This window comes from Acidithiobacillus sp. HP-2, assembly GCF_015100155.1.
Taxonomy (GTDB): domain Bacteria; phylum Pseudomonadota; class Gammaproteobacteria; order Acidithiobacillales; family Acidithiobacillaceae; genus Acidithiobacillus.
The window spans coordinates 114,212-169,287 of sequence record NZ_JACKZA010000008.1; the positions used below are offsets into that span (position 1 = coordinate 114,212).

Annotated in this window: 56 protein-coding genes and 1 pseudogene (1 of these 57 cut by a window edge); 45 read left to right on the top strand and 12 right to left on the bottom strand. The window is 54.8% G+C overall.

The features are described from left to right. Both H7F11_RS08075 and H7F11_RS08080 read left to right on the top strand, forming a co-directional pair. Nucleotides 1-465, top strand: partial view of a group I truncated hemoglobin gene (locus tag H7F11_RS08075; RefSeq protein WP_226856848.1) — the 3' portion only. 30 nt of this gene lie to the left of the window's left edge; the window shows 465 of its 495 coding nt (coding positions 31-495); its start codon lies beyond the left edge, outside the window; it ends in the stop codon at nt 463-465. 83 nt (nt 466-548) lie between these two features. Continuing rightward, complete coding sequence (locus tag H7F11_RS08080) at nt 549-1,451, top strand: alpha/beta hydrolase (RefSeq protein WP_193651316.1); 903 nt, start codon at nt 549-551, stop codon at nt 1,449-1,451. A gap of 63 nt (nt 1,452-1,514) precedes the next feature. Here the strand turns inward: H7F11_RS08080 and H7F11_RS08085 are convergent, their stop codons facing one another. Then, the gene (locus H7F11_RS08085; RefSeq protein ID WP_193651317.1) at nt 1,515-3,218 is read right to left on the bottom strand and encodes a hypothetical protein; all 1,704 of its coding nucleotides are present in this window, start codon (nt 3,216-3,218) and stop codon (nt 1,515-1,517) included. Between the two features lie 161 nt (nt 3,219-3,379). On the opposite strand from H7F11_RS08085, the gene H7F11_RS08090 reads away from it, so the two are divergent. From H7F11_RS08090 to H7F11_RS08105, 4 genes are all read left to right on the top strand, one after another. Beyond that, a complete protein-coding gene (locus tag H7F11_RS08090; protein ID WP_193651318.1) occupies nt 3,380-3,823 on the top strand; it encodes a DUF1841 family protein in 444 nt (147 codons plus the stop codon). Nucleotides 3,824-3,855: 32 nt separating this feature from the next. Then, nucleotides 3,856-5,652, top strand: a complete 1,797-nt coding sequence (locus tag H7F11_RS08095; RefSeq protein ID WP_193651319.1) for a M3 family oligoendopeptidase — start codon at nt 3,856-3,858, stop codon at nt 5,650-5,652. Between the two features lie 2 nt (nt 5,653-5,654). Next, on the top strand, nt 5,655-7,028 hold the full coding sequence (fumC, locus tag H7F11_RS08100) for a class II fumarate hydratase (protein WP_193651320.1): 1,374 nt from the start codon (nt 5,655-5,657) through the stop codon (nt 7,026-7,028). 108 nt (nt 7,029-7,136) lie between these two features. Next, a complete protein-coding gene (locus H7F11_RS08105; protein ID WP_193651321.1) occupies nt 7,137-8,258 on the top strand; it encodes a 3-deoxy-7-phosphoheptulonate synthase in 1,122 nt (373 codons plus the stop codon). Between the two features lie 10 nt (nt 8,259-8,268). Here the strand turns inward: H7F11_RS08105 and metG are convergent, their stop codons facing one another. After that, a complete protein-coding gene (metG, locus tag H7F11_RS08110; protein ID WP_193651322.1) occupies nt 8,269-10,317 on the bottom strand; it encodes a methionine--tRNA ligase in 2,049 nt (682 codons plus the stop codon). 119 nt (nt 10,318-10,436) lie between these two features. On the opposite strand from metG, the gene rpmB reads away from it, so the two are divergent. The 11 genes from rpmB (at nt 10,437) to H7F11_RS08165 (ending at nt 19,054) form a co-directional block, all read left to right on the top strand. After that, a complete protein-coding gene (gene rpmB, locus H7F11_RS08115; protein WP_024892956.1) occupies nt 10,437-10,673 on the top strand; it encodes a 50S ribosomal protein L28 in 237 nt (78 codons plus the stop codon). Between the two features lie 11 nt (nt 10,674-10,684). After that, nucleotides 10,685-10,840, top strand: coding sequence for a 50S ribosomal protein L33 (rpmG, locus tag H7F11_RS08120; protein ID WP_010637078.1), 156 nt, complete (start codon nt 10,685-10,687; stop codon nt 10,838-10,840). 220 nt (nt 10,841-11,060) lie between these two features. Then, nucleotides 11,061-12,086 carry a heat-inducible transcriptional repressor HrcA gene (hrcA, locus tag H7F11_RS08125; RefSeq protein ID WP_024892957.1) on the top strand — a complete coding sequence of 342 codons (1,026 nt, stop codon included), beginning with the start codon at nt 11,061-11,063 and terminating at the stop codon, nt 12,084-12,086. 72 nt (nt 12,087-12,158) lie between these two features. Continuing rightward, nucleotides 12,159-12,683 carry a nucleotide exchange factor GrpE gene (locus H7F11_RS08130; protein ID WP_227485349.1) on the top strand — a complete coding sequence of 175 codons (525 nt, stop codon included), beginning with the start codon at nt 12,159-12,161 and terminating at the stop codon, nt 12,681-12,683. Nucleotides 12,684-12,729: 46 nt separating this feature from the next. After that, on the top strand, nt 12,730-14,634 hold the full coding sequence (gene dnaK / locus H7F11_RS08135) for a molecular chaperone DnaK (protein WP_193651323.1): 1,905 nt from the start codon (nt 12,730-12,732) through the stop codon (nt 14,632-14,634). 66 nt (nt 14,635-14,700) lie between these two features. Beyond that, entirely contained in the window at nt 14,701-15,843 is a 1,143-nt protein-coding gene (dnaJ, locus tag H7F11_RS08140) for a molecular chaperone DnaJ (protein ID WP_193651324.1), read from the top strand. Continuing rightward, complete coding sequence (gene dapB / locus H7F11_RS08145) at nt 15,843-16,679, top strand: 4-hydroxy-tetrahydrodipicolinate reductase (RefSeq protein WP_193651325.1); 837 nt, start codon at nt 15,843-15,845, stop codon at nt 16,677-16,679. The genes dnaJ and dapB overlap by 1 nt, the downstream gene beginning before the upstream one ends. Nucleotides 16,680-16,714: 35 nt before the next feature. Further along, nucleotides 16,715-17,029: an antibiotic biosynthesis monooxygenase family protein gene (locus H7F11_RS08150; RefSeq protein ID WP_193651326.1), complete on the top strand. Its 315-nt coding sequence runs from the start codon at nt 16,715-16,717 to the stop codon at nt 17,027-17,029. Nucleotides 17,030-17,111: 82 nt separating this feature from the next. Further along, the gene (gene apbC / locus H7F11_RS08155) at nt 17,112-18,188 is read left to right on the top strand and encodes an iron-sulfur cluster carrier protein ApbC (protein WP_193651327.1); all 1,077 of its coding nucleotides are present in this window, start codon (nt 17,112-17,114) and stop codon (nt 18,186-18,188) included. A gap of 1 nt (nt 18,189) precedes the next feature. Next, complete coding sequence (gene dcd / locus H7F11_RS08160) at nt 18,190-18,756, top strand: dCTP deaminase (protein ID WP_193651328.1); 567 nt, start codon at nt 18,190-18,192, stop codon at nt 18,754-18,756. Nucleotides 18,757-18,832: 76 nt separating this feature from the next. Then, nucleotides 18,833-19,054 (top strand): hypothetical protein, encoded by a 222-nt coding sequence (locus H7F11_RS08165; protein WP_031571290.1) that lies wholly within the window; start codon nt 18,833-18,835, stop codon nt 19,052-19,054. A 25-nt stretch (nt 19,055-19,079) separates the two neighbouring features. Here the strand turns inward: H7F11_RS08165 and H7F11_RS08170 are convergent, their stop codons facing one another. From H7F11_RS08170 to H7F11_RS17245, 4 genes are read right to left on the bottom strand one after another with little or no spacing between them, the layout of a single operon-like run. After that, nucleotides 19,080-19,727 (bottom strand): molybdopterin-dependent oxidoreductase, encoded by a 648-nt coding sequence (locus H7F11_RS08170; RefSeq protein WP_193651329.1) that lies wholly within the window; start codon nt 19,725-19,727, stop codon nt 19,080-19,082. 5 nt (nt 19,728-19,732) lie between these two features. Further along, a complete protein-coding gene (locus H7F11_RS08175; RefSeq protein WP_193651330.1) occupies nt 19,733-20,341 on the bottom strand; it encodes a hypothetical protein in 609 nt (202 codons plus the stop codon). 20 nt (nt 20,342-20,361) lie between these two features. Further along, nucleotides 20,362-22,035: a cryptochrome/photolyase family protein gene (locus H7F11_RS08180; RefSeq protein ID WP_193651331.1), complete on the bottom strand. Its 1,674-nt coding sequence runs from the start codon at nt 22,033-22,035 to the stop codon at nt 20,362-20,364. Then, nucleotides 21,959-22,126 (bottom strand): DUF2256 domain-containing protein, encoded by a 168-nt coding sequence (locus H7F11_RS17245; protein ID WP_193651332.1) that lies wholly within the window; start codon nt 22,124-22,126, stop codon nt 21,959-21,961. The genes H7F11_RS08180 and H7F11_RS17245 overlap by 77 nt, the downstream gene beginning before the upstream one ends. 280 nt (nt 22,127-22,406) lie before the next feature. Between H7F11_RS17245 and H7F11_RS08190 the strand changes: the two genes are divergently transcribed. From H7F11_RS08190 to H7F11_RS08215, 6 genes are read left to right on the top strand one after another with little or no spacing between them, the layout of a single operon-like run. Then, the gene (locus H7F11_RS08190) at nt 22,407-23,726 is read left to right on the top strand and encodes an NAD(P)/FAD-dependent oxidoreductase (protein ID WP_193651333.1); all 1,320 of its coding nucleotides are present in this window, start codon (nt 22,407-22,409) and stop codon (nt 23,724-23,726) included. Then, nucleotides 23,702-24,469: a DUF1365 domain-containing protein gene (locus tag H7F11_RS08195; RefSeq protein WP_193651334.1), complete on the top strand. Its 768-nt coding sequence runs from the start codon at nt 23,702-23,704 to the stop codon at nt 24,467-24,469. The genes H7F11_RS08190 and H7F11_RS08195 overlap by 25 nt, the downstream gene beginning before the upstream one ends. Continuing rightward, complete coding sequence (locus tag H7F11_RS08200) at nt 24,466-25,683, top strand: SAM-dependent methyltransferase (RefSeq protein ID WP_193651335.1); 1,218 nt, start codon at nt 24,466-24,468, stop codon at nt 25,681-25,683. The genes H7F11_RS08195 and H7F11_RS08200 overlap by 4 nt, the downstream gene beginning before the upstream one ends. Next, entirely contained in the window at nt 25,676-26,212 is a 537-nt protein-coding gene (locus H7F11_RS08205) for a chalcone isomerase family protein (protein WP_193651336.1), read from the top strand. The genes H7F11_RS08200 and H7F11_RS08205 overlap by 8 nt, the downstream gene beginning before the upstream one ends. After that, nucleotides 26,205-27,491 carry an MFS transporter gene (locus tag H7F11_RS08210; RefSeq protein WP_193651337.1) on the top strand — a complete coding sequence of 429 codons (1,287 nt, stop codon included), beginning with the start codon at nt 26,205-26,207 and terminating at the stop codon, nt 27,489-27,491. The genes H7F11_RS08205 and H7F11_RS08210 overlap by 8 nt, the downstream gene beginning before the upstream one ends. Next, nucleotides 27,488-28,078: a DUF3833 family protein gene (locus tag H7F11_RS08215; RefSeq protein WP_193651338.1), complete on the top strand. Its 591-nt coding sequence runs from the start codon at nt 27,488-27,490 to the stop codon at nt 28,076-28,078. Before H7F11_RS08210 ends, H7F11_RS08215 begins: the two co-directional genes overlap by 4 nt. A 2-nt stretch (nt 28,079-28,080) precedes the next feature. On the opposite strand, the gene H7F11_RS08220 is transcribed toward H7F11_RS08215, so the two are convergent. The 4 genes from H7F11_RS08220 to H7F11_RS08235 all read right to left on the bottom strand — a co-directional run bounded on the left by H7F11_RS08220 (nt 28,081) and on the right by H7F11_RS08235 (nt 31,563). Then, complete coding sequence (locus tag H7F11_RS08220) at nt 28,081-29,457, bottom strand: APC family permease (protein WP_193651339.1); 1,377 nt, start codon at nt 29,455-29,457, stop codon at nt 28,081-28,083. Nucleotides 29,458-29,531: 74 nt separating this feature from the next. Then, nucleotides 29,532-30,848: an AMP-binding protein gene (locus tag H7F11_RS08225; protein ID WP_193651340.1), complete on the bottom strand. Its 1,317-nt coding sequence runs from the start codon at nt 30,846-30,848 to the stop codon at nt 29,532-29,534. Continuing rightward, on the bottom strand, nt 30,845-31,159 hold the full coding sequence (locus H7F11_RS08230; RefSeq protein WP_193651341.1) for a hypothetical protein: 315 nt from the start codon (nt 31,157-31,159) through the stop codon (nt 30,845-30,847). Before H7F11_RS08230 ends, H7F11_RS08225 begins: the two co-directional genes overlap by 4 nt. Further along, nucleotides 31,159-31,563, bottom strand: coding sequence for a PAS domain-containing protein (locus tag H7F11_RS08235; protein WP_193651342.1), 405 nt, complete (start codon nt 31,561-31,563; stop codon nt 31,159-31,161). The genes H7F11_RS08230 and H7F11_RS08235 overlap by 1 nt, the downstream gene beginning before the upstream one ends. 229 nt (nt 31,564-31,792) lie before the next feature. Between H7F11_RS08235 and H7F11_RS08240 the strand changes: the two genes are divergently transcribed. The 10 genes and pseudogenes from H7F11_RS08240 (at nt 31,793) to rpoS (ending at nt 41,386) form a co-directional block, all read left to right on the top strand. Then, nucleotides 31,793-32,704 (top strand): MerR family transcriptional regulator, encoded by a 912-nt coding sequence (locus H7F11_RS08240; RefSeq protein WP_193651343.1) that lies wholly within the window; start codon nt 31,793-31,795, stop codon nt 32,702-32,704. A 100-nt stretch (nt 32,705-32,804) separates the two neighbouring features. Then, complete coding sequence (locus H7F11_RS08245; RefSeq protein ID WP_193651344.1) at nt 32,805-33,860, top strand: CoB--CoM heterodisulfide reductase iron-sulfur subunit A family protein; 1,056 nt, start codon at nt 32,805-32,807, stop codon at nt 33,858-33,860. 121 nt (nt 33,861-33,981) lie between these two features. Next, nucleotides 33,982-34,542 (top strand): annotated as a pseudogene (locus H7F11_RS08250) (DUF3833 family protein); the annotation flags it as partial. After that, nucleotides 34,539-35,309 (top strand): SDR family NAD(P)-dependent oxidoreductase, encoded by a 771-nt coding sequence (locus H7F11_RS08255; protein WP_193651346.1) that lies wholly within the window; start codon nt 34,539-34,541, stop codon nt 35,307-35,309. The pseudogene H7F11_RS08250 and the gene H7F11_RS08255, both read left to right, overlap by 4 nt. 177 nt (nt 35,310-35,486) lie before the next feature. Then, nucleotides 35,487-36,650, top strand: coding sequence for a cation diffusion facilitator family transporter (locus H7F11_RS08260; RefSeq protein ID WP_031571322.1), 1,164 nt, complete (start codon nt 35,487-35,489; stop codon nt 36,648-36,650). A 169-nt stretch (nt 36,651-36,819) separates the two neighbouring features. Next, entirely contained in the window at nt 36,820-38,235 is a 1,416-nt protein-coding gene (glnA, locus tag H7F11_RS08265; RefSeq protein ID WP_024894771.1) for a glutamate--ammonia ligase, read from the top strand. Between the two features lie 138 nt (nt 38,236-38,373). Beyond that, nucleotides 38,374-38,928 (top strand): DUF4124 domain-containing protein, encoded by a 555-nt coding sequence (locus tag H7F11_RS08270; protein WP_193651347.1) that lies wholly within the window; start codon nt 38,374-38,376, stop codon nt 38,926-38,928. Nucleotides 38,929-39,027: 99 nt separating this feature from the next. After that, nucleotides 39,028-39,786: a 5'/3'-nucleotidase SurE gene (gene surE, locus H7F11_RS08275; protein ID WP_193651348.1), complete on the top strand. Its 759-nt coding sequence runs from the start codon at nt 39,028-39,030 to the stop codon at nt 39,784-39,786. After that, complete coding sequence (locus tag H7F11_RS08280) at nt 39,762-40,457, top strand: protein-L-isoaspartate(D-aspartate) O-methyltransferase (RefSeq protein ID WP_024894773.1); 696 nt, start codon at nt 39,762-39,764, stop codon at nt 40,455-40,457. Before surE ends, H7F11_RS08280 begins: the two co-directional genes overlap by 25 nt. A 2-nt stretch (nt 40,458-40,459) precedes the next feature. After that, nucleotides 40,460-41,386, top strand: a complete 927-nt coding sequence (gene rpoS, locus H7F11_RS08285) for an RNA polymerase sigma factor RpoS (protein ID WP_193651349.1) — start codon at nt 40,460-40,462, stop codon at nt 41,384-41,386. Between the two features lie 233 nt (nt 41,387-41,619). On the opposite strand, the gene H7F11_RS08290 is transcribed toward rpoS, so the two are convergent. Further along, complete coding sequence (locus tag H7F11_RS08290) at nt 41,620-41,994, bottom strand: Mth938-like domain-containing protein (protein WP_193651350.1); 375 nt, start codon at nt 41,992-41,994, stop codon at nt 41,620-41,622. A gap of 95 nt (nt 41,995-42,089) precedes the next feature. Here H7F11_RS08290 and alaC point away from each other — a divergent pair, with 95 nt between their 5' ends. The 12 genes from alaC to H7F11_RS08345 all read left to right on the top strand — a co-directional run bounded on the left by alaC (nt 42,090) and on the right by H7F11_RS08345 (nt 54,301). Then, entirely contained in the window at nt 42,090-43,271 is a 1,182-nt protein-coding gene (alaC, locus tag H7F11_RS08295) for an alanine transaminase (protein ID WP_193651351.1), read from the top strand. Between the two features lie 11 nt (nt 43,272-43,282). Beyond that, nucleotides 43,283-44,593 (top strand): homoserine dehydrogenase, encoded by a 1,311-nt coding sequence (locus H7F11_RS08300; RefSeq protein ID WP_193651352.1) that lies wholly within the window; start codon nt 43,283-43,285, stop codon nt 44,591-44,593. Between the two features lie 43 nt (nt 44,594-44,636). Then, nucleotides 44,637-45,767, top strand: a complete 1,131-nt coding sequence (thrC, locus tag H7F11_RS08305; protein WP_010637124.1) for a threonine synthase — start codon at nt 44,637-44,639, stop codon at nt 45,765-45,767. Then, nucleotides 45,767-46,732, top strand: coding sequence for a hypothetical protein (locus tag H7F11_RS08310; RefSeq protein WP_193651353.1), 966 nt, complete (start codon nt 45,767-45,769; stop codon nt 46,730-46,732). Before thrC ends, H7F11_RS08310 begins: the two co-directional genes overlap by 1 nt. A 327-nt stretch (nt 46,733-47,059) precedes the next feature. Continuing rightward, nucleotides 47,060-48,616: a single-stranded-DNA-specific exonuclease RecJ gene (locus tag H7F11_RS08315; protein ID WP_227485350.1), complete on the top strand. Its 1,557-nt coding sequence runs from the start codon at nt 47,060-47,062 to the stop codon at nt 48,614-48,616. Beyond that, nucleotides 48,613-48,741: a hypothetical protein gene (locus H7F11_RS16960; RefSeq protein ID WP_264674711.1), complete on the top strand. Its 129-nt coding sequence runs from the start codon at nt 48,613-48,615 to the stop codon at nt 48,739-48,741. Before H7F11_RS08315 ends, H7F11_RS16960 begins: the two co-directional genes overlap by 4 nt. 343 nt (nt 48,742-49,084) lie before the next feature. Then, nucleotides 49,085-50,183, top strand: a protein-coding gene (prfB, locus tag H7F11_RS08320; RefSeq protein ID WP_193651355.1) for a peptide chain release factor 2 whose coding sequence is annotated in 2 segments (ribosomal slippage) — nt 49,085-49,159 and nt 49,161-50,183 — 1,098 coding nt in all. Because the reading frame shifts where the segments join, the coding sequence is not laid out codon by codon here. Between the two features lie 36 nt (nt 50,184-50,219). Next, nucleotides 50,220-51,701 (top strand): lysine--tRNA ligase, encoded by a 1,482-nt coding sequence (gene lysS / locus H7F11_RS08325; RefSeq protein WP_319803374.1) that lies wholly within the window; start codon nt 50,220-50,222, stop codon nt 51,699-51,701. Between the two features lie 2 nt (nt 51,702-51,703). After that, nucleotides 51,704-52,948 (top strand): lipoprotein-releasing ABC transporter permease subunit, encoded by a 1,245-nt coding sequence (locus tag H7F11_RS08330; RefSeq protein WP_024894800.1) that lies wholly within the window; start codon nt 51,704-51,706, stop codon nt 52,946-52,948. Then, nucleotides 52,941-53,630: an ABC transporter ATP-binding protein gene (locus H7F11_RS08335; RefSeq protein WP_193651356.1), complete on the top strand. Its 690-nt coding sequence runs from the start codon at nt 52,941-52,943 to the stop codon at nt 53,628-53,630. The genes H7F11_RS08330 and H7F11_RS08335 overlap by 8 nt, the downstream gene beginning before the upstream one ends. 136 nt (nt 53,631-53,766) lie before the next feature. Then, nucleotides 53,767-54,033: a type II toxin-antitoxin system RelB/DinJ family antitoxin gene (locus tag H7F11_RS08340; protein WP_010637140.1), complete on the top strand. Its 267-nt coding sequence runs from the start codon at nt 53,767-53,769 to the stop codon at nt 54,031-54,033. Then, nucleotides 54,020-54,301 carry a type II toxin-antitoxin system YafQ family toxin gene (locus H7F11_RS08345; protein ID WP_193651357.1) on the top strand — a complete coding sequence of 94 codons (282 nt, stop codon included), beginning with the start codon at nt 54,020-54,022 and terminating at the stop codon, nt 54,299-54,301. Before H7F11_RS08340 ends, H7F11_RS08345 begins: the two co-directional genes overlap by 14 nt. Nucleotides 54,302-54,725: 424 nt before the next feature. On the opposite strand, the gene H7F11_RS08350 is transcribed toward H7F11_RS08345, so the two are convergent. Next, on the bottom strand, nt 54,726-55,076 hold a 351-nt coding region (locus H7F11_RS08350; protein WP_193658099.1), incomplete at its 5' end, for an integrase core domain-containing protein.

Consider the following 55,076-nt stretch of genomic DNA (forward strand, 5'->3'; position numbering starts at 1 on the left):
TTGATGGCAGGATTGGCTGTGAGCCTCGTGGCGCCTTTGGCTGAGGCCGCTCCGAGTGCTGCATCGGTGCAGCGGGCAGATATCAAAATGCCGATTCAAAATCATATTGATGCTTTTGGTGGCAAGTCCGGGGTTAAAGCGCTCATTAATACGTTTGTTGGTTATGTGGCGGCAGATCCCCATATCAACTATTATTTTGCCCATACCAACATCAAGGCCCTTAAATATAATCTGACGCAACAGGTTTGCGAAGTGGTTGGCGGGCCCTGTACCTACACTGGCCCGACCATGACTGCAGTACACAAGGGCTTGCACGTTACCACAGCAGCATTTAATTATCTGGCACAGGATATGATCAAGGCGATGGATCAGCGCGATATTGCCAAACCGGCGCAGAACTATCTTTTGGCGCAACTGGCAGCCATGGAACCACAAATCGTTACGGCCAATGGCCCGTTGGGTTAATACACGAGCGATTGGTTATTCAACCAGGTCCTGAAGACTGGGTTTACTTTTAAATTTTCGGTGTTATCTGTGGATGACCAATCATGTCCTTAGCTGTGAGAATGAGCAAGTTATTCATTGCCGGGATGACAGGCGTTATTTCCGCCTGTTCTCCGTTGCAAATTATCAATCGTCTTACCCCGACAAACACCTATAAGGTCACTCAGGGTATTCTTTATCAACATCAGGCACGCGGGCATCTGGATGTATATGAACCCGTTCCCAAGGATGATTATCCTGAACCAGCGGGAGGCTATCCCGTGGTGCTGTTTATTTACGGCGGTGCCTGGGATAGTGGCACCCGGCAAGAATACAAGTTTGTAGGAGAAGCTCTGGCCGCCCGTGGTTTGGTGGTGGTCATACCCAATTATCGCATTTATCCACAGGTACGTTATCCTGCTTTTTTAAGAGATAATGCACGTGCTGTAGCCTGGACTTATCAGCACATCGCCGCTTTCGGTGGCAATATCCGGGATTTTTATATCATGGGCCATAGTGCAGGGGCCTATAATGCCGCCATGTTGGTGATGGATCCGCGCTGGCTGCAGGCAGTGGGACTCAAGCCGGATATTTTTAGTGGCTGGATAGGATTGGCGGGACCCTACAATTTTTATCCAATTACTTATAAACCGGTCCGTCCCATATTTTTCTACCCGGATTATCCCCCCAATAGTATGCCGATTGATTTTGCCGATAATGCGGATATTCCCCGAACTTTTTTAGGGGCTGCAGTGCATGACAATCTGGTGAATCCGAAAGTGAATACTGAAGTATTGGCGACCATGCTGAAAAAGGCGGGGGTCAGTGTCGAGTTGAAAATGTATCGCGGTGTAAACCACGAAACCTTGATTGGCGCTTTTGCCAAGCCATTACGCTGGATGGCCCCGGTGCTGGACGATGTGGTGGCTTTCATCAAAGAGGGTCACGATGAGCGCGTCCATCCCTGATCATTAAAAAGCCCCGGTCTGACAACAGACCGGGGCTTTCATGAAGCCAGAATGATGAAATACTTAGCTGGATTTCAGCGACTTCATGAAAATCGTCGCAAAACGGATGAAGAATTTGAGCAGGTATTGGGTATCTTTGGCGAAGACAATTTTCATCAGGCCAAAAATACCGCCACCCTTGTTGGCTTCATTCTGCATTTCGGTTTTGGTCAGTTCCAGCGCCTTTACAGCCTTGTCAACGCCACTGGCAAATACCGCATCGGAAGGGATCATGGGCACTACCTTGCTCATGACCATGTTGATTTTACCAACCAGACCGGCCTTCTGCAGGTTGCCGACCAGGGCAAATACTTCAGGTAACATGTCGATCAGATGGGCATCATGGAGGCCCTGAACAATACCTTTGATCCGATGGTTGATGCTTTCTGCATCACCCTTGAGCGCTTTGGAACCAATCTGGGCAATTTCCATCCAGATCAGGGCGCCCTGGCTGATGCTGCTGCCAATGTGCTGGATGGTGCCGTCATGCCACAGTTCGGCAACAAAATCTGCACCGGTACCGAAGGCAATATTCAGATCGCCGCGCGGGGTCAGGATTTCTTCCAGACGGATGCCCTTGGCCTCCAGGGCCTTGGCGGCAGCCTGCAGGGAACCCCCTACTGTTTCGGCCACTTTGAGCAGTGAGCCTACGCGATCGGCAAGGCTGTCTGCATCACCCTGGGCTAGATCTTTGGCGCGCATGGCAATTTTCAGCCATTTTTCGGCCTCTTCGGCAATATCATCCAGCTTGTCCGGAAGGTCGAGGTCGGAGATGATGCCTTTTACGGCACCAAGGCCATCTTTACCCGCCTGAACAAAAAATCCGGCACTGGCCGCATAACCAGCCAGATGTTCTACCTGATCCAGCAAGCCCTCAACCCGACTGACCATATCCACTGAGCCGTCACCCTGGGTTAGATGCTTGACGCGCATGGCCACCTGCATCCAGCGGTTGCCGCCCGAACCGATGCTGGCCAACGCATTACCCATATTGGCGCTTTCCAGAACTTCAGGCATGGTGTCGCGCAGGGTGCCAATGGCAATATTCATCTGCCCGCCCAAAATTTCCGCCATGTCGAGCATGCCGCTCAGGCGGGTCTGCAGATCGGGAGCGTCACCCTGAATCAGGCGCTGGGCGCGCTTGGCCATCTGGATCCACTGGTCGGCCATTTCCTGAATTTCATCAAGGCGATCCGGCAGGTCCAGTTGCCCAACCATGTTGCCGACAACGCCTACACCCTGCTTGGCGCTTTCTAACCAGTACTGGATGGTGGCCGTGCTGCTATGGATTTTCTGGACCATTTCTTCGGGATTTTCACCGATGATGGGGCACTTCAACTCCGCGCTGAGCGCCGCGATGGAGCTGAAAAAACCGGAGCGCTGCAGATTGCCGAGAAGTTGCAGGACTTCCTTGAGGGTTTTGTCCAGTTCGGCCTGCTGGGCGTCATTGATGAGCGCACGCAGGCGATCCAGCGGTTCTTCATCGGAGTTGCCCTTGACGAAAGATTGCAGGGATTCGGAAATGCCCTGCAGTTTTTCCATGTAGGGCTGCATGGTTTCCATCAACTTGTCTGTGTCGATGGCCTGAGGGAGTTCATTCAGGACGTCGCGCAGCATCTGCAGCATGTTTTGCACCTGCAGGGCGGCTTCGCCGACTTTTCCGAGCCCTTCCCACTGGCGTTCGTTGAGACTTACTACTGCTGCTGGTACCGTATTCGCGTTGGCCATGTTGCGCTAATCTCCCGCTGAAATAATGCTGCGATAAGTGCTTTTAATAGAACAAAGCAAGCTTTGTTAAGACTTGCCTTATTTACCACAAAAAGCGTCCCTTTCCTACCCATGTCAGTGTGCCCTATCATCGTCAACGAGGCTTTTGCAGGCTAATTATTATGCTTTATGGCAGTAAACGAGAAACATATCGGCAGATCTTTCTGGACAGTTGGCAAGCTTTTCGCGAGGGGCGGCCCCTCGAAGGCGTGCAGACCAGGATTGTGGCCGCCATTCTGGATCACCCCGAGTATCAGGCCTTGCTGGAAGATGCCGAACGAGGATTGTACCAGGACTTTTCCCCTGAACAGGGGCAAAGCAATCCCTTTCTGCATATGTCTCTGCATGTGGGGCTGGCAGAAATGTTGGCAATGAATCAGCCACAGGGTATCGTCCATCTTTACACGATCGCCTGCGAAAAGCGGGGTGAACATGATGCCGAACATCTTTTTGTCGACTGTATGGGCGAGATGATGTGGCAGGCACAGAGGGCGGGGGTGCCTCCGGATATGGGTACCCTGCTGGCTTGTGTGCGGCGCGGACTGGCGTTGCCAGATCCGGCTTGATACGGCCCTGAGGGGCATTTGGGAGAAAATTCATGGTAAAAGCAGTGCAATCGACAACAACCGGCGCTGAAAGTATTCACTGGCGTTTGCAGGATCTTTATGCGGGTTCGGACGATCCGCACCTGGAAGCCGATATGCTTTGGGCCAGCAGCGCAGCAGAAGATTTTGCCCGGCAGTATCGACCGGGTTTGGGCGATCTGGATGCAGCTGCCCTGGCCACAGCCATGCAAAGTCTGGAGGCCATTCGTCAACGGTTGGGTCGGGTAGGGACTTTTCGTTATCTGAGTTATGTCACTCATGCCGACCAGCCTGCGTATGGGGCGGCGTTGCAGGCTTATGAAGAAGCCGCGACTCAAGTCAGCAATCAGTTGATATTTTTTGATATTGCCTGGAATGCGGTCGATGAGAATCGCGCTGGACAGTTACTTCAGGATCCTGCTCTCGCCCACTGGGCGCATCTGCTGCGCAACTGGCGGCAATATCGCAGTCACCTGCGGAGTGAGAGCGAAGAACAGATTCTTTCGGAAAAGCGGGTAACTGGTCGGGCACTCTGGGAGCGCCTTTTTGACGAAACGCTGACAGAGATGCGTTTCAATCTGCGCGGTAAGGCTATGACCGAGCAGGAAGTGCTGACCCTGCTGTCCAATCCTGACCGGACATTGCGTCATGATGCGGCAGAGTCCCTGAGTACGGGACTGGAAAGCCGCCTGCACACTTTGACCACCTGTTTTAATGCCATTCTGGCCGATAAGGCCCTGGATGACCGGCTGCGTTCTTATCCCCATTGGCTCAGTGAGCGCAATCTGAGTAATGAAATTTCCGACAGTATGGTCGAGGCCCTGGAGGCAGCCGTGGTGTCCCGCTACGCTCTGGTGGCCCGCTATTATCGGCTCAAGGCCAAACTGCTGCGGGTAGCGCCGCTGATGGACTATGACCGCTATGCGCCGATCTCCAGTGCGGCGCGGCGTTACGACTGGGCGGAATGTCAGCGCATTGTGCTGGCGGCGGTCCACGATTTTTCGCCGGAGCTGGGTGCCATCGGTCAACGTTTTTTTGACGAACACTGGATTGATGCGGCTCTGGCACCCGGCAAACGGGGTGGGGCTTTTGCTCATCCGGTGACTCCCGACGTACATCCTTACCTGATGGTCAATTATACCGGTACGGTGCGCGACGTGATGACCGTGGCCCACGAACTGGGGCACGGCATCCATCAGTATCTGGCGCGTGAGCAGGGCTACCTGAATGCCGATACGCCGCTGACTACAGCGGAAACAGCCTCGGTGTTCGGAGAAATGCTGACTTTTGAACGGCTGATGCGCGAGGAGCAGGACCCGCAGCAACGTCTGACCTTGCTCTGCGGCAAAATTGAGGACACCTTTGCCACGGTATTCCGGCAGATGGCCATGCATCGCTTTGAGGTGGTAATGCACAATGCCCGTCGTTGCGAGGGCGAACTCAGCAAGGAAAGGCTCGCAGAGCTGTGGATGCAAACCCAGACTGAGCAGTTTGCCGACAGTATCCAGTTCAGTCCCGGATACCGCTGGTGGTGGAGTTATATCCCGCATTTTATTGGCTCTCCCGGCTACGTGTACGCTTATGCTTTTGGTGAATTGCTGACTTTGGCTTTAATTCAGCGTTATCGGGAAAATCCCCAGGGCTTTGTGCCGGGATATGTCGCCATGTTGAAGCTTGGGGGCAGCAAAACGCCTGCCGAGGTGGTGGCAGAAACGGGTGTTAATCTCGAAGATCCGGATTTGTGGTCAAAAGCCCTGGATTATCTTGCCAGTATGGTGGATGAGGCGGAATCCCTGGCCGGAGTCCGTTGAGCATGCGTCAGGAAAAAGACAGCATGGGTCTGGTGGAGGTGGAAGATACCGCACTGTGGGGGGCGCAAACCCAACGCTCCCTGAATTACTTTGCCATCGGCAGCGAACGGATGCCCATGGCGGTCATTTATGCCCTGGCCAGAATCAAGCGTGCTGCTGCTCAGGTCAACCACGAATTGGGCCTTTTGGGCAAGGATATTGCCGATTATATTCAGCTTGCCGCCAGCGAAATCATCGATGGACGCTGGGATGAACAGTTTCCGCTGCGGGTCTGGCAGACGGGTAGCGGCACCCAGAGCAATATGAATGTGAATGAAGTGATTGCCAATCGTGCCAACGAGCTGGCTGGTCAGGTCCGGGGCACGAAAAACCCCGTGCATCCCAACGATCATGTGAATCTTGGTCAGTCTTCCAATGATACTTTTCCGGCGGCCATGCATATTGCCGCAGCATTGGCGGCGCAGCAAAATCTGCTGCCCACGCTGATCCATCTGGAAAGCCTGCTGGCGGCTAAAAGCCAGCAATTTGCGGCACTGATCAAGGTCGGACGCACGCATCTGATGGATGCTGTTCCGCTGACCCTGGGTCAGGAGTTTTCCGGGTACCAGGCGCAGTTGCAGATGGGTATTCAGGCCATTGAGCAGGCTTTGCCCGGACTGTACGGACTGGCTTTGGGGGCTACGGCGGTGGGCACGGGCCTTAACTGTCATCCAGATTTTGCCAGACAGGCTTGTGCGCACCTGCATGCTGAACTGGGCTTGCCTTTTCATCCGGCAGCCAATTTTTTCGCGGCGCTGGCGGGCCATGAAGCCCTCCAGCAACTGAGCAGCAGTCTGCGCCTGGTCGCCATGTCCTTGCTGAAAATAGCCAACGATATTCGCTGGATGGCATCCGGCCCCCGGGCGGGTCTGGGCGAACTGCAACTTCCCGAAAATGAACCGGGGTCTTCCATTATGCCCGGCAAGGTGAACCCCACCCAGGCTGAGGCGCTGACCATGGTTTGCGTGCAGGTTTATGGAAATGACGCAGCCATTGCCTTCGCCGCATCCCAGGGTAATTTTGAACTGAATGTTTACAAGCCACTGATTGCATTCAATGTTCTGCAGTCCATCGAGCTGCTGGGGGATGCGGCCCGGTCTTTTGCCGAGCATTGTCTGCAGGGGCTGGAGCCGGTTACTGAACGCTTGCAGGAAAACATGGAAAAATCTCTGATGCTGGTGACTTGCCTGACCCCCGTGATGGGTTATGAGCGCGCGGCGGCCGTGGCCCAGCACGCCCACCGCAATCATTGTACACTCCGCGAGGCGGTGATTCAGCTGGGTTTCCTCGCGGGAGAAGACTTCGACGCGCAGGTGCAGCCGCAGGACATGTTGTAAAGCCAGGCATGCTGATGCGCTGCTGTTATGGAGGATCATCGCCGGATCATGTTATCCTTTGGTCCGGCTAATCCATCAGCATTCAGACAGCGCAAGAGGACTTAGAGCATGATCCTGATTTTAGAAGCAGATCTGGCGGAGCAGTCGCCCGTTTTTCAACAGTTGCTGACCCGTCTCAAGGCCATGTCTGATATCCAGTACCGGATTCATCAGGAACAGGGTATCGAGCAGTTGCTCAGCGAAATTTATCTGATTGGCAATACCAAATCGTTGCGGGTGGAAGACATGGAAGCCTTGCCCGGCGTGAAGCAGGCTATTCGGGTTTCCAGGGAGTACCGGATGCTCGGGCGGCATTCCGGCGATCATCGCACTCAGGGCTTTGACTACAACGGCGTTCATTTTGGGCAGGATAACCTCAATGTATTCGCGGGTCTCTGTGCGGTAGATACGCCCGAGCACGTTGAGCAGATGATGAAAGCACTCCAGGAAAACGGTCAGGTCTGCACGCGTATGGGCGCCTACAAGCCACGGACCAGCCCTTATGCCTTTCAGGGGCATGGCCAGGCCTGTTTACCCTATATATTTGAGCTTGCAGGCAAATATGGAATGCGGGTGATTGCCATGGAAATCCTCCACGAGTCGCACATGGATGAGATCCGTGAGGCTTTGGAAAAAACCGGACATCCAACCGGGGTGATGCTCCAGATTGGCACCCGTAATACCCAGAATTTTGAACTCCTCAAGGCCGTAGGAAGGCAGACCGAGTTTCCGGTGCTCCTCAAGCGTGGTTTTGGCATCACCCTGGAAGAGTCCCTCAACGCAGCAGAATATCTGGCCTCAGAGGGGAATACCAAGGTGGTGTTTGGCTTGCGTGGCATGAAAACCAACCTTGGTGATCCCCATCGCAATTTTGTGGATTTTGCCCAGGTGCCCACCGTGAAGCGTCTTACCCGGATGCCGGTCTGCATTGATCCCTCTCACTCCGTGGGCAGTCGTGATGCCGGCCCGGACGGAATCCCTGACGTTTTTCACGCTACCGCAGAGGGGGTTGTGGCGGGGGCCAACATGATCCTGGTGGATTTTCATCCGGATCCGGCAACTGCGCTGGTGGATGGCCCTCAGGCCTTGCTGCTGAAAGAGTTACCCTGGTTTCTGGAAGATGTCCGGCTGGCTCGCGAAACCTACGAAGAGCGGGTGCTTCTGGCCGCTGCTCAGGGTGTTGCTGAGTAGGGCCGCAGCCCTACTTCACACGCATGCCGGGTTCGGCGCCGGCATCCGGAGACAGGAGGAAAGGCCCCCCCGCCGGACCACTGGCGGCCATGACCATGCCTTCAGACAGGCCAAAACGCATTTTGCGCGGCGCAAGATTGGCCACCATGACCGTCAGGCGTCCCACCAGACTGGCTGGATCGTAGGCACTTTTGATACCCGCAAACACTGAACGGGTTTTTTCTTCGCCAATATCCAGGGTCAGATGCAGTAACTTGTCCGCACCTTCCACCGCTTCTGCCGCAACAATCCGGGCAATGCGCAAATCGACCTTGCTGAAATCCTCAATACTGATGGTGCTGCTTTCCGTGCCGGGCGCAGCGGCTGCTTTTTTTTCTGTGTCGGCATGTTCGGGCTTTGTTGCTGCACCATGGGTACCGGGTGCTTCTGTGGGGGCTTGAATCAAGGCGTCCACCTGGGATTTTTCCATACGTTGCAATAAATGGGTGTAGGGCTGAATGTTGTGCTTCAGCAGGGGTTGGCTGAGTCCCGACCAACTGAGCTCCGTTTGTAAAAATGCCAGCGATTTGCGCGCCAGTTCGGGAATGACCGGGCTGAGTAAAGTCACCAGAATGCGGAAGCCATTCAGAGTCACAGTGGCAACGCGATGTAATGCTTCGCGCTGTTCAGGATTTTTGGCCATCGCCCAGGGGGCATTCTGGTCTACGTAGGCATTAATCTGGTCGGCAAGCGCCATGATGTCGCGCATGGCTTTGCCATATTCGCGACTTTCATAAGCCTCGCCAATAGCTTCCTGACTGTCCAGCAGATTATCGTAAAATGCCTGATCGGATCCCAGTGATGGGGCCAGTTGCCCGGCAAAAAAGCGATGAATGAATCCCGCCGCCCGCGAGGCCAGATTGACGACCTTGCCAACCAGATCCCCGTTGCCTTTCAGCAGGAAATCTTCAAGGTTGAGGTCAATGTCTTCGACATGACTGTTGAGTCGGGTGGCAATGTAATAGCGTAAAAATTCGGGATTGAGATGTTGCAGATATTGTCCGGCAGTGATGGAAGTCCCCCGGGACTTGCTCATTTTGGCACCGTTTACGGTCAGGTGTCCGTGAGCAAAAATACCGGTAGGCAGACGATGTCCGGAGCCCTTGAGCATCGCCGGCCAGAACAGGCCATGAAAATAAATAATATCCTTGCCAATGAAATGATAAATTTCGGCGCTGGCGTCGGGTCCCCAGTAATCACTGAAATCACGACCATGACTGGCACACCAGTGGCGGGTGGCTGCCATGTAACCGGGCAGGGCATCCAGCCAGACATAAAAAAACTTGCCCGGCGCATCGGGAATGGGGATGCCGAAGTAAGGTGCATCGCGGCTGATGTCCCAGTCGGCCAGCCCAATACTGAACCACTCATCGAGCTTGTGGGCGACTTCTTCCTGGAGGGTGCCGCTGTGAATCCATTGTTTGAGGAACCCGGTAAAATCCCCCAACTGGAAAAAGTAATGCTCGGATTGGCGACGTTCGGGTACTGCACCCGATACGGCAGACACCGGATTGATCAGGTCGGTGGGGCTGTATGTAGCGCCACAGACCTCGCAGCTGTCTCCATATTGATCGGGTGCCTGGCAACGGGGGCAGGTCCCGCGTATAAAACGATCCGGTAGAAAGATGCCAGCAACGGCATCATAAGCCTGTTCGATTTCGCGGATGTTGATGAAATCGGCACTGCGCAAAGCCCGATAAATCTCCTGCGATATTTCGAAGTTTTCCGGTGAGTGGGTGCTATGGTACAAATCAAAACCGATGCCAAAGCCAGTAAAGTCGCGCAGATGCTCTTCATGCATGCGTGCTATCAAGGCTTCCGGCGTGATGCCTTCACTCTGGGCGCGCAGCATGATGGGCGTGCCATGGGCATCATCGGCGCAGACGTAAACGCAATCATGACCCCGCAGGCGCTGATAGCGGGCCCAGATGTCGGTTTGGGTGTATTCAACCAGATGGCCAAGGTGAATCGGACCATTGGCGTAGGGCAGGGCGCTGGTAATCAGGATGCGTTTAGTCATAGTAGCCATAAATTACAGGGGAAGCGCTTGTCAGGCAATGCTGTTGAACGATTTTTGATGCTGGCAGTCACTGCTGATCCATGGTATAAAGGGCGCCATTTTTCAGGGAGATTTATCTGATGTCCAGAGTTTGCAAGGTGACCGGCAAAAAGCCTATGGCCGGAAACAATGTTTCGCACGCCCACAACAAGACCCGTCGGCGTTTTCTGCCCAATCTCCAGTATCATCGTTTCTGGGTAGAAAGTGAAAATCGCTGGGTGCGTATGCGGGTGAGCACCAAGGGTATTCGTACCATCGACAAAAAAGGTATTGATGCGGTTCTGGCTGAACTGCGTGCTGCCGGCGAAAAAATCTGAGGATTTAACTGATGCGCGACAAAATCAAATTGGTTTCCACGGCCGGTACCGGTCATTTCTACACCACGACCAAAAACAAGAAGACCACACCGGACAAGCTGGAAATGAAAAAGTACGATCCCAAAGTCCGTAAGCACGTGGCTTACCGGGAAGACAAAATCAAGTAATTTTCTGTGCCTCCCTGCGGTCTGCCCTGAATCTTCAGGAGAGGCCGGTTGGTTCTTTGCTCAACCATCATTATTTTGCTAAGTTATTAGCACTCCTGATGGTTGAGTGCCAAGGACCCCATTTCAATCATATGTGCATCGTCCACAATTTCTTGTTCTCCGGATATTCATGCGGCCTGGCAACAGCACAGGATAATCTCGTCTGTTGGGGACAAATCTGATGGCTATGGATGAACGTGCGCGGCACCTGCTCAAATCCCTCATCGAGCAGCATATAGCCAATGGTGTACCGGTCGGCAGTCGCCAGTTGGCCAAGGGCGCCGGTCTCAATATCAGTCCTGCTACGGTCCGTAATGTCATGGCGGATCTTGAAGATGAAGGTTATCTGATTTCCCCCCATACTTCTGCCGGACGCATTCCTACCCACGTCGGTTACCGCTTTTTTGTGGATGCGCTGCTGCGGGTGGTGCCGCTGTCTCCCGAGTCCCATCAACTGCTGATTCATCGGTTGGGGCACTACATTCCGGATACCGAGCAGGTGCTCCATGCGGCCACGGAGGTGCTTTCGGAGTTGACCCACATGGCGGGGTTTGTCCGCGTGCCCCGGCGCGCCAATCGAACGTTGCGCCATGTGGATTTTCTGGCGCTGCGCGAAAAGGAAGTGCTGGCCATTTTTGTAACCGATAAGGGCGATGTCGAAAACCGCCTGATTCGCACCGAGCATGCCCTCAGTGCCGCTGAACTCAATCAGGCGGCCAATTTCTTCAATGAAAGTTATGGTGGTCGCCCCTTGCAGGAAGTCATCCAGCATTTGCAGCGCGATCTGCAGCAATCCCGTCACGAAATGGACCGCATATTGCGCAGTGCCATGGAGCTGGGTGAGGAAATGCTGGAAGAAGATCAGCAGCGCATGCTTATTGAAGGGGAGTTTCAATTGCTGGACCTGCCGGAACTGGCCGGTAGTGAACGTCTGCGCGAGTTACTCAATGCGGTGCGGCAGAAGCGTGATCTCGTCCATCTTCTCGATGGCAGTATGCGCGGCAGTGAAGTGCGCCTCTTCATTGGTGAGGAATCGGGCTTTGCGCCCTTGAGCGATTGCAGTGTCGTTTCAGCGCCGTACGTGGTGGATGGCGAGGTGCTCGGCGTGCTCGGTGTGATTGGACCCATGCGCATGCCTTATCAACAGATTATTCCCCTGGTGGATGGCACCGCCCATTTACTGGGGCGGGCTTTGTCACAATCTTGAGTGGCTTGGCTTGAAATGCCGCCGGGTCCTCCCCATATGGAGGACATCCAAACGATCAGGAGTGAATTGCGCATGAGTGAAGAAGAAAAGCCCGTGTCGTCTTCAGAAGAAGCGGAGACAACAGCAGCATCCGAGGCCGGTGAAGTCAATTGGGAGGAGAAGGCGGAAGCCTATCGCAATGATTATCTGCGCGCCTTGGCTGATGCCGAAAACCAGCGCAAGCGCTCGGAAAAGCAGATTGAAGATGCCCGTAATTATGCCGTAGACCGCTTTGCCCGGGAATTGCTGCCGGTTATCGACAGTCTCGAACTGGCCCTGGCGACGCCCCTGGAAGGCGATGAAGCGCTCACGCAGTTTCGCCAGGGTATTGAAAATACGCTGACTCTGTTTGCCCAGGCCTTGGGAAAAGCAGGTATCGCCCCCATAGAAATGGGCGAAGGGCGTTTTGATCCGCATCTGCATCAGGCGATTGCCATGGTGGAGTCAGAAGGGGATGCAAACCGGATTCTTGCGGTACACCAGAAAGGTTATCTCATGCATGACCGTCTGCTGCGTCCCGCCATGGTTTCGGTGTCCAAAGCACCCAAAACCGCGTAATCATTGTTGATATAAACACAAATTTTTTAATTCAGGAGAACATATAATGGCTAAGGTAATTGGCATCGATTTGGGCACCACCAATTCTTGTGTCGCCGTCATGGAAGGCGACAAGGTCAAGGTCATTGAAAACAGTGAGGGCAAGCGGACGACGCCTTCCATTGTCGCGCTTACGGAAGAGGGCGAGGTGTTGGTTGGCGAAGCGGCGAAACGTCAGGCAGTCACCAATCCCGAAAACACCATTTATGAAGTGAAGCGTCTGATTGGTCGTAAATACGACGATGCCGAAGTCCAGAAAGATCTGAAGCACGTTCCCTATAAGGTGGTCAAGGCCGAGAACGGCGATGCCTGGGTAGAAGTGCGCGATAAAAAATATTCCGCGCAACAGATTTCGGCTTTCATTTTGCAGAAAATGAAAAAGACGGCGGAAGATTATCTCGGTGAAACGGTCAGTGAGGCAGTCATTACCGTCCCTGCCTACTTCAACGATGCCCAACGTCAGGCTACCAAGGATGCGGGACGTATTGCCGGTCTGGAAGTGAAACGCATCATCAACGAGCCTACCGCAGCGGCCCTGGCTTTTGGTGAAGACAAAAAGCCCGGCGACAGCAAAATCGCGGTTTATGATCTTGGTGGTGGGACCTTTGACGTATCCATCATCGAAATTGCCGAAATGGACGGTGAGCACCAGTTTGAAGTGCTGTCCACCAACGGGGATACTTTCCTGGGTGGTGGTGACTTCGACAATCGCATCATCAATTATCTGGCGGATTCTTTCAAAGCCGAAGCCGGTATTGACTTGCGCAGTGACCGTCTGGCCATGCAGCGTCTGAAGGAAGCGGCGGAAAAAGCCAAAATTGAGCTTTCTTCGGCGCAGCAGACGGACGTCAACCTGCCCTTCATCACCGCCGACCAGAGTGGTCCCAAGCATCTGAACATGAAGCTGACCCGGGCCAAGCTGGAATCTCTGGTGGAAGACATTATTGACCGCAGTATGGCCCCCTGCCGGGTTGCCATGAAGGACGCCAACCTGTCCACCAGTCAGGTGACTGATGTGATTCTGGTGGGTGGTCAGAGCCGGATGCCCAAGGTTCAGGAAAAGGTCAAAGACTTTTTCGGTCAGGACCCGCGCAAGGATGTGAATCCCGACGAGGCGGTGGCCATTGGCGCAGCCATTCAGGGCGCGGTGCTGTCTGGCGACAAAAAAGACGTGCTGCTCATGGACGTCACACCCCTGTCTCTGGGTATTGAAACCCTGGGCGGCGTAATGACCAAGCTGATCGAAAAAAACACAACCATCCCGACCCGCAAGTCCCAGGTGTTTTCTACGGCAGAAGACAACCAGTCGGCGGTGACGGTACACGTTCTGCAGGGTGAGCGTGAGCTGGCCCGGGATAACAAATCCCTGGCACGCTTTGATCTGGCCGATATTGCTCCGGCGCCACGGGGTATGCCGCAGATTGAAGTGACTTTTGATATTGATGCCAACGGTATCCTCCATGTGTCGGCCAAAGACAACCAGACCGGCAAGGAGCAGTCCATCAAGATCACCGCCGGTTCCGGCCTCTCCGAGGAAGAAATCAAGCGGATGGTCGCCGAAGCCGAAGCGCATGCGGCTGATGACAAGAAGGCGCGGGCATTGATTGAAGCCCGTAACGAAGCGGATGCCAGCATTCACGGCGCACGCAAGGCGCTGACTGAACAGGCATCGGCACCGGAAGCGGACAAGGCCAAGGTTACTGAAGCCATTACGGCGGTGGAAACGGCCAGCAAGGGTGAGGACCCTGAAGCCATCAAAGGTGCCGTGGCGACCTTGATGGCGGCCATGTCCACACTGCTGCAAAGTGCGGCAGGCAGTCAGGCGGAGCCCGGCGCAACTGCTCAGGGTGAAGGGCAAGCCAAGGCGGATGATGTGGTCGACGCGGAGTTTGAAGAAGTCGATAAAAAGTAATTCAGACTTTGGTGATAAGGGGGCAGGATCTGGTATCCTGTCCCCTTGCCTGTTTCAGGATAAAAAATGGCTACACGCGATTATTACGAAATTTTGGAAATTACCCGCAGCGCCGACGATGGGGAAATCAAAAAATCCTACCGTCGTCTGGCGATGCGCTATCATCCTGACCGCAATCCCGATGATCCCAGTGCGGAAGATCGCTTCAAGGAAATCAGCGAGGCCTACGAGGTCTTGTCCGATGCTTCCAAGCGTCAGGCTTATGACCGCTTCGGACACGCCGGGGTGCAGGGTGGTGCTGGTCCCGGCGGCGGTTTTGGTGGCGGCTTCGGAGGTTTTGGCGGTGGCGCTGGCTTTGGAGATATTTTCGGGGATCTTTTTGAACAGGCTTTTGGCGGCGGTGGGCGTGGTCAGGATTCCGGGCGTGGCTCGGATTTGCGTTATGAGCTGGATCTGACGCTGGAAGAAGCCGCACTGGGCAAACAGGTCACTATTCAGATTCCCAGTTCCGCGCCTTGTGATGTTTGTCACGGTACCGGGGCAAAACCGGGCAGTAAGGTTGAAGATTGCAGCACCTGTGGGGGACGCGGTCAGGTGCGGATGGTTCAGGGCTTTTTCTCGGTGACGCGCCCCTGTCCGCAATGTAATGGCAGTGGTAAAACCATCAAGGATCCCTGCAGCAATTGTCAGGGGCACGGCAGGGTCCGCAAAACCCGTGATCTCGAAGTCAAGGTGCCAGCCGGTGTAGATACGGGCGACCGCATCCGTCTGAATGGTGAAGGCGAAGCTGGGGAACGCGGCGCAGCGGCGGGTGATCTGTATATTCAGGTGCGGGTCCAGCCCCACAACTTGTTCGAGCGCGATGGAGATGATCTGCATTGTGCCGTTCCGGTGAATTTCACGACCATGGCCATGGGGGGCGAACTGGAAGTGCCCACTTTGACGGGTCGGGCCAAAATCCAGATTGCGCCGGGAACCCAGTCCGGCATGGTGTTTCGCTTGCGCGGTAAGGGTATCAAGGGGGTGCGCAGCAAGTTGCATGGTGACTTGCATTGTCGACTGCAGGTGGAAGTGCCCGTGCATTTGTCGGCACGACAAAAAGAACTGCTGGAAGAATTTGCCAGCACTGCCGCAGATCAGAGCCAGCATCCCCAGCAGGAAAGCTGGTGGAACAAGGCCAAAGACTTTCTGGACCGGATGGGACTCTGATGAACCAGCCAACCCGCGTCGCCATAACCGCAGTTTCGGGACGTATGGGCCGGGCGCTGATTCAGGCTTTGGAGGGGCGCGAAGACCTGCAGCTGAGCGCAGCCATCGGTCGTGCAGGTGCGGAATATCTGACGCAAGACGCTGGTCGCCTTGCCGGTGTCAGGCCGCTGGGTGTGTCTGTCACGGCAGATTTGAGCGCGGTGCTGGCGCAGGACAAGGCCGTGGATGTGGTCGTTGAATTCGGTCCGGTAGCCGCCGCGCTGGACCATGTGCTGGCTTGTCAGAGGACGAAAACCCCCATCGTCATTGGTACGACGGGGTTTTCTTCCGAACAGCAAAATGTGCTGAAAACCGCCAGTCAGGTTATTCCCCTGCTGTTGGCCCCCAATATGAGTGTTGGCATCAATGTGTTGCTGGCTTATCTTCCGGCTATCACCAAGGCGCTGGGGGAAAGTTACGATGTGGAAATTGTCGAGGCCCACCATCGTCACAAAGTAGACGCGCCATCAGGAACCGCACTGGCTTTGGGGCGCGCCGTCGCCAAGGGACGCGGTGTCGCTCTCAAGGACGTGGAGTGCTTTGATCGTAATACTATCCGGGGGCCACGCCAGGAAGGCAGTATTGGCTTTGCTACTTTGCGTGCTGCTGACGTGGTGGGTGAACATACGGTATGGCTGGCGGGCGCGGGCGAGCGTCTGGAATTGACCCATCGTGCCGCCAGCCGTCTGAACTTTGCCGAGGGCGCACTGCGGGCGGCGCACTGGTTGGCGGTACAAAGCCCCGGATTTTACGATATGCAGGACGTTCTGGGTTTGAAGCAGGGGCCGGTCCTGTAATTTTCCCTGCACTTAAGTAACGAGGAGCAGCTATCATGCAATATGTTGTCGCGAATCGGGTACCTGTAAAGGCCGAATATCGGGCCGAGTTTGAGGCACGTTTTCAAAAACGCGCGGGAGAAGTGGATAAGCAGCCGGGATTTGTGCGCATGGAGGTTTTGCGTCCGGTCAATGATGACGGCGTTTATGTCGTGCTGACGCACTGGGCTGATCAGACAGCGTTCGAGGCCTGGATGAAAAGTGACGATTTCAAGGCGGCCCATACCAATCCGCTGCCCAAGGAAGCCTTTGGTGAAGGGGGCGGTCTGGAGCGTCACGAAGTCGTGATCAGTGCAGAGACCGCACCCTGATCCACTGTCGCGAAAAAACAGATTTTTGCGGATACACCACTTAATATGACGGCAGCTTTGGATGCCGGAGATGAGGACGAGCATGGCAGAATTGACGCGGGAACAAGTAGAGCAGTCATTGCAGGCAATGGAAGACCCTTATCTGGGTAAAACTCTCGCAAAAGCCGGCGTACTCAAAAGTGTGGACGGTAACCAGGTCAAACTGGAATTACCCTATCCCAGCGCTGGTGTAGCTATCAGTCTGAGTCAGGACGTGGCGCGGCAGATTCAAAATGACCACGGCCTGCAGGCGGATGTTTCGGTCAGTCATCGTATTGTCACCCATCAGGTCCAGCGCGGCGTCAAGCTCATGGAAGGCGTGCGCAATATTATTGCGGTAGCGTCGGGCAAGGGTGGCGTGGGCAAGTCAACCACCTCAGTAAATCTGGCGCTGGCGCTGGCCAGGGAAGGTGCCCGGGTAGGAATTCTGGATGCCGATATTTACGGTCCCAGCCAGCCGCGCATGCTGGGTATTTCCGGTAAACCCACCAGCAAGGATGGAAAAAAGATGGAACCCATGGAGGGGCATGGCCTTAAAGCCATGTCCATCGGTTTTCTGATTGATGAAGAAACCCCCATGGTCTGGCGCGGGCCTATGGTCATGCAGGCGCTGGAGCAGCTGCTCTCGGATACCCGCTGGGGAGAACTGGATTATCTGGTCATCGATCTGCCACCGGGTACGGGCGATACCCAGTTGACCCTGGCGCAGAAAGTGCCGGTTTCTGGGGCGGTCATTGTCACCACGCCCCAGGATATTGCCTTGCTGGATGCCCGCAAGGGTCTGAAAATGTTTGAGAAAGTCGGGGTTCCAATCATCGGGATTATCGAGAACATGAGCTTTTATATTTGCCCCAAATGTGGCAATGAGGACGATATTTTCGGCCATGGTGGCGGTGCCAGCATGGCCGAGCAGGATGGTGTGGAATTTCTGGGCGCCATCCCTCTGGACCGCAGCATTCGTAGCGAAGCCGATAATGGAGCGCCCACGGTGGTGGCACAACCCGATTCGCGTCTGGCCAAAATCTACATCGAACTGGCGCGTCATGTGGCCGGGCGGGTGGCCAATCAGGCCGTGGATCATAGCCACAAATTCCCCAATATTGTCGTGCAGAATCGCTAAAATGAGTATCAAATCAGATCGCTGGATTCGGCACATGGCAGAAAATGAGGGGATGATCGAGCCCTTTTCCCCCTGTCAGGTGCGCCATGTAGAGGGCAGTCCCATCATTTCCTACGGCTTGTCGTCATATGGTTATGATATTCGCTGCGCCGGTGAATTTAAGGTATTTACCAATGTGCGCAGTGCCATCGTCGATCCCAAAAATTTCAGCGAAGATTCTTTTGTGGATTTCAGTGGGGATACCTGCGTTATTCCACCCAATTCATTTGCCTTGGCGCGTACCCTGGAATATTTCCGGATTCCCCGCAATGTGCTCACCATTTGTCTGGGCAAAAGTACCTACGCGCGTTGCGGTATTATTGTGAATGTCACACCCTTTGAGCCGGAATGGGAAGGCTATGTGACCCTGGAATTTTCCAATACCACGCCGTTGCCGGCCAAAATATACGCCAATGAAGGCGTCGCCCAGGTGCTTTTTCTTGAGTCTGATGAGGTCTGCGAAGTGTCCTATGCGGATCGGCGTGGTAAATATCAGGGCCAAAGTGGCGTGACTCTTCCCAAGGCTTGAGTGGTTCTGTAAGCGGAAAAATCAGTCCTGGCAGATGTTAATTTAAATAACCGTGGATTCATTTGAGGGTGTTGTCATGCGCAAAACAGCATTGGTCATACTCAGTATCATCGGCATTTTTCTGATGCTTTCAGGCCTGTTGTTTTTTCTGCAGGGCACCGGAATATTTCCCTACCCGAAAAGCAGTTTCATGATCAATGAAACCATCTGGATTATCCGTGGAGCTATTTTATTTGTGGTCGGGTTGATTGTTCTGTTGATTGGCCGCCGTTTCCGGCGACCAGTTAAATTCCGCTAAATGGCAGAGAATCAACGTTTCTGGTTTACAGCAGGTCCATGAAGCTGAAACCCTTCTTGATGTAGGCATTGTTGGCATAGCCGTCCTTCTCCCAGGTGCCCTGGGGGCGGGTGCTGTCCAGCACAATCTTGTTGACCCATTTGACACTTTTGTAGCCGTACATTTGCGGGACCAGCAGACGCAGCGGATATCCGCCTTTTTGCAGCAGCGGCTGTCCGGAAATGTGCGTGGCAAGAATGACCCCGGGGGCGCGGGCCTGATCCATGGAAAGACTGTCTACATAGACGCCATCGGCACTGTAAAAAGCGACATAGCGGGCACTTGCCTGAGGTTGTATCTGCTCCAGAAAGTGCGACAGGGCAATACCCTGCCAGTGAACATTGTTGACAATCCAGCCGGTCACGCAGTGAAAGGTCTCGATTTCCCGAACCTTGCTGAGTTGATATAAATCGGGAAGGGTGAAAGTCTGGGGTTTGTTGATGAGTCCCGTAGTCTCAAGACGATAGGTATCTGGATTGATTTTGGGATAAAACCCCGCATAAGTGTAATACTCCGGAAAAACCGGGATTTTGGCATCTGCCCAAGCCAGGGCAGGATAAGCCAGACTGCCTGCCCCGGTCGCCAAAATCAGGCCACCCGCTGAGCGCAGAAATTCTCGACGATTGATTGACATGACTTTTATCCTCTTTTCCAGACGGCAAATATGCGCCAAAGGGCTTCGCCGCGCAGTGCATGATAAGTGGCCATGACGACATGGCCGATCCAGAAATAAGCTAACAGGGGGGTGCCCAGGCGCATCAGCGTGAGCCCAATTTGTGCGCCTCCGCTCAGATGCAGATCTCCGCGCAGAACGAGCCAGCCGATAAATCCCCCAAAGGTCACGATGCTGACCCCGATGAAAAAAATGGCCTGCCAGAGGCTGGATAAACCCGGTCTCACCCCATGGCTGGGGAGTTTTCCGCGAAATAACCGGGCAAGATCATGACCTACGGCTTGAGGGGTGCGCCAGGAAAACCAGGTACCCAAAAGATGACGCCCCCAGGGCGTGAATAGATATACCAGCCAGGTAAGAACCAGCCAGCCGGTCAGAATCAGCCCGGCAAGTACATGCAGCGGGAACCAGGTGAAATTGGCAAACCACAAGGCGGCCAGGCTGTTCCATAACTCAAAGGTAACACTCAGCACCAGTCCCAGATGCAAAATCTTGGCATAAACAGGATATTCCACCAGGTTTTCAGGCGTCTGAGCGGAGAATACGCTGCCGGGAATAGGAATGATCTCTGCCATGTCTTGCCTCACTTGTAGACTTATTCCAGATTACGTGAAATTTCGGGTTCTGGATGCATTTTATTCACCTCGAATGCGTGACCATCTTCAAGATTTTTGCGTATCACCTGAGCCTGGGCGCGAATCGCCGCAAGATGCTCGCCGGACATGCGTTCCAGATGCTTCCATTGCAGCGCAGTACGCGGATGCTGACGGAAACGTTCTTGGTGCGTCTGCAGGAAATCCCAGTACAGCACCGTAAAGGGGCAGGCTTTTGCGCCGCTAGCCAATTTGGGTTCATACGGACAGCGCTGACAATGCCCGCCCATTTTCTGCAGATAATTACCGCTGGCGACATAGGGCTTGGATGCCATCCAGCCGCCATCTGCATACTGGGACATGCCGATGACATTGGGCAGCTCCACCCACTCTACGGCATCCACGTAAATGGCCAGAAACCAGCGATGAATGGCTTGCGGCCCGACGCCCAGCAGCAATGCAAACAGACCGGTAATCATCAGTCTTTCAATATGGTGGGCATAACCATGCTCCAGAGTGCGCGCGATGGTGTCCTGCAGGCAGGACAGGTCGGTTTTTGCAGTCCAGTAGAATGCTGGCAAGGGCTGATGGGCCTGGAGGATATTCTGCTGCAGCCATTGGGGCATGTGCAGCCAATAGAGGCCGTGTATGTATTCGCGCCAGCCCAAAATTTGTCGGATAAATCCTTCTGCAGAGGCGATGGAAACTTTACCAGCCCGGAAATTTTCTTCAACCGCCCGAATGACCGTTATGGCACGGATCAGACCGAGATTCAGTGCTGCAGACAGCCGGGAATGATAAAGCCAGACCTGCCCCGGCCAGAAAGCATCCTGCAGGGGACCAAATTGTGCAAGACGATCATCCAGAAAATCCTGAAGAGCGGTTTGGGCCTGTTGGGGAGTCACCGGCCAGTCAAAGTGTTGCAGGTTACCCGGGTGTCCGGCGAATTGTGTTTCGACCAGGGCCATGACTTCCTGCGTGATGGCATCCGGGGTAAAACTCAAAGGTTCCGGAATCCAGCCGGGACCCTGAGAACCGGGACGCTGACGGTTTTCCTGATCAAAATTCCAGCGTCCGCCAACCGGCTGATCTTTTTGCATGAGTATTCCGGTTTTCTGCCGGGCGTGGCGGTACCAGAATTCGAGACGCATCTGGCGACGATTGTCTGCCCACTGGCCAAATTCCGGGACTGAAAACAGAAAATTAAGATTACGCCGTTCTTGCCAGGGAATCTGCCTGCTTTCTGCGCATTGACGAATGGTTTCGCGCAGCTGCCAGGTGCCGGGACGCAGGCTGATGATTTGCCGGGGCCGCCAGCGTAGTAGAGCCGCTTCCAGGGCCTGACTCATGCTCTGATAGGGGTGTGTGCCAAAGGTCAGATACTCCAAAGGAAAGCGACGTTGCCGCAAGGCCGCAGCATGATGACGCATGGCGCTCAGGAACAGGACAATACGGGCCTTATGCGACCAGACTATGGTGGACTCTTCGGGCACTTCCGCCATCCAGCACAGATCCTGAACTGGATCGAAGCCTTCCAGGGCCAGGCTGTCCGGATCCAGATGGTCACCGAGAATCACTACCAGATGACGAACAGTCCTTTCAGTCTGAGACATGGGGCGGGTTTCCAGGGCGATGCCGATTTTTTCGACAGGCGGCTGAACAATACCGTACTTCATCCCAACAGCGCTTCCAGCGTTTACGCCAGGTAAAGGGGCGCTGGCAGACCACACAGATTTTTTCTTCCTGATAACGTTGTAGGGCTTTCATGGCTTATACAAAATAAGAAAGTGTATAGTACAATAAGATTAACAAGGCTTCGGCGCAATGCGCAAGGTGTCTGAACCTGCATCCGCTGACGACGTATTTGCGTAATAGCTGATAATGCCACTTTGCCAAGGTGTTGCGATTACACTGTGGGGTGTTGAGCGTATCAGGACATTGCAGGTTATGGAACATTGGAACCGACACAGGATGTTTGGGAGACTTTGCGCTATCCTGTACTAAGTGAGTATTTGTACAATACATTTAAAAACAATAAAGGAGACTTATGCGAGTTGCCATCATTGGTGCAGGTATTTCCGGGCTGGGGGCCGCCTGGATATTGCGGAAAACGCATAGCGTGAGTGTTTTCGAGGCGGCGGACTACCCCGGCGGTCATACCCACACCGTGGATGTCAGCCTGCAGGGCGTTTCAGCACCTGTAGATACAGGTTTTCTGGTGTTTAATGATCGAACCTACCCGAATTTGCTGGGGCTTTTCGCGGAACTGAACGTACCCTGGACCGCCAGTGACATGTCCCTCAGTGTCCGTCTTCCTGCCCTGAATCTGGAATGGTGTGGCTCCAGTCTGAGCACGCTTTTCGCCCAGAAGCGGAATGTTTTGCGCCCGGCCTTCTGGGGAATGCTCAAGGATATTCTGCGCTTCAATCGCGAAGCGTTGGCCTGGTTAAACATAAGCGATGCGGACATCACCCTGGACGAGTTTCTGCGTCGGGGAGCCTACGGGGAGTGGTTCAAGACAGCCTATCTTCTTCCCATGGCGGCAGCCATCTGGTCTTGCCCGACCGCAACCATGCTGGCTTATCCGGCGCGTTCCATTTTGCAGTTTTATCGGAATCATGGACTTTTACAGATTTTTGATCGGCCACAATGGCGGACAGTCGTCGGTGGGGGCCGTGAATATGTCCGGCGCATCACGCAACAGCTCCATGATGTCCGTCTGAATGCGCCGGTGGAAGCATTGCATCCGGCTCCGGAAGGCGGGTTTACGGTCCAGTTTGCCGGCCATCAGAAAGAACACTTTGATCAGGTCATTTGTGCCCTGCATGGTGATCAGGCCAGAAAGTTGCTTGGTGAGCATTGGCCAGAACAAAGCGCCGCGCTGGCGCAGTGTCAATATCAGGACAATGAAGCCTATCTGCATTGGGATGAACGTTTTCTTCCCAAGCATCGCAAAGCTTGGGCTGCCTGGAATTTTCATGAAGAAGGGGTTGCCGCTGCCCGGCGTTCGGTGGCGGTTACCTATTTGATCAATCAGTTGCAACCGCTGCCCTTCAAGACGCCGGTTATGGTCACTTTGAACCCGCAGCGCGTACCGGATCCGCAAAAAACCTGGGCACAGTTTCATTATGCCCATCCGGTATTTGACCATGGGGCATTGGCTGGTCAGGAGGCCGTGCGGCGTCTGCAAGGTCGTAATGGCTTATGGTTTTGTGGTGCCTGGCTGGGTCACGGTTTTCACGAAGACGGTTTGCGCAGCGCCGTCGAAGTCGCCAATCACATGGGTATTCGCGCTGCCTGGCAAGAGCAGGCGAGTCCCATTACTGAACCACGGATGGAAACATGGCCACAACAAGTTCTACGCTGAAGGGTGGGCTTCTGCTGGGCCGCGTCATGCATCGCCGTCTGCAGCCGTTGCGACGGGCATTTCATTACCGGACCTTCAGTATTTGTTTTGATCTGGATGATTTGCCGCAGCTGCAGAAAATTCTTTCCCGCTTCAGCCCCCTGCGTTTTCACGGTCGAGATCACGGCGGCCGTGATGGTTCGCCACTTTCAGCCTGGATTCGCGACATTTTTGCCAAACAGCAGATTGAAGCCAGCCGCTTTGTCCTGGTCACCTATCCCCGTCTTTGGGGGTATGTTTTTAATCCGGTCAGTTTCTGGCTGGGCCTGGACGAAACCGGCGGGCTGCGCGGCGTGCTGGCAGAGGTGAACAACACTTTCGGCGAGCACCACAGTTATTTGCTGGCGCATGAAGACCGGCGCGCTATCAGCAAGGGTGACTGGCTGGTTGCCAGCAAGGCTTTTCATGTATCCCCGTTTTTACCGGTAGAAGGGCAGTATCGCTTTCGCTTTCATCTTGAAGATCAAGGATTTCAGGCAGATATTCATTATCTGGATGCGGCTGGCGCGCCCTGTCTCATCACCCAAATTGCGGGACAGCGCCGTAATCTGAATATTTCCAGCGTCTGGCGGGCCGTTTTGCAGCAGCCTTTCATGACCTTCTCAGTCGTTCTTTTTATTCATTGGCAGGCCATCCGACTATGGCGTGCGCACATTCCTTTTCATAAAAAACCGGAGCCCCCCCAGCAGGAGATCAGTTTATGAGTACAGCGCTTGGTAACCAACGAATTCCTATGCCAGGACTTCCCCGCTCTGCACAAAGCTTGCTGCAGATGCTGGAAGGCATGCATTGCGGACAATTGACGCTGAAAACCCCGGAAGGGGATATTTTGCAGTTTCAGGGGGCAGAATCGGGTATTCACGCCGAGTGGGTGGTGAATGACTGGCGGATTTTGTCGCTGCTGGCGCGGGACGGTGATATTGCTTTCGGGCGCGGTTACATGGAAGGCTTGTGGGAGAGCAGTGATCCGGTGGCATTGCTGCGTCTGGCTATTGCCAATCGTGGCATGGTCGAAAAATATATCGAGGGTTCATGGTTCCGGCGCTTGATATTCACCCTGCTGAACCGACTGTTGCGCGCCAATACCCGGCGCGGTAGCCGCAAGAATATTTCTTTTCATTACGATCTGGGTAATGAATTTTACCAGCTCTGGCTGGATTCGAGTATGACGTATTCCTGTGCCTTATATGATGGTGACGATTCCCTGACGCTGACTGACGCCCAGGAAAGAAAATATGCACGGGCGCTCAGTGCCCTGAACTTGGCCCCTGGATCAAGACTTTTGGAAATAGGCTGTGGGTGGGGTGGATTTGCCGAATATGCAGCGCGCCGTGGTTTTTTTGTGCATGGCATTACTCTGTCAAAAGAGCAGTTGGCTTATGCGAAAGAGCGTCTCGAAAAGCAGGGACTCAGTCATTTAACGGAATTTTCCCTGATGGATTATCGGGATTTACAGGGACATTATGATGGAATTGTCTCCATCGAAATGCTCGAAGCGGTGGGCGCTGAATGGTGGTCCAGCTATTTTCAGCAAATTCATCAGCTGCTGCGCAGAGGCGGACGGGCGCTGATCCAGAGTATTACCATCGCCGATGCGCGTTTTTCGGCCTATCAGAAAAGTTCTGATTTTATCCGCCATTATGTGTTTCCAGGCGGGATGCTCCCTTCTCCGGCCCGGCTGCAGGAAGAAATATCCACCGCCGGTTTGCAATTGCTCGAACGCAAAGATTTTGGTCAGGACTACGCCAGGACTTTGCGCATTTGGCGTCAGCGATTTGATATTCAGGAAGAAGCCGTTAAAAGCCTCGGTTATGACTCGGTGTTCTGCAAAATGTGGCGCTTTTATCTGGTTTATTGTGAAGCCGGTTTTGCGGAAGGAGAAATTGATCTGACCCAGGTGACCCTGACGCATGGCTAAGTTACTGACTATTTTCTGTTTGCTTTTAATGAGCCCGTTCGCCTGGTCCGCAGCACCCAAGGTGCCATTGCCGGCAGCGGTAAAAACGGCGGCTCCAGATTTGCATTTGCTGGGTGCGGGGCATCTGAACTGGCTGTTTTTCAGTGTTTATAACGCTGCGTTGTGGATCAGCGGTGATCAGTACACACCCACCCGGACTTTTGCCTTGGGCATTGACTATGAGCGCAGTTTCAGCAGTCACGAGCTGGTCAAGACTTCGCTCAAGGAAATGCGGCGACTGGATGATTTGGATGCCGCCCAGTTGGCAAAATATCGGACTGACCTCCAGCATGCATTCCCGGATGTGAAACCCGGTGATCAGATTGTCGGCTTGTGTATGCCCGGGAAATACACGGCTTTTTATTATAATGGTGTGCTTCATAGCAAAATTGATGACCCGCAATTCTGTCCGGAATTTTTTGCCATCTGGTTGAGTCCCCATACCCAGGTACCGGGTTTGCGCAACAAGCTTTTGGACCTGCATGAATAAGCAGGACAGGCCCTCCCTGAAAATGCTCCTGCTTTACGCTCCGCTGGGAATGCCTCTGGCATTTGGTGCCTTGCCTGTATATCTGTTAATTCCCCATTTATATGCCACGGATTTCGGGATGTCCCTGAGTTTTCTGGGGGTGATTTTGTTGGCAGTCCGCTTGCTGGATGCCGTGCAGGATCCCTTGATCGGGCTTTGGAGTGATCGCTGGGCAGAACAGCACCGGGGGCGGCGTCTGCTGATTCTTCTGGGTATTCCCGGAATGATTCTGGGTTTTTATCTGCTGTTCAATCCGCTGGCAAGCATGATCTGGTTGAGTCTGAGCTTGTCTCTCATTATTTTTTATGTATTTTTTAGTATCAGTAGTGTCAATTATCAGGCCTTGGGTGCAGAACTCTCTCATGACTACAATGGCCGGACCTGGCTGACGACCAGCCGTGAGGCCGGTGCATTAATCGGGGTGTTACTTGCAGCCGCATTACCCGACTTGTTGATGAAGCATTTTGGGCGTCATTATGGTCTGGAAATTTTTGCGGGTATATTTGCGGTGTTGCTCATTCTGGCCGTAATGCCTTTGCAAAGGCGCAGTATGCAGCGCCCGGTGGTCGGCGAGAAAACGCCGTGGTGGACATTTTTTTCCGCGTTGCGACGTAAGTCATTACGGCACTTGCTGATTATTTATACCTTGTCGCAGTCTGCCAATGCAGTAGCTGGAACCCTGTTTTTCTTTTTTGTGGATGAAATTCTTGGTGCGCATCAATTGGCCCCCTTATTTTTACTGGCCTACTTTCTATCGGGCGCATTGGGAATGCCTTTATGGCTGTGGTTATCCAGTCATTTCAGTAAAAGTCTGGCCTGGCGCCTTTCCATGTTCATTGCCACCCTGGCATTTTTCTGCGCCTTTTTTCTACGCAACGGTGATCTCTGGGCCTATGCGCTGATTTGCGTGTTTACCGGTTTGACCCTCGGGGCAGATCAGGCCCTGCCGCCCAGTCTTCTGGCAGACCACAGTGATCAGGACAGTCGCAGTCGACCGGGAAATTATTTCGGGTTGTTGAATTGGGTGGGTAAAGCCGCTACGGCCTTGGGCGCCGGTTTGATATTGCCACTTTTGCAGGCTCTCGGTTATTCCTCAGGGAAAGATCTTTGGGCTTTGTCTTTTTGTTATGCCGTGATTCCGGCGCTGACCAAAATTATCGCCATTATTTTGATGGGCTACTGGTCGGTAGAAGGTCGGGAGTTACGTTTTTCTGGTTCCATATCTGGGAGGGCATCATGAATACAGTACATAAAGTTTTGGGTTTGTCTTTGGTGATGGCGCTGGCTGGTTGTGCCACTCAGCCGCAGGAATACGCACAAAGCCATCCTAAATTTGATTTGAAGACGTTTTTTAATGGCCCCTTGATGGCCCAGGGTGTTTTTGAAAATCGCTCAGGTAAGGTCGTCAATCGTTTTGTGGTGCGCATGATGGGCACCTGGCAGGAGAACAAGGGAACTCTGGTGGAAAACTTCACCTATTTTGATGCTGCCGGTAAAAAGACCTATCAACAGCGGGTCTGGCATCTTACTGAAACCAGTGCACATCACTTTGTTGGCAGTGCTGAAGGTTCGGCCGGTGATGTGAAAAAGGCTTCGGGTGATGCCTTCGGATTTGCCCTGCACTGGTCCTACGATGTGCGTCAGCCGGTTGGTAAAAGCTTTTACAATCTGCACGCCAATGACTGGATGTATATGATCACCCCCGATACGGTCATGGATCACACCGACGTCACCTGGTATGGATTACATGCCGGCAACATCTTTTTGGAGATGCATAAGTTACCGGATACGGCGGCTAATCGGGAAAAAGTCGCCGCAATTAAATAGTTTTATTCATCAACCAGTTCAAGCAGTTGCTGCAATTTCTGGGGTTTGAAGCGGGCCCATAGCAAACCCCAGATCAATATCAATAGCACGAGTAGCACAAACAGCACCGTGGCAGCGCCTTCTCCGCCTGCAGGTAGGGGCCATAAACTGACTTCCAGCACTTTGAGCAGCAGCGGCAGGGAAATGACGGCAACGACCAGGCTGAACCCGCGCCAGACATGTTTTTGTCGAAATAAATACAGAGGCGTAGCAATATTGGCGAGGCTGTAAATCAGCAAAAAAGCCAGTCCGGTAAATGTGCCAAAAGTCCCGACCACGGACAAAATGGAAAAATCGCTCACGCTCACCCCCACTATACTGAACAGAACCAGCATAGCGAGGAGACCCAGGGCGCGGGTAGGGGTACCATATGAGGGGTGCCGGAAATGCAAATACTGACTGATGACTTGATGACCCGCCATGCTGAATAAAATGCGGGAAATACTGTTCAGGGTGGCGATGGTCGCTGAAAAAGCAGCAGTAGCCATGGCCAGATCCGAAAAAATGCCCAGCCAGGGCCTGCCAATAGCCTCGGCAATCCGGTTGAGAGGAGCAGGGCTGTTGCCAATGGCGGTGGGGATGTGGGCAAAGGCCAGAATTTCAATATAGGCCATAGCCACAAAAAACAAGCCGACCATACCCACGGAAAAGAGCATGACCTTGGGAATCGCCGTGCGCGCAGCCCGGGTTTCCCCGGCAAGGTTTCCGGCTGTTTCAAAACCGCCGTAAGCCAACAGCGACAATATTAATGCCTGGGTAAACGGGCCTTGCTGCAGTTGCATAAAATGCCATTGAGCCGGATCCCGCCAGCCAAAATGTCCCAGTGTAAATGCGGCAATCAGCACAATGCAGGCAATGGAAAAAATCTCAACCCAAAGTCCCCAGCGGGCGGAAATTTCAATGCCGCGCCGCGCCAGTCGCCAGGCAATCAGCAGGTACACAAAAGCAATAAGCGCAATCCAGCCGATGCCATGAATGGGCCAGAAAAAGGCCAGGGCCTGCTCCAGAAACAGGCCTCCCAACAGGGGCGCAGCTGCCAGGGCACCAAAATATCCGGCAATCATGACAAAGCCCGCCAGCATCCCGGCTATGGGGTGCAAGGCGCTGCTCAGATAAAAAAACAAGGAGCCCGGAGAAGGGAAATGCCGTGCCAAAATGCCAATTTGCAGGGCGACCAGCATCATCAGCATGCCTATGACGCTATAGGCCAGCCAGGTAAAATTGCCACTGTGCACCGCCACCAGGGAAATGGTAACGGCGGGCATTGCCGAGGGGGTAATGTTGGCGACCGCATGGCCCCAAATTTCACTGGGGCTGACGGACTTGGAGCTGGAGTGCATAAATCGGGATACTCATTGATTCTGACTGTAGTGAAAAATTATAAGGGGATGGCCCTATGAAAGCGATGAGAGCGTTAGTCCGGCCAGTGTGAATACAGCCAGCGCCGACTGGGCTTGCCCTGCGGCACTGGCGCATCGTCCCAGAACCGTGCCGCTGGAATGCACAGCAGATAGGGCTCTTGCCATTGTTTGCGCAATGTAGAGACCTGCTCGCCGGGTACTTTTGCAACGGCGGTCAGGTGCCGTGCTCCTGGCGCGCCAAGGATAATGCTTTCGGCCTCTGGATACTGGTCCGTCAACCGGGCTTCCTCCGCTTCAGGACGGATGCTGTGGCCATTTGCCAGACTGAATCCCCCATCTTCACGGCCGCGCCAAAACAAGCAGCCGTCAGGATCCTGGCTGACTTCATCGCCACTGTTGGTCCAGCTCTGATCATCCTGAATGCTTTGCCAACCCGACGCGGACAGGCGGGCATCGGCTTGCCCGGGTGAATGATAATGGAGGGTTTCGCCACGCAACGCATATTCCACCAGGGAATGTCCCAGGATAAATGGCTGAAACTCTCCGGGAGGTCCCAGCGTGATTCCCGGCCCGGCCTCGCTTTGTCCATAACCCACCCGCAGCGCAGTGCCCTGGAGTTGATTGGCAAGGACTTTACCAATGGGGGCTCCGCCAATGATGCCACCCTGTAAGCTATGCAAGAATTTTGGGGTAAGCAGGCGTGCCATACGCGGAACCGTCAAGAGATGGGTGCAGTCCCGGGGTGGATGGCGGGCGCGCTGTGCTTCTGCCTGAATAACGCTACCTGCCATGCAGGCGGGCAGTAATTCCAGCACACCTGCAAAGGCATGGGCCCAGGGCAGGGTGTTCCAGAGCAGACTATCGGCGCTGAGTTGCAGTGCCGGTAAATGGGTAGCAACCTGCCAATCCAACGCTGCAAAGCTGAGTCGGTAAGCATTTCCGGCTCCCATACTGCCCGAGCTCCACAAAATCAGGGCCGCATCCTGATCGTCATGGATGCCACCTTCCTGGACTTCTTCCTGAACACGATCTGATGGATAATGTATCCACAGTGCGGGCTGGAGCAGTTTCAGGCGGCGCTGGATTTCCAGAGGATGCAGGGTGGGTAGTGGACAGAATATCCAGTCTCCCATCCAGCAGGCCAGCATATAGGCCAAATAAGCGGGACTGTTGGGCAGGCTGACTGCAATTCTGCTTCCGGGGATGATTTTGGCACGACGCCAGCGGGTTTTGATACGGGCGGCTCTGGCCCAGAGCGACTGTCCCGGCCAGGCATGGGTATTACCATTCTGGTGCCAATCCAGCGCAAAACCCTGATGCAGCCCCTCTGCCAGTTGTTGCAGAAATTCATGGCGACCCGACAAGTTCATGACACCAGATCCATATTCATTTGCCTTAACAACAAGTGCAGCTGGTTACGAAAATCTTCGGGAATGTCATTTTCAATGTGCTGGATTTCCCGGTCAACCATTTGCAAAAGCTCAATTTGCTGTTCGCTCAGGAAATTACCACCATCCTGCTGAAAGGCGTTGTTCAGCATTTGCCACAGGCTGTTCAGGCAGACGAGGTAAAGTTGCCGTTGTTCCTGATGTATTTCGGGCAGATCTGTCAGTGCTTGCAGCAGTTCATCGGCATACGCCAGAAACTGGTTAATGACCTGGTTTTCCGCAGGAACCTGCATCAGCCCAGATCCTCATATAACTGAATAATACGATCAATAAAAATAAAAAAAAGCGGACTTTTACGCCTATCGAAAAACATGTGCACATGGGCAGAGATAGGGCGGATACGATAGGTGAACGTATAATAAAAATGCGTGTCCAGAGACCCCTCCTGGATACCCTGACGGAATCGTCCACGAAACAGGCGGCTGGCCGTGCAGGGTGCTACTTCCGTGAAAAAATTACGCCCCAGAACTTCGTCCGCAGACAAACCACTGAGTCGCGCCTCTGCTGCGTTAAAAATTTTTACCTGAGCGTGACTGTCCAGAGCAATGATGCCAAAACTCTGCCGGTCAGCCATTTGCGCATTGATCTGGTCGGGGTTATTCAGGATGGCATCTGCAACAAAAGTGTGGGCTAACATTCACGTTCCTTGGACAAAGATACAATAACAGGCAGAACAGCTTCAGTGTCACGACCCTGTCTAGTAGCGGAGTTGCTGCCAGAAGCCCTTTAGTTCATAGGTTTTCATGATTATTTATGGGGCGATACATCCTGTAAACATGTGCAGAAACCTGTATAACAATGATAGAGTAGATTACTGTTCAGGGTCCATATGTCAATAAGGCGTCATATACAAAAAGGGAACGGTTGTGGATATCAGCACGGATGAAACAGAAGTACCGCAATTTCCAATCAGTGTGGTTGAGCAGGAAACCGGTATTTCCAAAGAGTTACTGCGCATGTGGGAACGGCGATACGCCTTTCCGGTGCCGGGTCGGGATGCGGCAGGTAACCGTCTGTACAGTCGCGCGCAGATTGAGCAGTTGCACCGGATTAATCAATTACTGGCAGCAGGGTATCGGCCGGGTGCCGTGGTGGGTGCCGATGCGCAGAAAATCGACAACCTGGTGGCTGAAATTCCTGCGCAGCACTCTGCACCCCACGAAGATCCTGCAGTGCTGGCAGAAGCTCTCAATATGCTGGCCTCCGATCGTCCAGAGCTATTGCGTAGTTATATGCGCCGCCAGCTGCAGCAGGAAGGACTCCCCCGCTTTGTGCTGCAGGTAGCCGCGCCTTTGCTGCAGCGCGTCGCCCGCGCCCGGATGATGGGCGAAATAAAGCCTTATCGGGAGGGCTGCCTTCAGGAACTGCTGATGGAATGTCTCTACGTCGCGACCAGTCAGTTGCCGGGTGGCGAAACCCGCCTGCGGGTTTTGCTGGCGAGTTTTCCGGGAGAGGGCCGTACGCTGGAATTGCAGATGACCCGCGCCCTGCTGATGGGTGAGGGCGTGGATGTTTTGTTCATTGGTTCGGAGCCTGAAGTGGATGATTTGATTGCGGCGGCAGAAGCCTGTCATGTGCAGGTGATTCATCTGGCAGTATCGGCGGCTTCAGTCAATGTGCAGAATCGCCAGCTATTACATGATCTGCAACGGCGCATGCCTGCGGGAGTTAGCTTATGGTTGGGGGGTAGTGGTTGCCAGGAGCTGGGAGCTGCAAAGGATGAATCCTGTTTTGTGCGTTTGCAGGATATGTTGAGAGCCATTCGCGAATGGGTTTGAATATGCTTTGCAGTGACTAACATTTGTTTACTACAAATGATTGACAAAGTCATGGGCGTGGTCTAGATTTCAACCGTTGATTGAATTCCAGGAGCGTGTCATGGCAAACACCGATTCAGTGCTGGTAGTAGGAGCGGGTCCCGCAGGTCTTTCAGCAGCAGCCACCATTGCCTCCATGGGCAAAAATGCCGTCATCGTCGAGAAAGAAGATGTGCTGGGTGGCGCCCCCATCATTTCAGGGTATGCGCGTCTGGTCCCCTCGGGTGAATGGGCCAAGGACGCCATCGGTCGCATGGTAAGCAGGGTCACCGGCAATAAAAATGTGGCGATTCATACTTCAGCCAAAGTAACCCGGTTTGAAGGTGAAGCAGGCTATTTTACGGCGACTTTGAGTTCCGGTGAGAAAGTAGATGCGGGTGCGGTGGTTCTGGCCACCGGATTTACGCATTTTGACTCCATCAATAAACCCGAATGGGGGTTCGGCACCTATGAAGATGTGCTGACCACCACCCAGATGGAACAGATGGTCGCAACCGGACAAATTCGTTGTCCCTCGGATGGAAGAGTCCCGGAGCGGGTCGCGATATTGTTGTGTGTAGGTTCTCGCGACCGCCAGATCGGCAGAGAGTGGTGTTCCAAGATCTGCTGCACAGTTTCGACTAATCTGGCTATGGAAATCAAGGAGATGTCACCGACCACCGATGTGTTCATCTATTACATGGACATTCGTACCTTCGGTCTTTACGAAGACAGGTTCTACTGGAAAAGCCAGGAAGAATTCAAAACCAAGTTCGTCAAGGCTCGTATTGCCGAAGTAACGAAATCTCCGGATGGACGCTTACTGGTCAAAGGCGAAGATACCCTGGTTAAACGTCCTATCGTTATTCCCATGGACATGGTAGTGCACGCTATTGGCATGGATCCTAATGCACTGAATCCTGAAATTGCCAAAGTGTTTGGTATCGGTCTTGAGAAGCACGGCTTTATTGATCGCGCCGAGCAATATACCAACACGCAAGGAACAACCCGCAGGGGCATTTATGTTTGTGGCGCAGCTACAGGTCCTGAAACCATTGATGATTCGATGGCACAAGGCCAGTCTGCGGGTGCCCGGGCGGTGGCTGACCTGTATCAATTGCTGGCGGCCTCTGCCTGATTTTCCGTTATTTTTGAGTTTTCTCCAGTTGTGGATTCTGGTGGCCTTGAGGGATGCTATGCATCCCTCTTTTTTGCTGTATAAAGATGTTTAAACAGTATTCACAAATTCCAGTGACAGGCGCGCTATGAAACTATACGAATCATCACTTCCGGTATTTCATATCAATCAATTTTTCAATGGTCCTGCGGTGGCTACGGGAGTTTTTCAGGACCGATCAGGTAAGGTGGTCAATCGCTTTATCATGTATTTATTGGGGACGTGGCAGACAGATTCTGTCGGTTCCCTGAGCGAAAAATTTCTGTTTCTGGATAATGACGGTAAGGCCAGTTACGCTGAGCGTTTGTGGCAATTACAGGTGACTGGTGCCCATAAATTTACCGCAACTGCACAAGGTTCAGCAGGAGATATTGTGGGGCTTGCTCAGGGAGAAGCCGAAGGGTTTGCCATGCGCTGGCGGTATACGGTAAGACAACCGGTGGGTAAACGGTTTTTCAATTTGCGTGTGGATGACTGGATGTATCTGATTGATAAAGATCATGTCATTAATCGGAGTAAAATGCGTTTTTTAGGCTTTTTTGTGGGTGACGTGAGTATTGAAATCCATCGCTTGGCAGATACGCCAGAAAATCGGAAAGCCATGCTGCAGTTACCGCGTGTGGACGATACGGTGCCCGTATGAGCGATAAGTCCTGTTGGCAGGGTAAACGTTGCTGGTTGATCGGGGCCAGTACGGGAATCGGTGCTGCCTGTGCCGAAGCGCTGAATGCCCAAGGTGCCCGGCTTGCGCTGACGGCGCGCAATCCAGCCAAGCTTGCGGACTTGGCCGCCAAACTGGGTAACGATTACACCCTGGTTTGCCCCGCCGATGTGATGACTCCGGATGAACTACACAAAGCCTATACAGATATTCGCGAACAGTGGGGCGGTCTGGATGTGCTGCTGTTTCTTGCCGGCACCTATCAGGCCGCGCGGAGCTGGGAACTCAATCCGGACCAGGCCCGTCAGGCCATCAGCACCAATTATCTGGGCGCGGTAGATGCGGTTCATACGGTCCTTGCCGATTGGCTCGTGGCCGGACAGGGGCAGATCGTCCTGACCTCCAGCGTTGCTGGTCTGCGTGGTTTGCCCCAGTCATTATATTACGGACCCAGCAAGGCGGCACTGACCCATTTCGCCGAAGTCCTGCATCTGGATCTGGAACCCAAGGGGATCAAGGTTCAGGTCATTCATCCCGGTTTTGTTGCAACGCCCCTGACCGCGCACAACGACTTTCCCATGCCCAATTTAATCAGCCCCGAACAGGCAGCCACGGAAATTCTGGCGGGTATGGAAAGCAGCGCGTTTGAAATTCACTTTCCCCGCGCCTTTACCCGCAAGCTCAAATTTCTGCGCTGCCTGCCCTATCGCTGGTATTTTTCGTTGATTCATCGTTCTACGGGGCTGTAGAAAAACGGCGTCAAAAGCCAAGGACCAGCAAAAGCCCTTCATCAACAATGACGGTTGAAATGTTGCAACCGGCCAAAACCAACCAGTAATCCCCACTTATCCCGCACACCCATTTCCGGCTATCATGTCGCCACCAAAGCACCAGAAGTGTCCCAACAACATCAGAGGTCAGGAAGCGTGACAGAAACCATCAGCCGCAGCGATCGCGGTAAAAAGAATATGCGGGTGACCCTGATGGGGGCGGGGACCAATCTGGTGCTGTTTTTTACCAAGTTGGCGGGGGGCATTTTCGGTCACTCCGATGCTTTGGTGGCCGATGCGGTGCATTCCTTATCTGATCTGCTATCGGATTTGGGCCTGATTCTGGCCATGCATTTCAGCAGCCAGCCACCGGATCAGGAACATCCATACGGACATGAGCGTTTCGAGACGCTTGCGGCACTGGGCACGGGTACGTTGCTGGCGCTGAATGGCACGGGTATTGGCTATGAGGCTGTGCAACGTCTGGTGATTGGACATTACGGGATGCCTGCGGTCTGGACTCTGTATATTGCCGCCTTTGCCATTTTCGCCAAGGAAACCCTCTATCAGATTACCATTCGGGTGGCGCGTAAAACCCGCTCGGCAGCGTTACGGGCCAATGCCTGGGATCATCGTACCGATGCGATTTCCAGCGTCATTGTGTTGATTGGTATTGGCGGAAGCCTTCTGGGTGCCCCTTATCTGGATTCGGTGGTGGCTCTGATTGTGGCCTTGATGGTGCTGCGCATTGGCCTGGTGACCGCCTGGGAGGCGCTGCAGGAACTGGCAGACCGGGGGCTGGACGATGCGGTTTTAGCGCAAATTCGCGAGGTGATTCTGGGTTGCGAAGGGGTGCGCGACCTGCACCTGCTCAAGACACGCAAGGTAGGGCATCAGGCTCTGGCTGAGGTGCATTTGCAGGTAACCAATCCGCTGCTCAGTGTCTCCGAGGGGCACCAGATTGCCGAGCGGGTGCGTATGTCCCTGTTGCAGGCGGTAGATGATCTGGTGGACGCCACCATTCATATTGATAGTGAAAATGACGAAGAGGGTGGTGCCGTTCTGCCGCCGCGCAGTGTCATTGATGAAAAGGTGGAATCCGTATTGCTGGCCCGTAATTTGCCTTTACCTCAACAAATGACCTTGCATTATCTGAAAGATGGTGTGGTGATTTGCCTGCGTTATCCTTTTCCGCCTGCGGCGAGTCTGGAGAGTCTGCAAGCACAGGAAAAACAGATTCAGGAAGCCTTGCAGGGAAAGGTTTCCGGCCTGCAGCGGGTAGATGTCGCCTGGCAGACGTCTGCCACGGAGAAGGAATGAGCGGTTGTGCACAATGTTGGTGCAAAGCGTTTGATTGCACTGTTATGGGGTGCTAATTTGGTGCAATAATCCACCAGGATTCTGGGGGTGCTTCATTTGAATGTGGTATCAGTTTTGCATGCTTAATGGTATTCAGTTCGTACATATTTCTTGATTGGAGGAAAAGCAGATGGGTCACAGCCCGAAAGATGTGCTGAAGTTGATTAAAGAAAAAGACATCAAATTTATTGATTTCCGTTTCACCGACACCAAGGGCAAGGAGCAGCATGTTTCTGTGCCCTCCCACACCATGGAAGAAGATACTTTTGTAGAAGGCAAGGCCTTTGATGGTTCTTCCATTGCTGGCTGGAAAGGGATCAATGAATCCGACATGATTCTGCTGCCTGATCCTGATTCCGCCGTGCTTGATCCTTTTACCGACGAAGCGACCCTGAACATTCGTTGTGACGTCATCGAACCGGCTACCGGTCAGGGTTATGAGCGCGATCCGCGTTCAGTGGCCAAACGTGCCGAAGCCTATCTGAAAAGTACCGGCATTGCCGATACTGCTTATTTTGGCCCGGAAAATGAGTTTTTTGTCTTTGATTCAGTGACCTGGAATATCGACATGAGCGGCTGCGGCTACAAGGTCGATGCGGAAGAAGCTGCCTGGAATTCCGGTAAGGAATATGAATCCGGTAACATGGGCCATCGTCCCGGTGTGAAGGGCGGATATTTCCCGGTACCTCCGGTGGATTCTGCGCAGGACCTGCGTTCAGCCATGTGTCTGGCCCTGGAAGAAATGGGCCTGAAGGTGGAAGTCCATCACCACGAAGTGGCTACTGCCGGGCAGCATGAAATTGGTGTGGGCTTCAGCACCCTGACCCGCAAAGCCGACGAAGTACAGATTCTGAAGTACGTGATTCACAATGTTGCCGCCGCTTACGGTCAGACCGCAACCTTCATGCCCAAGCCCATTGTCGGTGACAACGGTAGTGGCATGCACGTCCATCAGTCGCTGGCCAAGGACGGCAAAAACCTGTTCTCGGGTGATTTGTACGGTGGTTTGTCGGAACTGGCCATTTATTACATCGGCGGCATCATCAAGCACGCCAAGGCCATCAACGCGCTGACCAATCCCAGCACCAACAGTTACAAGCGTTTGGTCCCCCACTATGAAGCGCCGGTGTTGCTGGCCTATTCGGCAAAAAACCGCTCTGCTTCTATTCGTATTCCCTTCGTCAACAGCCCCAAGGCGCGGCGTATTGAAGTCCGCTTCCCGGATTCCACGGCCAACCCCTACCTGGCTTTTGCGGCGATGATGATGGCCGGTCTGGATGGTATTCAGAACAAGATTCATCCCGGCGATGCCATGGACAAGAACCTCTATGATCTGCCCGCCGAAGAGCAGTCCAATATTCCGGGCGTGGCTGCTTCTCTGGAAGAAGCCTTGCGTGCTTTGGAAGCGGACCATGAGTTCCTGATGAAGGGCGGTGTGTTCAGCCAGAGCTGGCTGGAAGGTTATCTGGATGTGAAATGGGCGGAAGTGCAGGCTCTGCGCGTTACTACCCATCCGGTGGAATTCCAGATGTACTACAGCCTCTGAGCCCATAGCGGGCGATCTGGCCCGCTGTTTTGCACAGGTAAAGGCCTCGCAGCATGCGGGGCCTTTTTATTGCTGCGCCTTGACAATCATGAGCGGGGCGACCATATAAGTTGCGCTGGATGATGGGGAGATCGGTTGATGAAAAATGCAAGTATTTGTGGTGGAGCAGGCACTTTCGTGCGCCGCAGTGTGATGATGACTCTGCTGCTGGCCGGGACTTTCAGTGTGCTTGCCAACGCAGAAACCATATATCGCTGGGTGGGTAGCAACGGTGTGGTAAGTTACGGAGAAAATCCGCCCGCAGGCGCTAGGGGGGTTGAGCAAATTGCCGTTGCGCCTCAGCAATCGGTGAGTACGCCTGCAGAGGTTCAGCGCCCTCCGGAAGTGGCCCCGAATGTTCAGCCCAAAGTAGACAAGCCGGAGCTGAATGCGAGTAATCCTGCCCGTAAACGGCTGGAAGCCGAATTGGCGGCGGCGCGTCTGCAGTTGCTGCAGGCGACCCATAATTATCAACAGGGTAAAGCTGTCCGCACCGGTAATGAAAGAAATTATGCCCGTTATTTACAAAGGGTAAATGGTCTGAAGCAGGAAATGGATAACGCCCAAATGCGGGTTATGTTATTGCAGCACCAACTGGAACAGCTTCCCGAAACGACTATGCCCGCATCCATGCAAGGACATCAGGAGCACTGAGTCGGGTTGTGGTCTTGTCCCGATTAAGAGCCGGGATAGACCGGCAACACCTTCGTGGCTTAGTATATCAGCCTGGATAAAGACCGTCAGGGAGATTAGATGCCACGTTTCTTGCTCAGTAACGATGACGGATATCTGGCACCGGGACTGGCAGCACTGGCCCAGGCAATCACCCCTCTCGGCGAAGTCGAGGTTCTGGCACCTGAGCAGGATCGCAGTGGCGCCAGCAATTCCCTGACCCTTGACCGTCCCCTGCGCATGCGTACCGGCCTCAATGGTTTTCACTATCTGGTCGGCGGTACCCCAACGGATTGCGTGCATCTGGCGGTGACCGGTCTTTTTGCCGAAGCTCCGGATATGGTGGTGTCCGGTATCAACCGGGGCGCCAATATGGGTGACGACGTGCTTTACTCCGGTACCGTCGCCGCAGCGACCGAGGGTCGTTTTCTGGGGCTGCCAGCCATTGCCGTCTCCCTGGCGGGTCGTGATTGCAGTCACTTTGAAACGGCGGCCAGAGTCGCTGCCACCCTGGTCACCGGCGTGCTCAGCCATGCGCTGCCTGCAGATACCATTCTCAATGTGAATGTGCCGGATTTGCCCTATGAGCAAGTGCGGGGCTTGGAAGTCACCCGTCTGGGGCGACGCCACAAAAGTGATATGGTGATTCCTGCTGCGGATCCACGCGGCGATCCAGTCTACTGGATTGGCCCTTCCGGGCGGGAAGCAGACGCCGGGCCGGGTACGGATTTTGATGCGGTACGCCGGGGCTATGTCTCCATCACCCCCCTGGATCTGGATATGACCCGATACAATTTTCTGGAAGGCTTAAGTCAGTGGCTGCGCACTTGCCAGTCCTGAACCCGGAAGTAGGAATGATTTCTCCCCGCACCCGGGGGAGGATGGTGCTACGCCTGCGGGCGGCGGGTATTCGTGATGAGCGGGTGCTGGATGTGATGAATCAGGTGCCGCGTCATCATTTTGTGGCTCAGGCCCTGGCGGGACGGGCCTACGAACTGGTCTCCCTGCCCATTGGTTATGGTCAGACCATCTCCCAGCCGTGGACTGTGGCGCGGATGATGGAGGCTATTCTCGAAAACAACCCGATTCCCCGACGCATTCTGGAAATCGGGACCGGTTCTGCTTATCAGACGGCGCTTCTGGCGGAACTGGGGGCGGAAGTGTTTACTGTGGAACGCATTGGTCCCCTGCATCATCATGCGGACAAGGTGCTGAGCCGACTGGGTTATTCCCAGGTACATCTGTTGCATGGTGATGGTAGTGGCGGCTGGCCGGAGCAGGGGCCGTATGATGCCATTGTGATTACGGCGGCGGTTCCTTGTGCTTTGGCCCCCTTATATCGCCAGTTAAGGCCTGGCGGTCGCCTGGTGATGCCGGTGGAAGATCGGGGCAAGCAACATTTGCAGGTCAGCCATTGGGATGGTCATGAAGCCCGGATCAGTCATCTGGGTGACTGTTTTTTTGTTCCCTTACTGGCTGGTACGGTTTCATTAGCCTCTGGAGAGTGTTAAGCATGAACGACGCGATCAGAGAAGAGGAAGAAGATCTTTCCGTGGAGACGGCAGATGAGACGCCGGAAGCTGCCGAGGAGGATTACGGCGAGGCCCCAGACTGGGATGCTACCCGCTGTTATCTGAGGGAAATCGGTCATAATCCGTTGCTGACGGCAGAGCAGGAAATTTCCCTGGGGCGGCTCGTTCAGGCGGGTGATGCGGCCGCGCGCAGCACCATGATCGAGAGTAACTTGCGTCTGGTGGTCAAATTGGCCAGACGTTACATCCACCGTGGTCTGCCCCTTCTGGATTTGATTGAAGAGGGGAATCTGGGCCTGATTCGTGCCGTGGAAAAATTTGATCCGGAAAAGGGTTTTCGTTTTTCGACCTACGCTACCTGGTGGATACGCCAGAATATCGAACGGGCCCTGATGAATCAGACACGCACCATTCGTCTGCCCATTCATGTGATGAAAGAACTGAGTAGCGTCTTGCGTGCGGCACGCTGTCTGGGTCAGACCCTGCAGCGCGACCCAACGCCTGAGGAAGTAGCGGCGGCCATGGATCGGCCTGTGGACGAAATTCGCGGCTGTCTGGAAAACGACGGCAAGGTGACCAGCCTCGATGTACCTCATGGTCGAGAATCTGAGCGCCCCCTGGCCGATGTGATTGCTGATATGGCAAATCCTGGCGTTGAAGCGGCTTTTGCTGAGCAGGATTTGTCCCTGCAGATTCATCAATGGATTGGTGCCATGTCTGAAAAACATCGGCAGGTACTGTTCTGGCGCTTTGGTCTGGATGGTACGGAGGGGGCGACTCTGGAAGATGTTGGTAACCGTCTGGGTATCACCCGGGAGCGGGTGCGGCAGATCCAGGTGGAAGCCTTGCTGGCGTTACGTCACCGTATTGAAGAAGAAGGTCTGACCACAGAATCCCTGTTCGGGTGAGGCAGGCTCCGGCAGGCCGGTGGCGGGGAGGCTTTGCAGCGACTTTGTCCCGCGCCGTTGTTGTTCCTGGTGAAATCCTGCGCCCGTCAGGAGAGCTGTCTGAGCCCGCAGGGCGAGTTCTCTCCTGACAGCAGGATGAGCCTTGGAACAACAGGCAAGGGACGTTGGAGCAAAAAGCCTCCCCGCCACCGGCCTGCCGGAGCCTGCTCTTGAAAACCGCTGGCCAAAACATTTCAGGCCTCTGGATGCATCAGGGCGGCCAGCACCATGCGGTCTTCGGCCATTAAAATATTGTAGGTCCGACAGGCTGCGCTGGTATCCATGACTTCCACAGGAATGCCGGCATCGCGAAGGGCTGCCATCAGTTGCAAAGGAAAATGCTGTTTTTTGCCGGTGCCCAGGAGCATGACGTCCGGCTTGCGGGCGAGCACTTCGGTAAAATGCCCCAGACCGAGCCCTTCAGCACTCTCCGGCCCCCAGGGGCTCTGCAGCCAGTCCGCCGCTACCAACAATCCATGGCGGTAATGCTGGCCGCGAACTACGATGCCGTCTTGTCCATAGCCATTGATGAGATTGTATTGGGCGTCCTGTTGCAGGTGTAATTTCATGACTTTCCTCCATGATGCGGATTGACAGGCCAGCGTAGCCTCTCTATTGTTCTTCGGTTTCGGTATTCACGACAACCCTTGAAGGCCTGTGTCCCATGAACAGTGATTTTGAACGTATCCGCCGTCTGCCTCCTTACGTGTTTAATATTGTCACTGACCTGAAAAATCAGGCCCGTAAGCGCGGTGAGGATATTATCGACTTTGGCATGGGAAATCCCGACCAGCCCACGCCCCAGAATATTGTCGATAAGCTCTGCGAGACCGCCCAGCGCGGGGATACCCATCGTTACAGTGTATCCCGGGGTATTCCCCGGCTGCGGCGCGCTATCACGACCTGGTACGAACAACGCTTCGGGGTGGCTCTTGATCCCGAATCAGAGGCCATTGTGACCATTGGTTCCAAGGAAGGTATCGCGCATCTGGCCCTGGCTACCATGGGCCCTGGGGATACGGTGCTGGTTCCCAGTCCGACTTATCCCATACATCCCTACGGTTTTGTGATTGCCGGAGCAGACGTGCGCCATGTGCCGATGCTGCCAGGTGTGGATTTTTTCGAGGAACTGGAAAAAGCCGTCAAGGCCGCCTGGCCCAAGCCGAAAATGCTGGTCATCAATTTTCCACACAATCCCACGGCAGCGGTGGTCGATCTGGATTTCTTCAGGCGGATTGTGGAATTTGCCAAGGAGCATCGCATCTGGGTGGTGCATGATCTGGCTTATGCTGACATCGTCTTTGATGGCTATAAGGCGCCCAGCTTTTTGCAGGTGCCGGGGGCCAAAGATGTGGGGGTGGAATTTTTCACGCTGTCCAAGAGCTATAACATGCCCGGATGGCGGGTCGGCTTTGCCGTAGGCAATCCCAAGCTGGTGGGTGCCCTGGCGCGCATGAAAAGCTATCTGGATTACGGCACCTTCACCCCCATTCAGGTGGCGGCCATTACAGCACTGGAAGGCCCTCAGAATTGTGTGGAAGACATTCGCCTGATGTATGAACAGCGCCGCGATGTGCTTTGCGAAGGGCTGGATGCAGCAGGTTGGGTGGTGGAAAAGCCCAAGGCAACCATGTTTGTCTGGGCGCGTATTCCGGAAAATCTGCGCAAAATGGGCTCGCTGGAGTTTTCCAAGCTGGTGCTGGACCGGGCCAAGGTGGCGGTCAGTCCCGGCATTGGCTTTGGTGAACTGGGTGATGAATATGTGCGTTTTGGTCTGGTGGAAAACGAACATCGTACCCGTCAGGCCATCCGTGGAATCAAACAAATGTTCCGTGAGGATTTATGATGAGCGACAGCATGGATCCTGTCCGTATAGGTATTCTGGGAATGGGCACTGTCGGTCAGGGCACGGTGCGGGTGCTGGCACGTAATGCCGAAGAAATCACCCGTCGGGTCGGTCGGGATTTACGGGTAGTCCATGCTGCGGTGCGTAATCCGGCGCGTCTGGAAGCATTGGGCCTGCAGGCGCGGATCAGCACCGATCCCTGGGCCGTGGTGGGCGATCCGGAAGTGGATGTGCTGGTGGAAGTCATGGGCGGTACAGGGCTGGCCAGGGAACTGATTCTGGCAGCCATTGCCGCAGGCAAGCATGTGGTGACAGCCAATAAAGCCCTGCTGGCTGAACATGGTAACGAAATTTTTGCCGCCGCCCAGCAACAGGGGGTGATGGTGGCCTTTGAAGCAGCCGTAGCCGGAGCCATTCCGATTATCAAAGCCATCCGCGAAGGTTTGGCCGGTAACCGCATTCAATGGCTGGCGGGGATCATCAACGGCACCAGTAACTATATTCTGACCCAGATGTTCCGTGAAGGCTGGGATTTTCAGCAGGCGCTGACCGAGGCCCAGCGCCTGGGCTACGCCGAAGCGGACCCCGGACTGGATGTGGACGGGGGAGATGCAGCCCACAAAATCACGCTGATGGCCTCCATCGCTTTCGGCATCCCGGTGGACTTCGCTCACTGCCATGTCGAGGGCATTCGTGCTCTGGAGCGGGATGATGTGGTGTATGCAGCAGAACTCGGTTATCGCATCAAGCTGCTGGGTATCTCCCGGCGTCGCGCCGATGGTGTGGAACTGCGCGTTCATCCGACCCTGATTCCCGAAAGTCATTTGCTGGCCAATGTCGAAGGACCCTTCAACGCCATTCTCGTCGAAAGCGATGCGGCCGGACAGAGCCTGTATTACGGGCGCGGTGCGGGCGGTGATCCTACGGCCAGCGCGGTGGTGGCTGATCTGGTGGATGTGGCCCGGACGATGACGGCCGACCCCAGCAACCGCGTGCCGCATCTGGCCTTTCAGCCGGATGCCTTGAGTGCCTTGCCGCTGCTGCCCATGGCCGAAGTGGAGAGCGCCTACTATTTGCGCATTCATGCCCATAATCGTGCTGGTGTTTTAGCCCAGGTGGCGACCATGCTGGCGGAACACCAGATTTCCATTGAGGCTTTGCTGCAAAAAGAATCGCCGGAAGCCGATACGGTTCCCATCGTTCTTTTGCTGCACCGTTGCCGCGAAGGCGATCTGGAGCAGGCCATCCGCCGGATTGAAGCCCTTCCGGTAGTGGCTCGTCCCGTTTTACGGCTGCGTGTCGAAAGTCTGGCCGAACAGTGAATCCGCTTTCCGAATCCATTTTTTATTGCTTCAGGAATTAGTCATGACGCGTTACACCGGTATTATTGATCGTTACCGTGATTTTTTGCCCCTGGCTCCGGATACCCAGGCAGTCAGCCTCGGTGAGGGGAATACACCGCTCATCGAATGTCTGAATCTTCCGCGCCAATTGGGGGTGGATATCCGCCTGTTTCTCAAATTCGAAGGGCTGAATCCCACCGGTTCTTTCAAGGATCGGGGCATGACCATGGCGGTGACCAAGGCCAAGGAAGATGGCAGTGAGATGGTCATCTGCGCTTCTACGGGAAATACTTCTGCGGCTGCAGCGGCCTATGCGGCGCGGGCCGGAATGCAGGCTTTTGTGGTGATCCCGGAAGGGAAAATTGCTTTGGGCAAGTTATCTCAGGCCATGATGCACGGCGCGTTGGTCTTGCAAATTCGCGGCAATTTTGACGAAGGCATGCAGATTGTGCAGGAGGTGGCTGCCAATGCGCCCATTACCCTGGTCAATTCCGTGAACCCCTACCGTCTGCAGGGACAGAAAACCGCTGCGTTTGAAATTATCGAGGCCTTGGGCGAAGCCCCTGATTATCACGTATTGCCAGTAGGTAATGCAGGTAATATCACCGCGCACTGGATGGGTTATTGCGAAGCCACCGATGGCCGTGCTGATGCCTCCCAGGTGTTGACCACGGCCTGCAAATTCTGCAATGGGGTGTGTCGCTATGGTCATGGCAAACCCGGAAAACGTCCGAAGATGCTCGGTTTTCAGGCAGAGGGCAGCGCGCCGTTTATGGCCGGTGAGTTTGTGAAAAATCCGGAAACCATTGCGACAGCCATTCGTATCGGGCATCCCATGTCCTGGGATCAGGCGCATCGGGTGCAGGAAGAAAGTGGTGGCTGGTTTGGCAGCCACAGCGATGCCCAAATCCTCGAAGCCCAGCGCTGGTTAGCCAAATTTGAAGGCGTGTTTTGTGAGCCTGCCTCCGCCACTTCGGTGGCGGGCGTTGTTGCCGCTGCCCGCGCCGGAAAAATCGAGGCGGGGGCCACGGTGGTTTGCACGCTTACCGGACATGGTCTCAAGGATCCCGACACGGCCATTTCCCAGGGCGGCGAGGTGGTGACCGTCAATGCCACTCTGGATGCGGTACAGCGCGCCATACTGGATCGCTGATGGCCGATGTCTGCCTCTGGCTGTCGGGGTTGCACGGCATGCCGGAGGAGGACCTGGGCGCAGTATTACCGCGCTACTGGGGGCGTGGGCAGCGCGAACAATTGGTGGCTGAATCTTCTCTGGAAGTGGCCGGTCATTTGCTGGGCTTTGCTGGCGCACTCCCGGCGGCGGCGCTCCTGGCAGAAGCAGAAGGGATAAATACCGTCGGACGTTGGGTCATTGCTCTGGAGCCAGTGGCTTTTCGCGGTCAGGCAGGGCGGGCGGTATTGCAGCCGTTGCCGGGTCTGGAAGAAAGTGATGCGGTGGCGTTGTTTGACGCTGCGGTCGAATTTTTGGCAGAAACACCCTGGATTTTACAGCGTGGAGCGCGGCGCTGGTATGTGCTGAGCAGTACAAGTCCCGATCTGCACTGTCCTGATCCGGAACAGGTGTGGGGCCGTGAGCCTCTGGCTTTGCAGGTCACTGGGGCGGATGCCCGGCGCTGGAATGCGTTTCTCAATGAATTGCAGATGTTTCTGGCGGCCCATCCCGTCAATCAGGATATCCATGCAGTGGGAATGGAATCCTGGTGTTTGTTCTGGGCCTGGGGGGAGGGCCGCTTGCCGGAACAGTGTCCGCTGACAAAGTGGCAAAGTCTGGCGGCGGAGGCCGATTATCTTCAGGCCGCTGCTGCCTGGCTTGGGTTACCGCTCGCTTATCCCAAAGCACTGCAGGCAGCCGGTAAACTTCCTGATAACCTGCTCTGGGTCTGGTCCGGAGCCTGGTTGTATCCCGATGCAGCAAAATCATTCGCGGCGCTGCATCCTGCCCTGCAAAACTTCTGGCGCAGGGGTGGAACTCTGCAATGTTTGACCGGCGTGCTCGCCCATGGTGGGGTAGAGCGCCTGACCCTGCGCAGTGCTGACCGCTGGCGCTTCTGGCGCAGGCCAACCCGACCGGGTCATGCGCTTCCAGGGATTTGGTAAATGGTTGTGAAAATATACGGGGTGGCCTTGGTTAAAGGAGCGCGATAAGTTGCACGGGGTCAACCAGAACAAGGGTAGCGCGTGATGCCAGAACCCATAAGAATCATCGACAGGCCATTGTCGCCAGATGTTTTTAGTGCGGCCGCTGCTGCTGGTTATACGCCTCTGCAGTCGCGCATCATCGCGGGTCGACTGGGTGACGAGGATGCGGGAAGGGTGGGATTGCTTGTGCGCCCGCCGCTGAGTGCGCTCGATCCACCGGACCGTTTACCCGATATCGGCGTCGCCGCCGAGGCAGTTGCGAGCGCTGTGAGACAAGGGTTGCCGTTGATTCTGCTGTCGGACTTCGACTGTGACGGAGCGTCCGGGCACGCGGTACTGAAGTTTGCGTTGCGTGACTACTTCGGTGTGCCCGAACACCGGATACACAGCTACATTGGCCATCGACTGCGGGAAGGGTATGGCGTTTCGGAAAGCGTCACCCAGCGGATTCTGGACTCGGCACCGCGTCCTGCACTTGTCATTACTGCGGACCAGGGCAGTTCGGACCATGACCGTATCGAGAAGCTCCGCGATCATGGCTTTTCGACAATAGTGACGGACCACCATGGAGTTCCAGAGCAAGGCCCGCCGCACGCCGCCATCGCCTGTGTCAATCCCGTCCGCGCGGATTCAGGCTTCGCCGATCCCTACATCGCGGGCGTGCATGTGGCCTGGCTACTCTGCTGCGCGGTACGACAAAGGCTCATCGACTGGGGGCACCTTCCGGCCAATGCGCCCCGTCTGGGTGGCCTTCTTGACCTGGTTGCCCTGGGAACCATGGCGGATTGTGTGGATCTGGCCCGCTCGGCGAACAACCGTGCGGTGCTGACACGCGGTCTTGCCTTGATGAATGCGCCAGAGGCGCGCCCTGTGTGGCGTGCCTTGTACCAGGTTTCCCGTTGCAGCGGCCCGATTACAGCGGCGACATTGAGTTTTACCTTCGGGCCGATCATCAATGCCCGGGGCAGGCTGGATTGCGCACTGGGGGCCGTCGACCTGTTGATGTGCGACGACGAGGCGGAAGCCATACGCCTAGCGCATGTTTTGGTGGAGCACAATAGCGAGCGCAAGCGGGTCCAATCCAAGATGCTGCGCCGTATCCTGCCATTGGCGGAGGAGCAGGCGGTGGACGGGGCTATGGCCATTACCGTGTTCGATCCGGAAGGGCATCCGGGCGTACATGGGGTCTGCGCTGCCCGTCTGGTGGAAGCCTATGGACGGCCTGCTGCCTATTTCTCGCCCAAGCAGGAGAGCGAGCATATCACCGCTTCGCTGCGTACCGTGCCCGGATTTCATATCCGCAACGCCCTTGCAGGGATTGCAGAATCCTATCCGGACGACTTCGTCGCCTGGGGCGGTCATGCAGGTGCGGGCGGAGTCACCTTGAAACGGGAGGGATTTGATCGTTTCGCGACAGCCTTCAATGCAGCCGCAACCCGCGCCCTGGCAGCGTGGACCCCGGGCCCCCGGATACTGAGCGATGGGACGCTCGAACAGCTCCCAAGTTTGGAATTGCTCAAAGAGCTCGCGCTGTTGGAGCCTTTCGGTCGGCAATGGGAGGCACCCATCTTCTGTGCGGAAGGCCAGATTCTCAGTGTGCGTCCCGTCGGGGACGGTACCCACCTCAAATTGTTGCTGGGCATCGGGCCAAATCGATTCGATGCCATCTGGTTTGGGGCGGTCCGCGACGGAGTGTGTCCGGTGGAAACGGGGCAGCTTGTCCGGGTGACTTTCGAGCTGGAGGCCAATACCTTCAGAGACGAGACGTCCTTGCAATTGCGCGTCCGCCATGCGGTGGTTATTGCAGGAAACCCGTTGATGGTTCAGCGAGTAGCTACATGAATGCAGTAGAAATTGAGACGGCCATATCAGAACTCGCCTGTCAGCCTTTTGATGCCGTGGAGTTCCCTTTTGCGTTCCTGGCCGCTTTCGGCAATAAGGACATGGCTGTCAGACAGCGCTGGTGATTAGCCATTTTTCAGCAGAAATCAGCGTTTAGATTGTTCGCCTTTTGGAACCTCGGTATTTCGCTGATGCACATAATATTTCAACGGATTAATGATTCATTTTCCGCGAGATGGGGTGGTAAACACCTGATGCTGACAGTTGGCAAACGAATGACGCTGATTAACATGCCGGGTGGAAGGCTTGCAGGTAGAAAACTGGGTAACGGCATGACCTGCTCTCAACACCGTCAAAACTCCACTGGAGATCAGCACCGAAACTGCGCATAATTACGGGCTTTGTGTGCTAGGTGAACGGCCTGGCGCGGGGTTGATCCCGGCGCAGTCCGCTCGAAAAGGAAAAATCATGAGAGAAGTGAATGAGATGCGTGCTTTGCACGAAGATCTCCAGGCCCGGGTGATCGGCCTGAGGGGGTATCTTTGACCTCGAAGAAAAGCGTGGCCGTTTAGAAGAAGTTCAGCGCGAACTGGAAGATCCGGGCATCTGGACCCAGGCTGAAAAAGCCCAGGAACTGGGACGGGAACGAGCGGCTCTGGAAGCCATCATCGGACCGATGGACAAGTTGAGTGCCAGTCTGGCGGACGGTAACGAAATGCTGGAACTTGCGCTCAGTGAGCAGGATCAGGAACTGCTGGCTTCGGTGGATGCCGATCTGGATACGGCCCTGGCGATGGTCGAAAAACTGGAATTTCAGCGGATGTTTTCGGGAGAGCATGATGCTTCCGATTGCTTTGTCGATATTCAGGCGGGGGCGGGCGGCACCGAAGCCCAGGATTGGGCAGAGATGATTTTGCGCATGTACTTGCGCTGGAGTGAGCAGCACGGTTTTGCTGCGGAACTGGTGGAAGTCTCGGAAGGAGAAGTGGCGGGTATCAAGTCGGCCAGTATTCACGTCAAGGGCGATCATGCCTTCGGCTGGCTGCGTAGCGAAACCGGTGTGCATCGTCTGGTGCGCAAATCGCCCTTTGATTCAGGAAATCGTCGTCATACCAGTTTCGCCAGCGTGTTCATTTATCCCGAAATTGACGACAGTTTTGAAATCGAAATCAATCCCGCAGACCTCAAGGTGGATACCTACCGCGCCAGTGGTGCCGGTGGGCAGCACGTCAACAAGACGGATTCGGCCATTCGGATTACCCACGTCCCGTCGGGCATTATTGTCGCCTGTCAGACGGATCGTTCCCAGCATAAAAACCGCGCCGAAGCCATGCGCATGTTGCGCTCCAAGCTTTTTGAAATGGAAATGAAAAAGCGTGATGCGGAAAAACAGGCGCTGGAAGACAGCAAGAGTGACATTGGCTGGGGGCATCAGATTCGTTCTTATGTGCTTGACCAGTCACGGATCAAAGACCTGCGCACCGGGGTCGAAGTGGGAGATACCCAGAAAGTTCTGGATGGGGCACTGGACCTGTTTATCGAAGCGGCACTGAAGGCCGGCTTATAAAATGCAGTCACGCACAATTGGCGCGAGGAGAACAAAGTGGATCATGAACTGAATGACCAGATGCAGGTACGCCAGGACAAGCTGACCCAGTGGCGGCATGAGGGACAGGCCTACCCCAACCACTTTCGGCGCGATGCCCTGGCGGGAGATCTGCAGGCGCGTTATGGGGATATGGATGCCTTGGCGCTGGAGCAGGAGCCGATCCAGACCCGACTGGGCGGGCGCCTGATGACGCGGCGGGTCATGGGTAAAGCCAGCTTTGCCGACATTCAGGATCAGTCCGGACGTATTCAGCTTTTTGTCAGTCGTGATGCCCTGGGGGAAGAGCACTATGCGCGTTTCAAGGCCCTGGATTTTGGCGATATTATCGGCGTGGAAGGGACTTTGTTCCGCACCAAAACCGGCGAACTGTCCCTGAAAGTCCACACTCTGCAACTGCTCAGTAAAGCCCTGCGCCCCCTGCCGGAAAAATGGCATGGGCTGAGTGATCCGGAAACCCGCTTTCGGCAGCGTTATGTGGATCTCATCGTCACCGAATCGGCCCGCCGGACGTTTCAGATCCGGGCGGAAACTGTGGCCGCTCTCCGCGAAGGCTTGCGCCAGCGCGGGTTTTTTGAAGCAGAAACGCCCATGATGCATGTCATTCCCGGTGGCGCCACAGCGCGTCCTTTCATGACCCATCATCATGCCCTGGATATGACGCTGTACCTGCGCATTGCCCCGGAACTTTACCTGAAGCGCCTGGTAGTGGGCGGTATTGAGCAGGTCTTTGAAATCAACCGTAATTTTCGTAATGAAGGGGTTTCTACCCGCCATAATCCGGAATTCACCATGCTCGAATGGTATGAGGCCTATGCCGATTATCGGGATGCCATGGATTTGACCGAAACCCTGATTCGCGCTGCGGCACAAGCGGCCTTGGGTGACACCCGGATTCAGTATCAGGGCCTGGAAATTGACTTGGGCAAGGCTTTTGTGCGGATGAGCGTGAGCGAGTCGGTGCGCGCCTATAATCCGGATCTGGTTGACGCCGATCTGCGCGATCCGGAAGTCCTGACTGCCAAGCTGGCGCAGTTGCGCGTGCCCTGTGAGGCTTCCTGGGGCTGGGGCAAACGGCTGATCGAAATTTTTGAAAAGACCGTGGAATGTAATTTACAGCAACCGACGTTCATTACCGAATATCCTCTGGAAGTCAGCCCCCTGGCGCGCCGTAATGATCTGGATCCGGAGGTGACCGACCGCTTTGAGTTGATGATTGCCGGACGTGAGCTGGCCAATGGTTTTTCGGAGCTCAATGATCCCGAAGATCAGGCCGCCCGGTTCCGCGCCCAGGTAGAGGCCAAGGATGCCGGTGATGAAGAAGCCATGTTCTATGATGCCGATTATATCCGCGCCCTGGAGTATGGAATGCCACCCACTGCGGGCGTCGGGCTGGGTATTGATCGTCTGGTCATGTTGCTGGCGGATCAGCCCAGTATTCGTGAAGTCATTCTCTTCCCGCACTTGCGACCGGAATAATCATGCGCCCTTATGAGTTGTGGATCGGGTTGCGCTATACCCGGGCCAAAAGAAATAATCATTTCATTTCTTTTATTACCGGAACGGCCATCCTCGGAATGGTCATCGGGGTAGCCGCCCTGATTGCGGTCATGGCGGTCATGAATGGTTTTGACCACACCCTGCGTTCGCGGATCCTGGCGGTGACATCCGATGTCATCATTCAGGGCAACGGGGTGCCGGTCATGGACTGGCAGACCGCTACCCGACGTTTGTCGCGGGTGCCGGATGTGACTGGCGTGGCACCCTATGTGCAGGCGCAGGCACTGATTTCCCATGATGGTCTGGTCAGTGGAGCGATGATTGAGGGCATTGATCCTGCTCTGGAAGGGAGAGTGGACAAGCTGGCCAAGGATATGAAAGTAGGCAAGCTGCAAAGCCTGCAAAGTCATCCCTGGAGTATTGTGCTGGGTACGGCTCTGGCCCGGCAATTGGGAGTCACCGTAGGCGATAGGATCACCCTGATTTCGCCCCAGGGCGGAGTCACCCCTCTGGGCGTGAGTCCGTCCTTGCGCCAGTTTACCGTGGTCGGTCTGTTTTCTGTGGGTATTTACGCCTACGACAGCGGCATGGCGTACATCAATCTGGGGGATGCCCAGCGCCTTTATGGGCTGGATAAAGGGGTGACCGGCCTGCGTATGCAGATCAAAAATCCCTTTGATGCACCGGCTTTTGCCGCCCATCTCCAGAAACAACTGGGGCCCGCCTTTTATATTCAGGACTGGACCCAGACCCATGAAAACTTTTTCAAGGCCCTGAGCATGGAAAAACTGGTCATGTTCGTCATTTTATCCCTGATTATTGCGGTGGCGGCATTCAACATTGTGGCGACCCTGGTCATGGTGGTGACCGACAAGGAAACCGATATTGCCATTTTGCGCACTCTGGGTGTCACGCCACGCAGTATCATGCTGATTTTCATGGTGCAGGGAGCGGTAATCGGCCTGGTAGGGACTTTACTGGGGGTATTTTTTGGTGTCCTGCTGGCCCTGAATATTCCCACCCTGGTGCCCGCCCTTGAACAATTACTGCATACCCAGTTCATCTCTCCGGAGGTGTATTCCATCAGTCAGTTGCCCTCTAAGCTCGAACCCTGGGATGTGGTGCATGTAGCTGTGGCGGCCCTGATCATGAGCTGGATTGCCACCTTGTACCCCTCCTGGAGGGCATCACGGGTCGCCCCGGCGGAGGCTTTACGCTATGAATGATGAATTGGTTCTGTCCGTAGAGCATTTGCGTCAGAGTTTTGCCATTGGCAGAGACAAGCTGGAAGTCATCCGCGACGTCAATTTGCAAATCCGCAAAGGCGAAAGCCTGGCCATTGTCGGCGCATCGGGGCAGGGTAAAAGTACCCTGATGCATCTGATGGGGGGACTGGAAAAACCCACAGGGGGCGTGGTCCGTATTCTCGGTCAGGAAATCTACAAACTCCGGGAATCTGCGCGCAGCCGCCTGCGCAACCAGAGTGTCGGCTTTGTGTATCAGTTACATCGCCTGTTACCGGAGTTTACCGCCCTGGAAAATGTGCTCTTGCCGCTCCTGATTCGTCGGGTGCCCCGGCATTCGGTACAGGCTTGGGGCGAAGAAATTCTGGCACGAGTCGGTCTGGGTGAGCGCTTGCAGCACAAGCCGGGCATGTTGTCCGGAGGCGAAAGGCAGCGGGTGGCCCTGGCCCGTGCCCTGGTAACCCGACCGGCCCTGCTTCTGGCGGATGAGCCGACGGGAAATCTGGACAGCGAATCGGCCGAGAGTGTCCATGACCTGATGCTCAGCCTGAACCGGGAATTGGGCACCGCGCTGGTTATTGTCACCCACGAGCCCGCGCTGGCGGCACATATGGGGCGGGTGTTGCGCCTGCAGAATGGTGTGCTGCAGACACTTGAAAGCTGATCCATTCCCGATGGTCCAATAAACTGCCGAAATCTCCGACGAACGAAGCAGGGGGAGCGATCCAGCGGCGGCCTTTGATTTGTAGTCACAAGAAGACTACATTAGAAACTCTGAAACCGATTTATGGGAAATCACCATGAGTACCACCGATACCTATGTCCGCGCTCGCATCGACACTAACACCAAGGAACGCGCCGCCGAAGCCCTCGAAGCGATGGGCCTGTCCGTCTCTGATGCTATTCGCTTGCTGATGTTGCGCATAGCCGATGAGCGCCGTTTGCCTTTCGAGGTAAAGGTACCTAATACGACTACCCGCAAGGCCATTGCCGAGCTGGAGGCCGGGAAAGGGAAGCGCTTCGCCAGCGTTGATGATCTGATGGCAGACCTGCATGCGGACGATTGACCGGTCTTCATCATTCAAACGTGATTACAAACGCGAAGCCAAAGGACAGCACCGGGCCACACTGGATGACGAACTGAAGCCCGTATTGGTGGCGTTGGCGACTGACCAGCTGCTTGATGCCAAATATCGCGACCATGACCTAAGCGGCGATTGGGCAGGTTACCGGGAATGTCACGTAAAGCCCGATTTGCTACTGATCTACCGCAAGTCGAATACCCATACGCTCAAGCTTGCACGGCTTGGCTCACACAGCGAGCTTTTCAGTTAAGCAGGTGCGGCCTGCAATCGAACACAGCGTGCTCGCAATCAACGGGAGTTTTCGGGGCACTTGGGCGCAATTTTGGCAAAGTGCCAGAAATCACGGTATGGCCACAGGCTGAAATGCCTTTATTGCTGGTGATTGAATAGGTCAGACCAGCGGATTATCAATCCGGGGGTCTGAATCATGGTCGTTACTGTAACCAGACAACGCGACTGATCGATACCGCTCAGAACAAAAAAGCCATTGTTGGTAGACGAATCACTTATTTCCCAAACCTTTTGCCTTAATCTTGGCGTTGATGTTCTGTATTTCTCTTTTCGAGGTGAGTGCATCAATAGTGTCCAAGTCTGGTATCTTTTCTTTTGCATATTCGGATATGGCTCGCTGAGTAGGCGGCGTCTGTCAAGGTAGTTGTCGCGTCCCCCATTTTTTAAGTAACCTTTTTATCCTGCCGCTGCGGGTTCAGATCTACCGCACCGACGGGTGTCCAATTGCGTGTGTGGCCTGACCAGCGCGCTGGGTTTCTCGCCTTGGCCGCCTCATAGAGGTCATGGCGCCTCGTCAGCAGTGCATGATCCTCGCCCCGATGGCGCTGGGCGGGGGTGACGAAGCGAATGCGGCTGTGACGATGCTCATGGTTGTACCAGGCGATGAAGTCACGCACCCAGATCCGGGCAGCTTCAAGGCTTGCAAAGCCGCTTTCCGGCCACTGTGGGCAGTATTTCAGCGTCCGGAACAGCGACTCTGAATACKGKCTCTTATACACATCTCCGAGCCCACG

Coding starts and splice junctions, on each gene's coding strand:
- H7F11_RS08095 (WP_193651319.1), top strand. CDS start 3,856: ATGGTAAAAGCAGTGCAATCGACAACAACCGGCGCTGAAAGTATTCAC.
- rpmB (WP_024892956.1), top strand. CDS start 10,437: ATGTCCAGAGTTTGCAAGGTGACCGGCAAAAAGCCTATGGCCGGAAAC.
- H7F11_RS08130 (WP_227485349.1), top strand. CDS start 12,159: ATGAGTGAAGAAGAAAAGCCCGTGTCGTCTTCAGAAGAAGCGGAGACA.
- apbC (WP_193651327.1), top strand. CDS start 17,112: ATGGCAGAATTGACGCGGGAACAAGTAGAGCAGTCATTGCAGGCAATG.
- H7F11_RS08330 (WP_024894800.1), top strand. CDS start 51,704: ATGCGCCCTTATGAGTTGTGGATCGGGTTGCGCTATACCCGGGCCAAA.
- alaC (WP_193651351.1), top strand. CDS start 42,090: ATGAACAGTGATTTTGAACGTATCCGCCGTCTGCCTCCTTACGTGTTT.
- H7F11_RS08310 (WP_193651353.1), top strand. CDS start 45,767: ATGGCCGATGTCTGCCTCTGGCTGTCGGGGTTGCACGGCATGCCGGAG.
- glnA (WP_024894771.1), top strand. CDS start 36,820: ATGGGTCACAGCCCGAAAGATGTGCTGAAGTTGATTAAAGAAAAAGAC.
- metG (WP_193651322.1), bottom strand. CDS start 10,317: ATGACTAAACGCATCCTGATTACCAGCGCCCTGCCCTACGCCAATGGT.
- thrC (WP_010637124.1), top strand. CDS start 44,637: ATGACGCGTTACACCGGTATTATTGATCGTTACCGTGATTTTTTGCCC.
- H7F11_RS08210 (WP_193651337.1), top strand. CDS start 26,205: ATGAATAAGCAGGACAGGCCCTCCCTGAAAATGCTCCTGCTTTACGCT.
- rpoS (WP_193651349.1), top strand. CDS start 40,460: ATGAACGACGCGATCAGAGAAGAGGAAGAAGATCTTTCCGTGGAGACG.
- H7F11_RS08220 (WP_193651339.1), bottom strand. CDS start 29,457: ATGCACTCCAGCTCCAAGTCCGTCAGCCCCAGTGAAATTTGGGGCCAT.
- rpmG (WP_010637078.1), top strand. CDS start 10,685: ATGCGCGACAAAATCAAATTGGTTTCCACGGCCGGTACCGGTCATTTC.
- H7F11_RS08335 (WP_193651356.1), top strand. CDS start 52,941: ATGAATGATGAATTGGTTCTGTCCGTAGAGCATTTGCGTCAGAGTTTT.
- H7F11_RS08225 (WP_193651340.1), bottom strand. CDS start 30,848: ATGAACTTGTCGGGTCGCCATGAATTTCTGCAACAACTGGCAGAGGGG.
- H7F11_RS08230 (WP_193651341.1), bottom strand. CDS start 31,159: ATGCAGGTTCCTGCGGAAAACCAGGTCATTAACCAGTTTCTGGCGTAT.
- H7F11_RS08235 (WP_193651342.1), bottom strand. CDS start 31,563: ATGTTAGCCCACACTTTTGTTGCAGATGCCATCCTGAATAACCCCGAC.
- H7F11_RS08150 (WP_193651326.1), top strand. CDS start 16,715: ATGCAATATGTTGTCGCGAATCGGGTACCTGTAAAGGCCGAATATCGG.
- H7F11_RS08205 (WP_193651336.1), top strand. CDS start 25,676: ATGGCTAAGTTACTGACTATTTTCTGTTTGCTTTTAATGAGCCCGTTC.
- H7F11_RS08165 (WP_031571290.1), top strand. CDS start 18,833: ATGCGCAAAACAGCATTGGTCATACTCAGTATCATCGGCATTTTTCTG.
- dcd (WP_193651328.1), top strand. CDS start 18,190: ATGAGTATCAAATCAGATCGCTGGATTCGGCACATGGCAGAAAATGAG.
- H7F11_RS17245 (WP_193651332.1), bottom strand. CDS start 22,126: ATGAAAGCCCTACAACGTTATCAGGAAGAAAAAATCTGTGTGGTCTGC.
- H7F11_RS08085 (WP_193651317.1), bottom strand. CDS start 3,218: ATGGCCAACGCGAATACGGTACCAGCAGCAGTAGTAAGTCTCAACGAA.
- H7F11_RS08195 (WP_193651334.1), top strand. CDS start 23,702: ATGGCCACAACAAGTTCTACGCTGAAGGGTGGGCTTCTGCTGGGCCGC.
- dnaJ (WP_193651324.1), top strand. CDS start 14,701: ATGGCTACACGCGATTATTACGAAATTTTGGAAATTACCCGCAGCGCC.
- fumC (WP_193651320.1), top strand. CDS start 5,655: ATGCGTCAGGAAAAAGACAGCATGGGTCTGGTGGAGGTGGAAGATACC.
- H7F11_RS08080 (WP_193651316.1), top strand. CDS start 549: ATGTCCTTAGCTGTGAGAATGAGCAAGTTATTCATTGCCGGGATGACA.
- H7F11_RS08215 (WP_193651338.1), top strand. CDS start 27,488: ATGAATACAGTACATAAAGTTTTGGGTTTGTCTTTGGTGATGGCGCTG.
- hrcA (WP_024892957.1), top strand. CDS start 11,061: ATGGCTATGGATGAACGTGCGCGGCACCTGCTCAAATCCCTCATCGAG.
- dapB (WP_193651325.1), top strand. CDS start 15,843: ATGAACCAGCCAACCCGCGTCGCCATAACCGCAGTTTCGGGACGTATG.
- H7F11_RS16960 (WP_264674711.1), top strand. CDS start 48,613: ATGAATGCAGTAGAAATTGAGACGGCCATATCAGAACTCGCCTGTCAG.
- H7F11_RS08300 (WP_193651352.1), top strand. CDS start 43,283: ATGGATCCTGTCCGTATAGGTATTCTGGGAATGGGCACTGTCGGTCAG.
- H7F11_RS08255 (WP_193651346.1), top strand. CDS start 34,539: ATGAGCGATAAGTCCTGTTGGCAGGGTAAACGTTGCTGGTTGATCGGG.
- dnaK (WP_193651323.1), top strand. CDS start 12,730: ATGGCTAAGGTAATTGGCATCGATTTGGGCACCACCAATTCTTGTGTC.
- H7F11_RS08190 (WP_193651333.1), top strand. CDS start 22,407: ATGCGAGTTGCCATCATTGGTGCAGGTATTTCCGGGCTGGGGGCCGCC.
- H7F11_RS08290 (WP_193651350.1), bottom strand. CDS start 41,994: ATGAAATTACACCTGCAACAGGACGCCCAATACAATCTCATCAATGGC.
- H7F11_RS08180 (WP_193651331.1), bottom strand. CDS start 22,035: ATGAAGTACGGTATTGTTCAGCCGCCTGTCGAAAAAATCGGCATCGCC.
- H7F11_RS08340 (WP_010637140.1), top strand. CDS start 53,767: ATGAGTACCACCGATACCTATGTCCGCGCTCGCATCGACACTAACACC.
- surE (WP_193651348.1), top strand. CDS start 39,028: ATGCCACGTTTCTTGCTCAGTAACGATGACGGATATCTGGCACCGGGA.
- H7F11_RS08175 (WP_193651330.1), bottom strand. CDS start 20,341: ATGGCAGAGATCATTCCTATTCCCGGCAGCGTATTCTCCGCTCAGACG.
- H7F11_RS08200 (WP_193651335.1), top strand. CDS start 24,466: ATGAGTACAGCGCTTGGTAACCAACGAATTCCTATGCCAGGACTTCCC.
- H7F11_RS08090 (WP_193651318.1), top strand. CDS start 3,380: ATGCTTTATGGCAGTAAACGAGAAACATATCGGCAGATCTTTCTGGAC.
- H7F11_RS08270 (WP_193651347.1), top strand. CDS start 38,374: ATGAAAAATGCAAGTATTTGTGGTGGAGCAGGCACTTTCGTGCGCCGC.
- H7F11_RS08245 (WP_193651344.1), top strand. CDS start 32,805: ATGGCAAACACCGATTCAGTGCTGGTAGTAGGAGCGGGTCCCGCAGGT.
- H7F11_RS08345 (WP_193651357.1), top strand. CDS start 54,020: ATGCGGACGATTGACCGGTCTTCATCATTCAAACGTGATTACAAACGC.
- H7F11_RS08170 (WP_193651329.1), bottom strand. CDS start 19,727: ATGTCAATCAATCGTCGAGAATTTCTGCGCTCAGCGGGTGGCCTGATT.
- H7F11_RS08105 (WP_193651321.1), top strand. CDS start 7,137: ATGATCCTGATTTTAGAAGCAGATCTGGCGGAGCAGTCGCCCGTTTTT.